Origin of the sequence: Pseudomonas sp. GM30, assembly GCF_000282275.2 — a bacterium.
In the GTDB taxonomy this organism is placed as follows: domain Bacteria; phylum Pseudomonadota; class Gammaproteobacteria; order Pseudomonadales; family Pseudomonadaceae; genus Aquipseudomonas.
On record NZ_AKJP02000013.1, the window covers coordinates 1 to 57,232 of the forward strand.

The window sequence follows — 57,232 nt, forward strand, 5'->3', positions numbered from 1 at the left end:
TGCGGCACGCTGCGATCTTTTGATTTTGATTTCAACAAACCGAATCAAAAGATCGCAGCGTATCGCAGCCCCGACAGGAATCCGGTTCAGATTCAATTCCCCGGCCGATGCGTTAAACTCCCGCCCATTGCTGTCTGGAGCTTCTTATGCGCGAAGAGTTGAACCAAGGCCTGATCGACTTCCTCAAGGCCTCCCCTACCCCGTTCCACGCCACCGCCAGCCTCGTTCAGCGTCTGGAGGCCGCCGGTTACGTGCGCCTCGACGAGCGCGAGCCATGGACCACCGAGGCCAACGGCCGCTACTACGTCACCCGTAACGACTCCTCGATCGTCGCGATCAAAATGGGCCGCAACTCGCCGCTGCACGACGGCATCCGTCTGGTCGGTGCCCATACCGACAGCCCGTGCCTGCGGGTCAAGCCGCAACCGGAACTGCAACGTCAGGGCTTCTGGCAACTGGGCGTTGAAGTCTACGGCGGCGCACTGCTGGCGCCGTGGTTCGACCGCGACCTGTCGCTGGCCGGCCGTGTCACTTTCCGCCGTGATGGCAAGGTCGAAAGCCAGCTGATCGACTTCAAGGCACCGATCGCAATCATTCCCAACCTGGCGATTCACCTCAACCGTGAAGCCAATCAGGGCTGGGCGATCAACGCGCAGACCGAGCTGCCGCCGATCCTTGCGCAATTCGCCGGTGACGAGCGCGTCGACTTCCGCGCGGTACTGACTGATCAGCTGGCTCGCGAACATGGTCTGAACGCCGACGTGGTGCTGGATTACGAGCTGAGTTTCTACGACACCCAGAGCGCGGCGATCATCGGCCTGCATGGCGACTTCATTGCCGGCGCGCGCCTCGACAACCTGTTGTCCTGCTACGCCGGCCTGCAAGCTCTGCTCACTGCCGACAGCGAAGAAACCTGCGTGCTGGTGTGCAACGATCACGAAGAAGTTGGCTCCTGCTCGGCCTGCGGTGCCGATGGCCCGATGCTCGAACAGACCCTGCGCCGCCTGCTGCCGGAAGGTGACGAGTTCGTCCGCACCATCCAGAAATCGCTGCTGGTCTCGGCCGACAACGCCCACGGCGTGCACCCCAACTACGCCGAGAAGCACGACGCCAACCACGGCCCGAAACTCAACGCCGGCCCGGTGATCAAGGTCAACAGCAACCAGCGCTACGCCACCAACAGCGAAACCGCCGGGTTCTTCCGCCACCTGTGCATGGCCGAAGAAGTGCCGGTGCAGAGCTTCGTGGTACGCAGCGACATGGGTTGCGGCTCGACCATCGGCCCGATCACCGCCAGCCACCTGGGCGTGCGCACCGTCGACATCGGCCTGCCGACCTTCGCCATGCACTCGATCCGCGAACTGTGCGGCAGCCACGACCTGGCGCACCTGGTCAAAGTGCTGAGCGCGTTCTACGCCAGTCGCGAGTTGCCATAAGCTCATCGCAACCCCTGTAGGAGCTGCCGCAGGCTGCGATCTTTTGATCTTGCTTTTGAATTGCATACCCAAGATCAAAAGATCGCAGCCTTCGGCAGCTCCTACAGGTCGAAAGCGACCTAGACTTAAATCATTCCCTTCGACAAGGCAGTCACCATGATTTCGATGTCCTCCTTCCACGCCATGCTCATTCCCATTCTGTCCGGGATGATTCTGCTGGCGATCGGTTTCAACTTCCGCGACAAGAACGCCGGTGTGTTTGCCATGTGGGTCGGCATGCTGATGATTCTGGCGACCGTGGTCTACAAGATCCTCGCCAAACTCAACGAATAAATCCGCGCCCGGCTCGCATTGATTCTGGCTGCCTCGTACACTCGCTCAATTCGCCCCTTTGCGAGGTTGACCGCCTAGTGTTCGCTCGTCTGTTTGCTCTGCCCTGCCTGTTCCTTGTCTGCCTGATGACGCTGCTGCCCGTAGCGCCCGCCCACGCGGTCGGGTTGCCGGGCCTGCTTAACACCACCAAGACGCAGCCGGAGGCGCAAGAGCCGCTGGGCCAGTCGCTGGATGAAGTCATCAAGTCGCTGGAAAACGACAAGCAACGCGCACAATTGCTCAGCGATCTGAAAAAACTGCGCGACGCCACCAAGAAAGCCCAGGCTTCACCGGAAGAAGGCGTGCTGGGCCTGATCGGCGGCACGCTGGCCAGTTTCGAGAAACAGTTCTCCGGTGACGACAGCCCGCTGACCCGCTGGTCCGACGAGTTCGATCTGGCCAAGGACGAACTCGATAACCTGATGTTGCCCGCCAGCGAATGGCTGCCGATCATCTTCGGCTTCGCGGTGATCCTGATGGTCTGGAGCCTGCTCGCCGCCGCGCTGATCTGGCTCGGCCACCGGGTGCGCATGCGCTTCGGCCTGACCGAAGAACTGCCGCAGCATCCCAAGGCCCTCGACATGCTGCGCTTCGCCCTGCGCAAGCTCGGGCCGTGGCTGATTGCATTGGTCATCACCGTGTACATGAGCTACGCGCTGCCGTCGTCACTGGGTAAAAGCCTGGCGATGGTGCTGGCTTATGCGTTGGTGGTCGGCACCTGTTTCTCGGCGATCTGCGTGATCGCTTTCTCGCTGCTCGACGGCCCGCACCGGCACCGGGCGCTGTACATCCTGCGGCATCAGGCGTTCCGTCCGTTGTGGCTGATCGGCAGCTTCGCCGCATTCGGTGAAGCGCTGAGTGACCCGCGCCTGGTCGAAGGCCTGGGCGTGCACCTGGCGCACACCACCGCGACCATCACCAACGTGCTCGCGGCGCTGTTCACCGGGTTGTTCATCCTGCGTTTCCGCCGGCCGATCGCACACCTGATCCGCAACCAGCCATTGTCCCGCCGCCTGACCCGCCGCGCCCTCAGCGACACCATCGATATCCTCGGCACCTTCTGGTACGTGCCGGCGCTGGTGCTGGTCGGGATCTCGCTGTTCGCGACGTTCGTCTCCGCCGGTGACACCAGCACGGCCCTGCGCCAGTCACTGATCTGCACGGTGCTGCTGGTGATGTGCATGGTGATCAACGGCCTCGTGCGCCGTCACTCGCTCAAACCGCAGCGCGGGCCGAAGCGCCATGCGTTGTACTCCGAGCGCCTGAAAAGCTTCTTCTACACCCTCGCCCACCTGCTGGTGTGGCTGATCTTCATCGAGCTCGGCCTGCGCGTATGGGGCAAGTCGCTGATCGGCTTTGCCGAGGGCGAAGGGCATGACGTCAGCGTCAAACTGTTCAGCCTGATCGGCACGCTGATTTTCTCCTGGCTGATCTGGATCCTCGCCGACACCGCCGTGCACCACGCCCTCACCCGCTCGCGCAAAGGCCTGGCGAATGCACGCGCGCAGACGATGATGCCGCTGATCCGCAACGTGCTGTTCGTGGCGATTTTCATCATCGCGCTGATCGTCGCCCTGGCGAACATGGGCATGAACGTCACGCCGTTGCTGGCCGGTGCCGGTGTCATCGGTCTGGCTATCGGTTTCGGTGCGCAGTCACTGGTGGCGGATTTGATCACCGGCCTGTTCATCATCATCGAAGACTCGCTGGCGATCGACGACTACGTGGATGTCGGCGGTCACCTGGGCACCGTCGAAGGCCTGACGATCCGCACCGTGCGCCTGCGCGACATCGACGGCATCGTCCACACCATCCCGTTCAGCGAAATCAAAAGCATCAAGAACTACTCGCGGGAATTCGGCTACGCGATCTTCCGGGTGGCGGTGCCGTACAACATGGAAATCGACGACGCGATCAAACTGATGCGCGAAGTCGGCCAGAAAATGCGCACCGACCCGTTGCAGCGGCGCAACATCTGGTCGCCACTGGAGATCCAGGGCGTGGAAAGTTTCGAGTCCGGCAGCGCGATTCTGCGCGCGCGGTTCAAGACTGCGCCGATCAAACAATGGGAAGTTTCCCGAGCGTTCAACCTGTCGCTCAAGCGCCATCTGGACGAGGCCGGACTCGATCTGGCGACGCCACGCATGAGCGTGCAGGTCATCACTGCCGGCGGTGGCCAGCCGAAGGAATAGCACTTCGCGCAGACACTCGGGTCACAAGCAGGGAAGCCAGAAAAACAATAACCATGGAGACACCCGATGCAGCTGACACGCATTGCCCAGACCGTTCTGCTCACGCTGCTGGCCGGCACCGCCAGCGCCGCCACCCTGGACAGCACCCGCGAACAGATCGCCACGCAAGCCAAGGCACTTGAACCGCAACTGCTGGAAACCCGCCGCGACATCCACGCGCATCCGGAACTGGGCAACACCGAGACACGCACCGCGGAACTGGTCGCCAGACAACTGAAGGCCATGGGCCTGGAAGTCAAAACCAACGTCGCCCGCACCGGCGTGGTCGCCATACTCAAAGGTGCCCTGCCCGGCCCGACCGTGGCCTTGCGCGCCGACATGGACGCGCTGCCGGTCAAGGAAGTCGCCGACCTGCCCTTCGCCTCGAAAGCCAAAGGCACTTATCTGGACAAAGAAGTCGACGTGATGCACGCCTGCGGCCACGACGCCCACACCGCGATCCTGCTGAGCACGGCGAAAATTCTTACGGGCATGCGCGACACCCTGCCGGGCACCGTGGTGTTCTACTTCCAGCCCGCCGAAGAAGGCCCGAGCGACTTCATCCCCGACGGCAAAAACACCTGGGGCGCGAAAATGATGGTCGAAGAAGGCGTGATGAAATCACCCAAACCCGACGCCGTGTTCGGCCTGCACGTCTGGGCCGGCGTCCCCGCCGGCCAGATCGCCTACCGCCCGGGCGCCACCCTGGCGAGTTCGGACGACCTGCGCATCAAGATCCTCGGCAAACAGACCCACGCCGGCCGCCCCTGGGACGGCATCGACCCGATCACCGTCGGCGCACAAACCATCGTTGGCCTGCAAACCGTGGTCAGCCGCCGCACCGATATTTCGTCCTATCCGTCGGTGGTCAGCATCGGCACCATCAACGGCGGCACCCGCTACAACATCATTCCCGAATCCGTGGACATGAGCGGCACCATCCGCTCCTACGACTACGGCATCCGCCAGAAACTCCACGCCGACGTGCGCCAGACCATCGAAAAAATCGCCGAAAGCGGCGGCGCGAAAGCCGACGTGACCATCATCGAAAAATACGACCCCACGATCAACAACCCGGCACTGACGGAAAAAATGCTGCCGACGCTGAAGTGGGCGGCCAAGGATGACGTGGTGAACGCACCGCTGGTGGGCGGCGCGGAAGACTTCTCGTTCTTTGCCAAGGAAGTGCCCGGGCTGTTTGTGTTTCTGGGGGTGACGCCACGGGATCAGGACATGAGCAAGGCGGCGCCGAATCACAATCCGGGGTTCTTTGTGGATGAGTCGGCACTGGTGGTTGGAGTGAGGACGATGGCGTCGCTGGCGACGGATTATTTGTATGCCAATGCCGGGGCGGGCAAGTAGAGATGAAGTGACAGTGGGGGCGCCTTCGCGAGCAGGCTCGCTCCCACAGTTGGATTGGATGTATTCAGTTGGAGATTGGTCGGCTGTCAGGCCGCCTTCGCGAGCAAGCTCGCTCCCACAGTGGGATTGGGTGCAGGCAGTTGGAGATTGGTTGGCTGTCAGGCCGCCTTCGCGAGCAAGCTCGCTCCCACAGTGGATTGGGTGCGGGCTGTTGGAGATTGGTCGGCTGGGAGGTCGCTATCGCGAGCAGGCTCACTCCTACAGAAAAGCAAAAGCCGACCGCAGGCTCTTCACCACTCAAATGGCCGAGTGTCAGCTCGCCGAAAGCTCTTGATCTTGACTCACCGGCCCGTCGGCAGGCTGAGCGGAGGGATTGATCCGGGGGTGGGAGCGAAGCGACCGTTCGACGAAGTCGAACACATCGAGAGGAGGTGCAGCGAAGCAAACCGGAGGCGATGCGCCCGGATCGATACCGGAGCGAAGGAACCCCGAGCTTTAGCGAGCGGGCCGAACGTCAGGGCACAGACCTTTGGTTCCTTTGGGGCGTTTGCCAAAGGGACTCGCTGTAAGAGCGAAACCGTCAGCGGCAGCACCCGAAGAAACGGATATTCACACAGAACCCAACAGCCTGGTCGGCCCAGAGGCCGCCAAGGCCAAACGCTCAAACAACATCTACACCAACGTGAATCGCATCATGCCGCCAAAACTCCAGATCACAATCAATCAACCGCTCATGCTGATCATAATTGACCCGAGCAATCCGTAACCCCGGACTCCCGACAGACACCCGCAAAGCCGCCGCCGCATCCACCGACAATGACGTCGGCACAATCTCGAACCGCACCCGCCCATAGCGCAAATCGTAATGCCGCGCATAAAGCTCGGTCATCGACTGATTCAAATCAAATCCCAGAATCCCCGGAAAATACTGCGGATTCAGATAGTGCTCCACATACAAAACCAGCCGCCCGTCAATCCGCCGCGACCGGCAAATCTGAATCACGCTCGACAAAGCAGGCAACTGCAACAACGCACAAACCGCCACCGATGCCGGCTGCAACCGCGCCGAAATCACCTCGGTCGACGGCACCCGCCCCTGCGCACTGACCATCGCGTGAAAGTGACTGCGCTGCATCAGGTTGTACGCCAGACGTGGCGGCGAAACGAACCAGCCACGGCGCTCCTCGCGATAGATCTGCCCCTGCGCCTCCAACTGCAACAAGGCCTCACGCACAGTAATGCGCGTGGTGCCGAACAACTCACTGAGCTTGCGCTCGGCCGGCAACTTGCTCCCGGGCGCGAGCAGGCCGTGATCAAGCTGCTCCTGCAGCACCTGACCAATCGCTGTCACCGCTTTTGTTGCCTCATCGCGCATCAACGTTACCTATCTGGACTAGACCAGCACTGTTTCAGGGCAAAAACCGTACGGCCTGCAAGCCGTTTCCATGTGTTGCAAGCCTAGGCAGTGCAGATGACCGAGAGATGACAAACCCGCCCGACGGTCGTCCTCATGACTTGCAATACATCGGCCAAGTCCCTTGTCCGCCGGGGCTTTGACCTTGGTCTACGCTTACCGGGCAAGCGCCAAACCCGGGCCAATAAAAGGCCTGCCGGGCCACCGCCGACATCAAAGTGTCATCCAGCCCCCTTAAATTGGCTCAGGTATTGCTGACCTAGACCAACACAAACCGCAATCGCAGCGTTGAACACGACCAAGGAGCTTCGGAATGAAACAGCTTTTCCTGGCAACACTGTTAGGCTCGACCATTGCAATGTGCACCTCCGCCATGGCGGCGGGTACCGACCTGAAAACCCTCGAAGCCGCTGCGAAAGCGGAAGGCGCCGTCAACAGCGTCGGCATGCCCGATGACTGGGCCAACTGGAAAGGCACCTGGGAAGACCTGGCGAAAACCTATGGCCTGAAACACATCGACACCGACATGAGTTCGGCCCAGGAAATCGCCAAGTTCGCCGCGGAAAAAGACAATGCCACCGCCGACATCGGCGACGTCGGCGCCGCCTTCGGCCCGATCGCGGTCAAGCAAGGCGTGGTGCAACCGTACAAGCCAAGCACTTGGGATCAGGTCCCGGACTGGGCCAAGGACAAGGACGGCAACTGGGCACTGGCCTACACCGGCACCATCGCCTTCATCGTCAACAAGAAGCTGCTGCACGGCTCCGAAGTCCCAACCAAATGGGCCGATCTCAAGGGCGGCAAATACAAGGTTTCCATTGGTGACGTGAGCACCGCCGCGCAAGCCGCCAACGGCGTACTGGCCGCAGCCCTGGCCAATGGTGGCGACGAGAAGAACATCCAGCCGGCCCTGCTGCTGTTTGCAGACATCGCCAAGCAAGGTCGCCTGTCGATGGCCAACCCGACCATCGCCACCATGGAAAAAGGCGAGATCGAAGTCGGCGTGGTCTGGGACTTCAACGGCCTGAGCTACAAGGCCAAGATGGCCAACCCGGATGACTACGTGGTGCTGATCCCGTCCGATGGCTCGGTGATTTCCGGCTACACCACCATCATCAACAAGTACGCGAAAAACCCGAACGCCGCCAAGCTGACCCGCGAATACATCTTCAGCGACGCCGGCCAGACCAACCTCGCTCGCGGCAATGCTCGTCCGATCCGCGCCGATCACCTGCAACTGCCGGAAGACGTGAAAGCCAAGCTGCTGCCCAACGAGCAGTACAAGAAAGTCACGCCGATCAAGGACGCCGACGCCTGGGAAAAAACCTCCAAGGCCCTGCCGCAGAAGTGGAACGAAGAAGTCATCGTAGAGATGAAGTAAGCCTGTAATTCCCACTTTCGGGATTGCCGGAGATCCCTGTGGGAGCGAGCTTGCTCGCGAATGCGGTCTTTCATTCAGCATTGATGTTGGCTGACACGACGCCTTCGCGAGCAAGCTCGCTCCCACAAGGACTCCCGAATGAATCTGACACTTCCTGTTTTCGCGGAGTTTTTGCCCCTATGAAGCACAACGTCATCCTTGTCGTGCTCGACGGTCTCAACTATGAGGTCGCGCGTCACGCCATGGGGCATCTGCAGGCTTACGTTGGCGCAGGACGCGCCGCGCTCTATCAGTTGGAGTGCGAGTTGCCAGCCCTGTCCCGACCGCTTTACGAATGCATCCTTACCGGCGTGCCGCCGATCGACAGCGGCATCGTCCACAACAACGTTGCGCGCCTGTCCAACCAGCGCAGCATCTATCACTACGCCCGCGACGCCGGCCTGAAAACCGCCGCAGCGGCTTATCACTGGGTCAGCGAGTTGTACAACCGCTCACCGTTCGTAGCGGCCCGCGACCGTCATACCGACGATCCATCGCTACCGATCCAGCACGGGCATTTCTACTGGAACGATCACTACCCGGATTCGCACCTGTTCGCCGACGCGGAACACCTGCGCCTGCGCCATGCGCCGAACTTCCTGCTGATCCACCCGATGAACATCGACGACGCCGGCCACAAGCACGGCCTCGATTCCGCGCAATACCGCAACAGCGCGCGCTCAGCGGACATCATCCTCGCCGATTACCTGCAAGGCTGGCTCGACGCCGGTTATCAAGTGCTGGTGACTGCCGATCACGGCATGAACAACGACCGCTCGCACAACGGCTTGCTGCCGGAAGAACGCCAGGTGCCGCTGTTTATCCTCGGCAACGCCTTCAGCCTCAACGCTGACGCCGCGCCGAAGCAGACCGAGATCTGTGGCACCGTCTGCGAACTGCTCGGCGTGCCCCACGACAAACCTGTGTGCCGGGAGCTGCTCAAGTGAACGCCATGACTCGCGGCAAATGGCTGGCGGCCCTGTGTCTGGTGCCGTTCGCGCTGTTCTTTATCGTGTTCGAAATCGCCCCGCTGGTCTGGGTGATGATCAACAGCCTGCAATCGGAAGAGTTCGGCTGGGGCTTTGCCAACTTCAGCAAGATCTTCAGTTCGAAGTTCTATCTGCAGGCGATCCAGTACAGCCTGGAGATCAGTTTCTGGTCCAGTGTGTTCGGCATCATCATCGCCGTGCTCGGGGCGTATTCATTGCGCCGGGTCGACTCGAAACTGCGCAACTTCGTGAATGCCTTCGCCAACATGACCAGCAACTTCGCCGGTGTGCCGCTGGCCTTCGCATTCATCATCCTGCTCGGGTTCAACGGCAGCATCACCATCATGCTCAAGCAGGCGGGGATCATTCAGGACTTCAACCTGTATTCGAAAACCGGTCTGATCATCCTCTACACCTATTTCCAGATTCCCCTCGGCGTGCTGCTGCTCTACCCGGCCTTCGACGCCTTGCGTGAAGACTGGCGCGAATCCGCCGCGCTGCTCGGCGCCAACGGCTGGCAGTTCTGGCGCCACATCGGTCTGCCGGTGCTGACCCCGGCCCTGCTCGGCACTTTCGTGATCCTGCTGGCCAACGCCCTCGGCGCCTACGCCACGGTGTATGCGCTGACCACCGGTAACTTCAACGTGCTGCCAATCCGCATTGCGGCGATGGTTTCCGGGGATATTTCCCTGGATCCGAATCTGGCCAGCGCCCTGGCTGTGGTGCTGGTGGCGTTGATGACCATCGTCACCGTTGTGCATCAACTGTTGTTGAAGAGGAGCTACCATGTCTCGCGCTGAATCCGGCCCGGCCGGCGTCTACCACCGCGTCGTGGTTTATCTGCTGTTCGCGATCCTGCTGCTGCCGCTGGTGGGTACACTGATCTACTCGATTGCCAGCAGTTGGTCGGCGACCATTTTGCCCAGCGGTTTCACCTTCAAGTGGTATCTCCAGTTGTGGAGCGACCCACGCTTTCTGCATGCCTTCGGCCAGTCGCTGCTGGTGTGCGTCGGCGCGCTGGTGCTGTCGGTGGTGCTGATCCTGCCGCTGCTGTTCGTGGTGCATTACCACTTCCCGAAACTCGATGCGCTGATGAACATCCTGATCCTGCTGCCCTTCGCGGTGCCGCCAGTGGTGTCGTCGGTCGGGCTGTTGCAACTCTATGGTTCCGGGCCGCTGGCGATGGTCGGTACGCCGTGGATCCTGATCGGTTGCTACTTCACCGTGGCGCTGCCGTTCATGTACCGGGCGATCACCAATAACCTGCAGGCGATCAACCTGCGCGACCTGATGGACGCCGCGCAACTGCTCGGCGCCAGCACCTTTCAGGCGGCGTTTCTGGTGGTGCTGCCAAACCTGCGCAAAGGCCTGATGGTCGCGTTGCTGCTGTCGTTCTCGTTCCTGTTCGGTGAGTTCGTGTTCGCCAACATCCTCGTCGGCACGCGCTACGAAACCCTGCAGGTGTACCTGAACAACATGCGCAACAGCAGCGGCCACTTCACCAGCGCGCTGGTGATCTCGTACTTCTTTTTCGTGCTGGTCCTGACCTGGATCGCCAACATCTTGAACAAGGACAAAAGCGAATGAGCTATGTCAGCGTCCAGAACCTGAAGAAAAACTACGCGGGCACCACGGTGTTCAGCGACATCAACTGCGAGATCAACAAGGGCGAGTTCGTCACCCTGCTCGGCCCGTCCGGTTGCGGCAAGTCCACGCTGCTGCGCTGCATTGCCGGGCTGACGCCGGTGGATGGCGGCAAGATCCTGCTCGATGGCGTCGACATCGTGCCGCTGAGTCCGCAGAAACGCGGGATCGGCATGGTGTTCCAGAGCTACGCGCTGTTCCCCAACATGACCGTCGAACAGAACGTCGCCTTCGGCCTGCGCATGCAAAAGGTCAATGCCGACGACAGCCACAAGCGCGTCGCCGAAGTACTGAAACTGGTCGAGCTCAACGATTTCGCCAGCCGTTATCCGCACCAGCTTTCCGGCGGTCAGTGCCAGCGCGTGGCCCTCGCCCGCTCGCTGGTGACTCGCCCACGCTTACTGCTGCTGGATGAACCGCTGTCGGCGCTGGATGCGCGGATTCGCAAACACCTGCGCGAGCAGATCCGGCAGATCCAGCGCGAACTCGGCCTGACCACGATTTTCGTCACCCACGATCAGGAAGAAGCGCTGACCATGTCCGACCGGATTTTCCTGATGAACCAAGGGAAAATCGTGCAAAGCGGCGACGCCGAAACCCTTTACACCGCGCCGGTCGATCTGTTCGCCGCCGGTTTCATCGGCAACTACAACCTGCTCGACGCCGACAGCGCCTCGAAGCTGTTGCGACGGCCGATCAACCACCGCATCGCGATTCGCCCGGAAGCCATCGAGCTGAGCCTCAACGGCGAACTCGAAGCACAGATCCGCAGCCACAGCCTGCTCGGTAACGTGATCCGCTATCGAGTCGAGGCGCGTGGCGTGGAACTGGTGGTGGACGTGCTCAACCGCTCGGCGGCGGATCTGCATCCCGACGGTCAGCGTCTGGCGCTTTCCATCGATCCGACGGCCCTGTGTGAGGTAGCCTGATGACTTTGCTGACGTTGAAGAGAGAACTGCACTGATGGCCCTGGCAATTTTTGATCTGGACGAAACCCTGATCCACGGCGACTGCGCCACCCTCTGGAGCGAGCAGATGGGGCGCCTGGGCTGGGTCGATCCCGAGTCGTTCATGCGCAAGAACAACGAGCTGATGGACGCCTACAGCCATGGCAAATTGCGCATGGAAGAATTCATGGCGTTCAGCCTCGAACCGATGATCGGGCGCACCCCGGAAGAGGTCGAACACCTGGTCGGCCCGTGGGTGGAAGACTTCATCGAACCGATCATCTTCAGCGACGCGACCAAAACCATCGCCGCCCACCGCAAGGCCGGCGACCGGATTCTGGTGATCTCGGCTTCCGGCACGCACCTGGTCAAACCGATCGCCGAGCGCCTGGGCATCGACGAAATTCTCGGCATCGAACTGGACGTTGCGCACGGCGTTTACACTGGCCAGACCGTCGGCACGCTGACCTACCGCGAAGGCAAGATCACCCGCCTGCTGGAATGGCTGGACGCCGAGGAAGAGAATCTGGAAGGCGCGAGTTTCTACTCCGACTCACGCAACGATTTGCCATTACTGCTGAAGGTGGACTTCCCGCATGTGGTGAATCCGGATCCGGTCCTGCTGGAGCACGCCGAAAAAGCAGGCTGGCCGATCCATCTCTGGAAGTAAACATAGATCCAAATGTGGACGCTTAACTGTGGCGAGGGAGCTTGTCGGATCGCCGCACCGTCCCGCTCGGCTGCGAAGCAGTCGCGGAACCATTCAACCGGTTTGATCTGACTCACCGCATTGAATGATTTTGGGACCGCTTCGCGACCCAGCGGGAGCAAGCTCCCTCGCCACAGGTTTTGCGGTGTCAGGTGAGGCTGTCGTCAATCACCAGCACCACCTTCCCCGCCACCGTATTGCTCGCCAGCTCGGCAAACGCCGCTTCGGCATCCTTCACCGCAAAGGTTTTCGCCAGTTGCGGGCTCAACCGTCCTTCGGCAAACAGCGGCCACACATGCTGTCCCAGGTCACTGAGCAGGTCGGCCTTGAACTGATCGTCGCGACTGCGCAACGTCGAGCCGAGCAACTGCACGCGCTTGCCCAGCACCTGCGCCAGGTCCAGTTTCGCTTCGCGCCCGCCCATCAGGCCGATCAGTACCCAGCGTCCGTCCAGCGCCGTCAGCTTCAGGTTCAGCGCGGCGTAGTTGCCGCCGACCGGATCAAGGATCACGTCAAACGGCCCGAAGTCGCGCAGGCTCTCCAGATCATCGCTGCGTATCACGCCGCCCTGGGCGCCCAGTGCCTCACAGTAGGCCAAGCGCTCGGCCGAACCAACGCTGACCCAAGAGGGATTGCCGAACGCCTTGCACAGCTGAATGGCGGCTGAACCAATTCCACTGGCCCCGGCGTGCAGGAGAACCTTTTCGCCGGGTTTCAGCGCCGCCAGTTGAAACACGTTCAGCCAGACCGTTGCATAAACCTCGGGTAATGCAGCGGCCTCGATCAACGAAACGCCCTCGGGCACCGGCAGCACGTGCCGTCCGTCGACGACCACTTCTTCAGCCATCCCGCCCCCGGCCAGCAAGGCGCAGACGCGGTCGCCGACCTGCCAGGACGAACCGGCGCCGACCTCGCTGATCACCCCGGAGCACTCAAGACCGAGCACCTGACTGGCACCGGGCGGTGGTGGATAAAGCCCGGCTTTCTGTAATAAATCGGCGCGATTGAGGCCCGCAGCCGCCACGCGAATGCGCACTTGTCCTGCATCACATGCCGGACTCGGCTCTTCAAGCCATGCCACTTGACCTTCAACGCCTTGCAATGCCTTCACAGTGCCTCCATAGTGAGTCTGGACTGAGCCCGAAGCTGTAGCGCCGGGCTTTTTGCATTATGCGACCGGCTCTCGTAGAACCGGCGACTTCAAAGACGGCCTAATATGCGTTATCAATTGTCCCCGCGTCGAATCAGCATGAAGCATTTGCTCCCCAGCACCGCCCTCGCTCTTTTCATCGGTATCGGCTTGTTGCCGGTGTCGGGCACTACATTCGCAGCCAACAGCTGGGACAAGTTGCAGCCGGATCGCGACGAAGTGATCGCCAGCCTCAACGTCGTCGAGTTGCTCAAGCGTCACCACTACAGCAAGCCGCCGCTCGACGATGCGCGCTCGGTGATCATCTACGACAGCTACATCAAGCTGCTGGACCCGTCGCGCAGCTACTTCATGGCCAGCGACATCGCCGAATTCGACAAGTGGAAGACCCAGTTCGACGACTTCCTCAAGAGCGGCGACCTCAACGCCGGGTTCACCATCTACAAGCGCTATCTGGACCGCGTCAAGGCGCGCCTGGACTTCGCCATTGCGGAGCTGAACAAGGGCGTCGACAAGATGGACTTCACCACCAAGGAAACCTTGCTGATCGATCGCAAGGACGCCCCTTGGCTCAAATCCACCGCTGAACTCGACGACCTGTGGCGCAAACGCGTCAAGGACGAAGTGCTGCGGCAGAAGATCGCCGGCAAGGATTCCAAGCAGATCCAGGAAACCCTGACCAAGCGCTACAAGAACCAGTTGGCGCGTCTGGACCAGACTCGTGCGGAAGACATCTTCCAGGCGTACATCAACACCTTCGCCATGTCCTACGACCCGCACACCAACTATCTGTCGCCGGATAACGCGGAAAACTTCGACATCAACATGAGCCTGTCCCTCGAGGGCATCGGCGCCGTGTTGCAGAGCGACAACGATCAAGTGAAAGTCGTGCGCCTGGTGCCGGCAGGCCCGGCCGACAAGACCAAGCAGGTTGCACCGGCCGACAAGATCATCGGCGTTGCCCAGGGCAACAAAGAGATGGTTGACGTGGTGGGCTGGCGCCTGGACGAAGTGGTCAAGCTGATCCGCGGCCCGAAAGGCACCGTGGTGCGCCTGGAAGTGATTCCGGCCAGCAATGCGCCAAACGACCAGACCAGCAAGATCGTGCCGATCACCCGTGAAGCGGTGAAGCTTGAAGACCAGGCGGTGAAAAAGTCCGTGCTGAACCTGAAACAGGACGGCAAGGACTACAAGCTCGGCATCATCGAGATCCCGGCGTTCTACCTCGACTTCAAGGCGTTCCGTGCCGGTGATCCGGACTACAAGAGCACTACCCGTGACGTCAAGAAACTGCTGACCGAACTGCAGAAAGAGAAAGTCGACGGCGTGGTCATCGACCTGCGCAACAACGGCGGCGGTTCTCTGCAGGAAGCTACCGAGCTGACCAGCCTGTTCATCGACAAAGGCCCGACCGTACTCGTGCGTAACGCCGATGGCCGCGTCGATGTGCTGGAAGATGAAAACCCGGGCGCGTTCTACAAAGGCCCGATGGCACTGTTGGTCAACCGCCTGTCCGCCTCGGCTTCGGAGATTTTCGCCGGCGCCATGCAGGACTACCATCGCGCATTGATCATCGGTGGCCAGACCTTCGGCAAAGGCACCGTGCAGACCATTCAGCCGTTGAACCATGGCGAACTGAAACTGACCCTGGCCAAGTTCTACCGGGTTTCCGGGCAGAGCACCCAGCATCAGGGCGTACTGCCGGACATCGACTACCCGTCGATCATCGACACCAAGGAAATCGGCGAAAGCGCCCTGCCGGAAGCCATGCCGTGGGACACCATCAAGGCAGCGATCAAGCCGGCCTCCGATCCGTTCAAGCCGTACCTGGCGCAGCTCAAGTCCGAGCATGACGCTCGTACCGCCAAGGACGCCGAGTTCGTGTTCATCCGCGACAAGCTGGCCCTGGCGCAGAAGCTGATGGAAGAGAAAACCGTCAGCCTCAACGAAGCCGAACGCCGTGCCCAGCATGCGGACATCGATGCCAAGCAACTGGCGATGGAAAACATCCGCCGCAAAGCCAAAGGCGAAGAACCGCTCAAAGAGCTGAAGAAAGAAGATGAAGACGCGCTGGCTGCAGCTGAGCCGGACAAGGTCAAACCGGAAGACGACGCCTACCTGAGCGAAACCGGGCGCGTGCTGCTGGATTACCTGAAGCTGAGCAATCAGGTGGCCAAGAAGTAAGATGATGGCAATTTAGTGCTGACGCTCCCCGGATCGTCATCAAACAGTCATCATTCTGTCGTGCAATAAAGGACTGGGAGCGGCTCTCTTCATCGAGAACGCTCCCAGTCCTTTTTTTATCGCCAGAGATTGCCATGACCACGACCGAACAGCTGAGTGCCTTGAGCTCGATCCTGACTCAAAGCGGTTTGCACAGCTTGTTCCAGCCAATCATCTGTCTCTCCGAGCGTCGCATTCTCGGCTACGAAGCCCTCACCCGCGGCCCGTCCAACAGCCCTCTGCATTCGCCTATCGCGCTGTTCGCGGTGGCGCGTCAGGCCGGCCGCTTGAGTGAACTGGAGATTGCCTGCCGCCAGTCTGCCTGCCGTCGTTTCAACGAGCAGCAACTGCCGGGCAAGCTGTTCCTCAACGTCTCTCCGGAATCCCTGCTTGAAGCCGCGCACCAACCGGGGCGGACCCTGCAACTGCTGCAGGACTTCGGTATTCCACCCAGCCAAGTAGTGATCGAACTCACCGAACAGACGCCAATCGACGATTTCCAGTTGCTGCAAACCGCCCTGCATCACTATCGGGCGATGGGCTTTTCCATCGCACTGGATGATCTGGGTGCCGGCTATTCAAGCCTGCGCCTGTGGTCGGAGCTGCGTCCGGATTACGTGAAGATCGACCGCCACTTCATCGACGGCATTCATCAGGACGCATTGAAGCGCGAGTTCGTCGGCTCGATCCTGCAAATCGCCAAGGCTTCGCGGGCACAGGTGATAGCCGAGGGCATAGAGTTGCCGGAAGAGTTGGCGGTGTTGACTGAAATGGGCGTCGATCTGGTGCAGGGTTACCTGCTCGGCCGCCCTCAGGAACATCCACCCCGCGATGCCCGGGCATTGATGCCGAAACACGACAGCAGCGCCGTGGCGCTGAACGATGAAGGCAGCGACCTCAGCGCCCTGCTCAACGAGCAACCGGCGGTGCATCGCGACACACCGACCGCCACGGTGCTTGAGGCTTTCCGCCGCCAGGCCAATCTGAACTCACTGGCGGTGCTCGACGAACAGGGCCAGCCGTGCGGCATCGTCCACCGGCATTCGTTGTCCGACGCACTGCTCAAACCGTTCGCCACCGACCTGTTCGCACGCAAGCCGATCAGCCGCCTGATGAACGACGACTTCCTCGCTGTGGAAATGAGCCAGTCGCTGCAACAGGTCAGCCGCCTGATCACCAGCCGCGCCCGGCAGCGCATCGAAGAAGATTTCATCATCACCCTCAACGGCGGTTATCTGGGCCTTGGCCGGGTGATCGACGTGCTCAAACTGATCACCGAACTGAAAATCCAGCAGGCGCGCTACGCCAACCCGCTGACCTTGCTGCCCGGCAACGTGCCGATCCAGCAATGCCTGACCCGCCTGCTGCAACAGGGCCGCGAATCGATCATCTGCTACGTCGACATCGACAGCTTCAAACCCTTCAACGACATCTACGGCTACGGCCGTGGCGACGAAGTCCTGCTGTGCCTGGCGCAATGCCTGAACGAACGCGTCGACCCGTCCCGCGACTTCGTCGGCCACATCGGCGGCGACGACTTCCTGCTGGTGCTCGGCCCGGAAGACTGGCGCAAACGCCTCAACCAACTGCTCGACGACTTCCAGAGCCAATGCCGGCGCTTCTATCGCCCGGAACATCTTGAGGCCGGCTGCTTCATCGCGCCGAATCGCCAGGGTATTCGGCAGGAATTTCCGTTGCTGTCACTGTCCATCGGCGTCGTCCACCTGCACCCCGCAGCCTGCGCCGAACTGGATGCGAGTCAGCTGGCGGAGATGGCTTCGCAGGCGAAGCATCATGCGAAGAATGTTCCGGGGTATAGCGTGCATGTGATTGATAGTCTCGCTGCTGCCGACCTTCAACTGCCGCAACTGATTGGCCAGCGCTGACTCCCCAAACAACATCATCCCCTGTGGGAGCGGGCTTGCTCGCGAAGGGGTCAGTAGCATCACTCAAGATTCCGCTTCTAATGCCGGCTACCACGTGGAGCAGTCTTCCTGACTGGCGAGATACAACTCATCAATCCAAACTTCGGAGAGAATAGAGTACACATGCTCAAAAAAACTCCTGGGATCTTTTATTTCATTCCAGCCAAGTGGAAGCAATGAATGAGAAAAAGGATCATGTTTAAAAACCTCAGAGAGCTTACTCGCTTCGCCATCCAGAGCCTCACCCAATACAAAAAACAAGACAAACTTGTGCCGATGAGTCAAACCCGAAAATCTTCTCACAATAAATTCATAAATTAATTCCGCTCTATCTGAAGGACACTCAGGATCGTACTCTGCCAACTCTGCGCCCAGTGTCTCTTCGCGATCGTATATATCAAACCCACCAAGAAAGTGCTTCAACTTAGGGCTGTATGGAACATCAAGATAGGGATGCATCAACATCAAACGTGCTCCACCGGATATAGAGCGAAAGGTTGCAATGTTTCAAAGTCAAATTTCATTTCAAACCCATTCATTTTTTGAATGTAGCGGGGTTCTGATGGATCTGATGGGTTAGGTTCGTACCCTTCCCCCACATCTTCGGCAGCCATTCTCACAACCAAATTACCCATGCTGTCTTCTCCCGTGAATCGCGACATCTTCCGTGCCTCTCTTGTCATCGCTTCATTTAAAGCATTCAACTGCGCTCGATGGGTTAAAAACCGCGAACTATAAACACCTCTGAACATCTTCCACCTGTTCCCTAACTCAACTCATTATCGAAAAACAGCAAAAAACAAATCTTTCAAATTAAGAATCAAAACTCTATAAAATTTTCTACCTTTGACATCAACCATTAGAAAACCGATCTCGAAAAAATCAAGCCCCACAAAGATTAGAGGCGATGAATCGCTTTAAGAACTAATCCAATTCATATAAAAAAATCGTTGCTCATCTGGATCGCTTGTTAAATCCTGATCTTCATAATCAAATATATATACAAGATCATCTAAAGAGGCTTCTTTACCAACCACTAGTTCGTATGCTTTCAGTCCAAGAGACATTTGAGAAGACATGCTTGACGGATGAACATTTATTTTCGCCCCCTTGCAAAAAAACGTTAACTCTGGATTATCTTTCCTCAACAAAGCAAAACATTTATAAAAATCACACCCAAAGTAGATCCGCTTACACCCACTTTCACAAATGAATGCTATTGATATTTCCTCACGATTACAAACCAGGTCAATCTCTTGCCTTTCATTACCATCTGAAATTTTAATTGTAGCTACAAATACTGATTTCATTTGTCTATTTCCCTATGCGGATTTGGAATGGAATAGCCAAACTCCTTACCATCATCAATAATTAATGTAGCACCGAGAACATCCTCCCTCCTTATCCTACCTGGGATTGCAATTTCCTGTTCTTTACTAAAATTATAGGCTGCTCCTAGCTCTTTTTTAAGATCGCGACCTGGAATCATTTTAAGTGTGTAAAGAAACCCTGGCCTTGTGAAGTAGCTTGTAGCGAATGCTTTTCCCATATCTCTCGAAAGAGATGTGCTAATAAAGTTACTAGGAGGAAAGTCGCTATCGATTGAGTGAAGAAATAGATCATTGCTATCTCCTTTACTTTTAAAACCGTGCTCAAAAACTTCCGAAGGATCCTTCGTATCTCCACGGTACAAATACGTATTTTTAGTTTTCGCTGCGGGAGGAGAGGAAATAGCTTCCCCTCCAAGTATCTTTTTAGTCGGATCGTTTGATTCAAAAGACGGTTTGTTGCACCCCGCTCCTCCCGGGCAATCATTCAACCCCAACGGATCCACCCAACCCGTCGGATTCGGCACGTACCGGTACTGATTCAACCCACCTGCGAGTTTCACCGGATCCGGCGTCAAATACCTCCCCAATCGCGGGTCGTAATACCGATGCCGGTTGTAATGCAGCCCGCTTTCCGCATCGAAATACTGCCCCTGAAACCGCAGCGGCTGGTCCAGGTAGTCCTCGCCCGCGAGGGTGATCGCCGACACCTTGCCGTAGGCGTCGTATTGCGCTGACCAGACGATTTCGCCGCTGTAGTCGGTCAGTTCCTGCGGGGTGCCGAGGTGGTCGAGTTGGTAGTAGAACGGGCAGGCCTTTTTCGGGCCTTTGCCGTCGAGCAGGGCCAACGGGCGGAAGGTGCCGGGTTCGTAGACGTAGCTGCGGTGGTGGGTTTTGCTGCTTTCGGCGACGAGGTGGTCGCCTTGCCAGAAGAATTCGGTGGTCTGGCCGTCGACGGTTTTGCGGATTCGTCGGCCGAAGGCGTCGTATTGGTAGGTCGCGGTTTGGCCGTCGGCGCGGGTCAGGCCGATCAGGCGGTGCTGGCAGTCGTAGCGGTATTCGGTGATCAGAAGTTGATCGCGGCCACGGCGCTCGCGGATCAGGTTGCCGAAGGCGTCGTAGTCGTAGTGCCGGTCGCCTTGCATCAGCAGGCGGTTGCCCTTGATCCGCGTGGGGCCGGGGCGGTCCTGCATCAGCAGGTTGCCGGCCGGGTCGTGGGCGAAGGATTCCGGCAGTTCGTCGCGCGAGTGGCGGACGCGGATCAAGCGGTCGAGGGCGTCGTAGCCGTAGGTACGCTGGCCGTGGCGGCTGTCGGCAATGTGCTCAAGATTGCCGTTGGCGCTGTAGGCATAATCGCGCCGATACAGCGAAGCGTGCTGATGACCTACAGCGTGGGCCAGTAACCGCCCCTGCTCGTCGTAGGCATAATCGCTGCGCAGCAGGCCTTGTTGCCGTTGTTGCTCGCGACCGGATTGGTAGACGTGGCTGCTCAGCCGCGTGCCATTAAGATCGATGGCGGTCAGCGCACCGCCCTTGGCGTAGTGGTAATCGAGCTTGCTGTTGTCCGGCAGACGCTGGCGCTTGAGCTGGCCGCAGGCGTCATAGGCATAACGCAAGGTGCCCCAGCCCTGGTGCTCGGTAACCAGCCGGTCCTGCCGGTCGTATTCAAAGGCCAGCGGATGCTTTTGACCGTCATCGACCCCGGTCAGCCGGCCCAGGCGGTCGTAGCGGTAAGCCACCTCCACCCCGTCGGGCAGGGTCTTGAGCAGCAGACGCCCGGCCGCATCACGCGCGTAAGTGGTGACCAGCGTCGAGCCATCATCGCCGAACTCGGTCTTTTCCAGCAGGTGCCCGTTGCGGTCGTAGGCGTAAGCGGTGCGCCGGCCGTCGAAGCCGGTTTCCTGTCGGATCAATCCGGTGGGCGTGTAGTCCAGGCGGTATTTTTCCCCGGACTCGTTCTCGATTTCCGTCAGCAGCAGTTGCGCATGGTCGTAGCGGTACTGCACCCGCGTGCCGTCGGGATTGATCTTGCGCGAGACGAGGTGCAGGTCGTCGTCATACTCGTAGCGGGTGATGTGCCCGAGTTCGTCGCGCTCGGCAGTGACCTGGCCGTAGGCGCCGTAGCTGTAGGCACGGGTAGCGCCCGTAGGAAAGGTCGTCTGAATTAGTCGGCCAACGGCGTCCCACTGCTGACGGGTGATCGCGCCGTGTTCGTCGCAAGTGGTGGTCCGTCGCCCCAGCGCGTCGTAGGAAAAGCGCCGCACACCACCGTCGGGCAGGGTTTCCTCTATCAGTTGCCCGAGGTCGTTCCACGACAACTTGTGCCGGCTGGTGTCCGGATAGCGGATCGACAGCAACTGCCCGCGCGTGTCGTAGTAGTAATGGGTGACCTGACCGTCAGAATCGACCGCCTCGGTGACATCGCCCTCGGCGTTGCGCCGAAACGTCCACACCGCCTCGCCGCGGGAACGGCTGTGCAGGAAACCGTTGCGGTACTCGTAGGACGTTGGCTCGTCGTCCGGCGGAAGCAGCGCGATCAGCCGTCCGACGTCGTCGTAGCGGTATTCGGTGACCGCGCCCAGCGGATCCTGCTCGGCGATCAGCCGGCCCGCTTCGTCGTAGGCCTTGAGGTGCTCACCACCATCGGCCTCCACCTTGCGCACCAGCCGTGCGCTGTCATCGTGGACGTAGGTTTCTTCGGTGCCATCGACGTAATGCACCGTGACACGACCGTCGTCGTCCCAGACATACCGCGTGTTCATCTGCGCGAACGAGGCCCAATGGCGCACGCAACGCGCCGACTTGCCCGAGCGTTCCCATTCCCAGAAAAAGCTCGCGCCGCCGGTCAGCTGCCGCTGCAGGATGACGTGCTGGTCGTCGTAGTCGTAACGTTCGCTGTCACCGACGGCATTGGTCGCGGCCAACAACCGCTGACGGGCGTCGTAGCAATAACTGACCAGCGTCTGCTCGGTGCGCCAGCCATCAGCCTCGAACACCTGGTAATCAACCGCGACCAGATGCGCCCGGTCATAGCGCAACAGCAGCGAGCGCCCGGCGCCATTGTCCAGGCGCTGCACACGCTCGGAAAAATCGCGATGCACCGTCAGACGATTGCCATACCCATCACTGATCGCCACCAACCGCCCAGCGCGAAAGTGATAAAACCGCGCCGCATCCCCGGCCAGCGCGAGGATCAGTTCCTCCGGTTCATCCCCGAGAAAAATCGCCGCCCGCGACAGGCTGTTGTGAATCGTCGGCCGCTCCACACTGGGCAACGGAAACCGCGTACGGCGGTTCTCGTGATCGACCCAGATCACCGCATCGCCATCGAACTCCAGCCGATGCGCCAGTGAATGGCTCCAGCCAAACCCCAGCCCGACATCGATCTCCACCGCACTGGTGCGGTACAGCCGGGTGAACTCGAACGGCAACAAGCCATCGAGCGTGGCGTCGGTCAGGGTCAGCAGTTCTTCGCCAGTGACCATCGACACCGGACAGCCGTTGGTGCAGGTCAGCGGTGCGCAATCGGCGCTGTCGCCGTTGGGGTTTTTCGCTTGATCGGGAGCGTTATCGTGATGATCGTTTTTCTGCAGGGCGGCATTGCGTTTCGCATCCCAGCGCAATTGCATGCGGCCCTTTTTCACCCCGGCGGCAATGCCTCGCGCGGCGACAGTTTTGTACTGGTCGACGTAATGGATGAAGGTGTTGACGATGCCGAACATCGCCTTGACCAGGCGCTTCACAACCGAAAGAAGCTGGGCGGCGCGATCCGCCAGGCGTAGCGTCAGATAAGCGATCCCGGCGCCGGCCCCGACGAATGTCAACACAACGCCGATCAGCACATCGATCAGCACCTGCACGATCATCATCGACGCCGTTTCTGCGGTTTTGCCGGCGATCTGGCTGGGTGGCAGCATCTCCAGCCAGAGACTCGCACTGCGCAGCAGCAAACACAGCGCCGCTTCATCGCTGACCAGCAGCTGCAATTTCTGCATCACATCCGGAGCGGTTTTCGCCAGCTCGATCAGATCCTCCGCTCCACGCCCCAATCGCTCAGCAAACTTGCCGGGGTCCTGCAGAATCTCCGACAGCATGCCGATGCTGTCCCACACCCCCTCGATCGCCGCCCAACTCCCGGCGAGCATGCCGTTGCCCGCCGCCGTCGCCACCGACTGCGACCACTGCGGCTTGAACTCCTGCCACTCGCTGCGCAGCCAGCCATCCAGCTCGCCAGTCAAGCCGTCGTAGGACTGGAACAGCGCCTCGATCTGCTCCGGGGTAACGTCGCTGTGCACCTGCACGCGATAGAACTTGCCTGGCGTACCGGTGAATGTTCCCCGGCCTTGCGCATCAAGTGCGACGGGGGAGATTTGGCCATCACCCACCGCCACCACATCCACCACGATGTCGCCCAGCGGAATGTCGTACACCGACTCGAATTTGCTCTCGATCGCCAGCACCCCGCTTTTCGGGCACTGCACGACGCTGGAGGAAAACTCACTGTCACCCGTGCTGACCGCGGTGACGCGATCACCGAAGCGGATAACCCGCTCCATGCCCATCAGCGACGGCAGATCCGTCGCGTGACTGACCTGGTCGGCGGCTCTGCTGAACCAATGTTCAAGCTGCTGGCGATAGAGGTTGAGGGTGTCGGGGAAGCTGTCGAGTTCTTGCTCGATGCGGCTGACGGCTTCCATCAGCGCACGCGACGATGCGGGGTGGAATGAAAAACCGGGTCAAACATGAGCGTTCCCTCGCGCAAAAATTAGGCGCGGGGACTTTGCGGGGGATCAATCAGGAAAGAAGTCAGGCGAGTAGGCGTTTACTGTAGGACTAATCTGCAAAAGACCAATTACTACAAAACGTATGGCGATAAACGCAAACGTGGCGTGAGGTTTCCCTCACGCCACGTTTATCGAGCGATACAAAATGATTTACCGGGTTTAATCCCGAGCGCTCAACTCTTTGAGTTTGAGCTCGGCCAACGGGTGACCGGCCTTGGCCGCCAGCGTCCACCAGCGTGCCGCTTCGGCCGGATCCGGCGCTTTGCTCGGCGTACCGGCCAAGCTGATCACGCCGACCTGATAAGCCGCTTTGCCATCACCGGCGAGCGCCGCCAGACGCAACAGCCGCACACCCTCTTCGCGGGCACCCAGGCCAACCCCGCGAAACGTCAGAATGTGCCCATAAAGGCTTTGCGCGCCGACATCGCCGAGATTGGCCATGCGCGCAAACTGCCCTTCGAGCCAGCGCCAGCCTCTGGGCTGGCGGACAAACCACGACCAGTGAAACAGCCTACGGGCCAACCAGTAATTTGCCGACACCTTGAGTCGCAAGAACACTCAGGCCTCCGCCGATTCCGGGTACTCGTATTCGAACACCCTGACCACTTCCGACGCATGCCAGGAGGCAGCCGCGACACCATCGGATGGCCCGGAAAAGCGCCCCAGACGTTCGACACACTCAAAAAAACCGGTACGTGGCAAACGGCTGGCACCCTGGCTGATCACCAGCGAACTGCGCAATGGCTGTTCAGCCTTGGCGTCGAGTGCGGCCAGATGCTCAAGTGCCGCGGTCAGCGTCTGCATCGCCGGCGTCGGCAGTTGCAAACGTTCGAGCAAGGCTCGATAGGTCAACAGATGGCGCTGCCTGCGCGCCTGATCCAGCTCCCCCAGCAATCCGTCCCAATGTTGACGACTGATGCGTACGCTCACGATTCATCCCTCCAACCGGGCACCGTCAGTTCCCAGGCCAGGCTGCGGCGAATCGCGGCGTCAGGCTGACGCTCGCCACTTTCGATCATGGCCAGATAAGACGGGCTGATGCCTACCGTGCGGGCCAGCGCCTCAATGGCGATACCCTTCCCTTCGCGCAAACTGCGTAGTTGATCCAGACCTGGAAGAATCGGGTCCGGCGTTGCGACAGCGGGCGTTGGCGCCTGCTGCTGCGGTGTTTCATTGATGCCTGCTGCTTTCAGTAGAGCCTGATACTGGACCCATGGCAGAACCGCATACTCGGGTTCGCCATCGCGTGCAATTATCTGAATATCCATGACTACCCCGTAGGACAACAACACTTAGCGAGTCGGCACTTTTCCCTAGAAGTGTAATCCTAACAGCGGCCAAGGTCGCGGGGGGTATCTATCTGTCTGCAGGCGGAGTGAATCAGGGCTTTTTCGGGCCCTGAAGCTGAAGTTGCTCGGGGGTGTCGGGCAGGCGCTCCACCACCGCGAGTTTTTCCGGCTGCTGCCGGTTGCGCCAGAGCCGAAAAGCATTGAGCTCATCATCGAGGGTTTTCATCAGCCAGGCCAGAACGGCGATGTCATCGAGCATACCGAACACAGGGATGAAATCCGGAATCGCATCCACCGGGCTGAGGAAGTACATCAGACCCGCCACCACCGAGACGATGGCTTTCGGGCTGATCGTCCGGTATTCGCCACGCCAGTAAGCCAGACACAACGCCTGGAGCAAACGCAGATCATCCTTGAGTTTGCCAAGGCGATTGCCTTGCGCCGCTCCTTTGCTCGCCACGGCGAACAACAGGGTCGGCAGACGCCCACGCGCCAGCAATCGACCGGCGAGGGGCAGAAATCGGGCGAAATTCCACGGCGCTTTCATCTATTTCTCCCGTTGAAATGTTATCCACACAAATTGTGGATAACCTTGTGAACAGAGCTGCATTTCAGCGCTGAAAGCCCCGTTTTATAAGGGCCGCGCTCAGATCGGGCGTTTTTTACTCACATAAAAAACCCCAATATTTCATTGACTTGGCGGCTCAGGGCGTCTAGCGCTGGCAGCCTCAATCTCTAGGACTGCTGTTAGCGCCATCCGTTCGCTCTGTTTACCGCCAGCATCGTCCAGATGCAACAACGCCCCGCATAAGCGAGGCGTTGTCTTCGAAGCTACAGCCGATTACTTGGCGGCGGCGTCTTCTTTGGCTGGATCCTTGATGGCCAGCAGTTCCAGGTCGAAAACCAGAACCGAGTTGGCCGGGATTGCCGGGCTTGGTGATTGCGCGCCGTAAGCCAGATCGCTAGGGATGTACAGTTTGTACTTCTCGCCAACGTGCATCAGTTGCAGACCTTCAACCCAACCCGGGATCACGCCGCTGACCGGCAGATCGATCGGGCTGCCACGTTCAACAGAGCTGTCGAACACGGTGCCGTTGGTCAGCTTGCCGGTGTAGTGAACGGTCACGACGTCGGTAGGCTTGGGCTGTGGGCCGTCGGCTTTCTTGACCACTTCGTACTGCAGACCGGAAGCAGTGGTGGTGACACCAGGCTTCTTGCCGTTTTCTTCGAGGAATTTCTTGCCAGCGGCTGCCGACTCTTCGCTCATCTTGGCCATACGCTCTTCAGCACGCTTTTGCAGTGCGGCGAAGGCTTCGACCAGTTCTTCATCTTTCAGCTTCTGTTCTTTCTTGCCGACGGCATCTTCGATGCCCTGGGCTACCGCTTTGGAGTCCAGATCATCCATGCCTTCCTGAGCAAGGCTCTTGCCCATGTTCAGGCCGATACCGTAGGAAGCTTTTTGCGCCGGGGTTTTCAGCTCTACGCTGGTCTGCGAATCACAACCCGCGAGGACCAGGCTAACCAGGGCTACCGCCGCCGCCAACCGATGCTGTTTCATGCTATTTCCTTGTTCATGCGCCGAAAGGGCAATCGAGTAAAGCCGCGAGCTTATCAGGCCGCCACGACCAATGGCTACCGGCATGAGAGCAGGAAATGTCTGATAAGTTCAGGGATTAAAACGCATTCGGGCCAAGGGACGATGAAGCTTCTGTCATCTGGAGCTGACAAGGACTGGTGGGACTTCCTACGACAGTTGGCGTAATGGCCACTTGCCGCACCTGCAACAGCTGAGGCATAACAGCGCAACAACTCGACAAGGATGTTTATCTTGCGCCTCTTATTCCGTGTGCTGACTCTGATCGTGGTACTGCTGGGCTTGGTCCTGGCCGTGATTCTGTACTACGTCGCCAACCCGAAACTGCCCTTCTATACCCCGGCCCGACAGGTGCATTACCTGCAGCAGTGGAGTGAGGAGGAACGCCAGACTTACTACTTCACGCCGCAGGGCACACAGGTCAAAGGCCTGCGTTATGAATGGTTCGAGGCGCTGGAACTGCCCTTCTCGCAGCAGCGTTTCGCGTCCCCGGAATACCTCGCACGCTTCGGTTTTCTGGTGGATCCACAGCAGAAAGCCACGCCGAACAACTCCGGCAACCTGCCGGTCGGCTTTGCCCGCCATGCGAATCCCGGTGGCACCGAGCAATTTCTCGATATCACCTGCGCCGCCTGCCACACCGGCGAATTGCGCTTCAAGGGCCAGGCCGTGCGGATTGACGGCGGTTCGGCGCAACATGTTCTGCCTTCCAGCGTTCCTACGTTGCGCGGTGGCAGTTTCGGACAGGCCTTGGTCGCCAGTCTGACCTCGACCTACTACAACCCGTGGAAGTTCGAACGTTTCGCTCGCACTGTGCTGGGCAACGACTACGACCTGCGCCACGAGCAACTGCGCAAGGACTTCAAGGAGTCGCTGAACACCTTCCTCAAAGTCGCCTGGAACGACACTCATCGCGGCCTCTACCCGACCGAGGAAGGCCCGGGACGCACCGATGCCTTCGGCCGCATCGCCAACGCCACCTTCGGCGACGCGATCTCCCCTGCCAACTACCGCGTGGCCGACGCTCCCGTGGACTACCCGCAGCTGTGGGACATGTGGACCTTCGACTGGGTGCAATGGAACGGCTCGGCGCAGCAACCGATGGCGCGCAACATCGGTGAAGCGCTGGGCGTCGGCGCCACGTTGAATTTCTTCGACAGCAACGGCCAGCCACTGCAGGGCGATGCACGTTACGCGTCGAGTGTGCGCGTGCGTGATCTGCACAAGATCGAAGAAACCCTGCAACGCCTGCAACCACCCGCCTGGCCGGAGGATGTGCTGGGTGCTATCGACAAACCGCTGGCCGCCAAGGGGCGAGCGCTGTTTGCCGAAAACTGCGCCGGTTGCCACGTGCCACGCCAGACTCAGGAGGGCGAGCGCTGGGTGCAGCACTTGCACATGCTGCCGGTGGAGGTGATCGGTACCGATCCGAATGCCGCAACCAACATTGCCAACCACCGTTTCGACCTGACGCCGCTGCAATGGGATCTGAAGGAGCTGGAGCAGATGGATGTGAAGTTGCATCCGACGCCCACCGAACCACTGGATCTGAGTCAGCTATCGGTGGCCAAGGGCCTGGCCTATGTCACCGCGTTCGTCGAAAACCGTGCCTATCGCGAGGCTGGCGTCACCCCGCAGGAGAAACCGCAACTCGATGGTTTCGGCCTGCCGATCGGCGTACGCGAAAAACTTGCCTACAAGGCCAGGCCATTGGCCGGTGTCTGGGCCACCGCGCCGTTTCTCCACAACGGTTCGGTGCCGAGCCTTTATCAGTTGCTGTCGCCGCAGGATGAACGCGCCACCACCTTCTATAAAGGCACGTTCGAGTACGATCCGCGCCACTTGGGTTACCGCACCGAAGCCTTCACCAACGGCTTTTTGTTCGACACGCGGATCACCGGCAACCACAACAGCGGCCATGAATTCCGCGCTGGCGAACGGGGTAATGGCGTGATCGGTCGACTGCTGCAACCAGAAGAACGCTGGGCCTTGCTGGAGTACCTGAAAGTGCTGGGCGGACCGCTGGAGGCGCAATTGCCATGATGATCAACTCGTATAAAAAACCATCCCTTCTCGCCCGCATCTGGCTGTGGCTGGGACGACTGCTGGGCAAAACCCTGCTGGCTTTATTGGTGATCGGTCTGCTGGGCTGGGCCGTTGCCTGCGCATGGTTCGCCTGGCAACACCGCGGCCCGGTGTCGGCGCAGGAACAGATTCCCGTCGGTGAAGCGGCGATGACCCAGGACGTGATCCAGACCGCCGTACGCATTGTCGATCAACACCGCGAAGGCACGCGTTACCTGCGCGACGCGCATGCCAAGGCCCATGGTTGCGTGAAAGCCGAAGTGACGGTGCTGCCGGAACTGACACCAGCGCTGCGCCAAGGGGTTTTCAGCGAACCGGGCAAAACCTGGCAGGCGATGGTTCGCCTGTCCAATGGCAACGCCTATCCGCAGTTCGACAGCATCCGCGACGCCCGGGGCATGGCCATCAAACTGCTCGATGTGCCCGGCAAACCATTGCTCGGCGACCGTCAGCAGCGGCACGAGCAAGACTTCGTGATGTTCAGCCACCCGAACTTCTTTGTCAGCGATGTCGCCGAGTATCGTCAGAATGTGGCCGCTCAGGCTGACGGCAAAAAGATCATGGCGTTTTTCCCCGGCTGGGATCCACGCAGCTGGCAGATCCGCCACCTGTTCATCGCGCTGGCCACTCTGGCGCCGCCACCGGATAGCCCGACGGCGACAACGTACTTTTCGGTATCCCCCTACAAATTCGGTGAGGCCAATGCGAAGTTTCGGGTCGCGCCGGATCCGGATAATTGCCCGGCGTATGCCCTCCCCCCGCAAAACCACGACCTGCCGAATTTCCTGCGCAGTGCGTTGAATCAGCAACTGTCGACGGATCGGGTGCCGGCGTGTTTTGTGCTGCAGATTCAGCGTCAGGATGCGAACAAGCACATGCCCATTGAGGACACCAGTATTGAATGGCGCGAGCAAGATTCACCGTTTGAAAGCGTGGCGCGGATCACCTTGCCTGCGCAGGACTTCGACACGCCTGCGCTGAATCTGGCGTGTGACAACCTGTCGTTCAACCCGTGGTTTGGCATCGAAGCGCACCGACCGATTGGCGGGATCAACCGCTTGCGTAAAGCGGTGTATGAGGCGGTGAGCGATTATCGCCATAGCCGCAATGCCGAACAGTGAGGAGACGAGGAGATGATTTGTGGTGAGGGGATTTATGCCCGATGGGATGCGAAGCAGCCCCAGCTTGAAGACTTTGGGCCTGCTGCGCAGGGGGGATAAATCCCCTCACCACAGAGGCATTGCAGAAATTATCAAATCGCAGACAGCAAAAAGCCCGCACTAGGCGGGCTTTCTGTGGTGACCTGGCGTTCAGTGGGTCCAGGTGACCGAATATGGCGCAGCGGACGGGACTCGAACCCGCGACCCCCGGCGTGACAGGCCGGTATTCTAACCGACTGAACTACCGCTGCGCGAAACGCTTGAAACGAATGGTGGGTGATGACGGGATCGAACCGCCGACATTCTGCTTGTAAGGCAGACGCTCTCCCAGCTGAGCTAATCACCCTTCGCTTCGTTACGGGGCGCATTATGCCACAAGTTTTCGTAATGTGTTGATTTAATTGAAGTTTTTTTCAAAAAAATCCGAAAACCGGTGAAACGACACAAACCCGATGGAACAAGGTACAAACTTGAGACAGAAAAAAACCCGCTTAGGCGGGTTTTTCCGTGGTGACCTGGCGTTCAGTGGTCCAGGTGACCGAATATGGCGCAGCGGACGGGACTCGAACCCGCGACCCCCGGCGTGACAGGCCGGTATTCTAACCGACTGAACTACCGCTGCGCTAAACACTTGAAACGAATGGTGGGTGATGACGGGATCGAACCGCCGACATTCTGCTTGTAAGGCAGACGCTCTCCCAGCTGAGCTAATCACCCTTCGCTTCGGTGTGGCGCGCATTCTACGGAGCGACCCAACCTCTGGCAAGCACTTTTTTAATTAATTTTCTCAGGCCTTCCAAAGGCTTAGAGAAGGGTTGGCCTATGACCCGGCGAAGACAATAATGCCCCCCTTTGTATAAAGGAGAGACTCACCCCATGTGGTTCAAAAACCTGCTTATCTATCGCCTGACCCAAGACCTGCCTGTCGATGCCGAGGCGCTGGAAACTGCACTGGCCACCAAACTGGCGCGTCCATGTGCAAGCCAGGAGTTGACCACCTACGGTTTCGTCGCGCCGTTCGGCAAGGGCGAAGATGCGCCACTGGTACACGTCAGCGGCGATTTCCTGCTGATCGCTGCGCGTAAAGAAGAACGCATTCTGCCGGGCAGCGTCGTGCGCGACGCGGTCAAGGAGAAGGTCGAAGAGATCGAAGCCGAGCAGATGCGCAAGGTCTATAAGAAGGAACGCGATCAGATCAAGGATGAAATCATCCAGGCGTTCCTGCCGCGCGCCTTTATCCGTCGCTCGTCGACCTTCGCCGCCATCGCGCCGAAACAGGGCTTGATTCTGGTGAACTCGGCCAGCCCGAAACGCGCCGAAGACCTGCTCTCCACAATGCGTGAAGTGCTCGGCACCCTGCCCGTGCGTCCGCTGACCGTGAAAACCGCGCCGACCGCGGTGATGACCGAGTGGGTCACCACCCAGCAAGCCGCCCCGGACTTCTTCGTTCTGGACGAGTGCGAACTGCGCGACACCCACGAAGACGGTGGCATTGTGCGTTGCAAGCGTCAGGACCTGACCAGCGAAGAAATCCAGCTGCACCTGAGCACCGGCAAAGTGGTCACCCAATTGTCGCTGGCCTGGCAGGACAAGCTGTCGTTCATGCTCGACGACAAGATGACCGTCAAACGCCTGAAGTTCGAAGACCTGCTGCAGGATCAGGCGGAACAGGACGGTGGTGACGAAGCGCTGGGCCAACTGGACGCCAGCTTCACCCTGATGATGCTGACCTTCGGTGACTTCCTGCCGGCGCTGGTTGAAGCGTTGGGCGGTGAAGAGACGCCGCAGGGGATCTAAAACCCTGTGACGTCCAAAATGTAGGAGTGAGCCTGCTCGCGATGAGGACCTGACATTCAACGCAAATGTTGACTGAACAACCGCTATCGCGAGCAGGCTCACTCCTACAGTTGTTTTGTGGTGCTCATTTAATAATAAGGAACACGCCATGCGCGCACTGGCTGCACTGAGCCGCTTTGTCGGCAACACCTTCGCTTACTGGGTGCTGATCTTCGCGGTGATCGCGTTCCTGCAACCGGCGTGGTTTCTCGGTCTCAAAGGCGCGATCGTGCCGCTGCTGGGGCTGGTGATGTTCGGCATGGGCCTGACCCTCAAACTCGATGACTTCGCCGCCGTTGCCCGCCATCCGTGGCGCGTGGCTTTGGGCGTGGTTGCGCATTTCGTGATCATGCCCGGTGTGGCGTGGTTGCTCTGCCAGATCTTCCACCTGCCGCCGGAAATCGCGGTCGGGGTGATTCTGGTCGGCTGCTGCCCGAGCGGCACCTCTTCCAACGTGATGACCTGGCTGGCCCGCGGCGATCTGGCGCTGTCGGTGGCGATTGCCGCCGTCACCACCCTCCTCGCCCCGCTGCTGACCCCGGCGCTGATCTGGCTGCTGGCTTCGGCGTGGTTGCCGGTTTCGTTCATGGAATTGTTCTGGTCGATTCTGCAAGTGGTGCTGCTGCCGATCGTGCTCGGCGTGGTCGCGCAACGCCTGCTCGGCGACAAGGTGCGCCACGCGGTGGACGTGTTGCCACTGGTGTCGGTGGTCAGCATCGTGATCATCGTCACCGCCGTAGTAGCTGCCAGTCAGGCGAAGATTGCCGAATCCGGGCTGCTGATCATGGCCGTGGTGATGCTGCACAACAGCTTCGGCTACCTGCTGGGTTACTTCACCGGACGTCTGTTCAAGCTGCCACTGGCGCAACGCAAGTCGCTGGCGCTGGAGGTCGGCATGCAGAACTCGGGGTTGGGCGCGGCCTTGGCCAGCGCGCACTTTTCGCCGCTGGCGGCGGTGCCGAGCGCGTTGTTCAGCGTCTGGCACAACATTTCCGGGGCACTGCTCTCGACGTATTTCCGCCGGATGAGCGAGAAAGAAGACCGCGCAACGGCAGCTCAACAGGCTGCCGATTGAGCGCGAACTTGATCCCCGGAGTGATGCTCGTCAATATATTGCGCAACGCGGGGACGACCCTGCGGCTCGATCGAGTTATCAATCTGGGGACGGCCCCGTCAATCGATGGAGGTCTCTCATGTCCTGGATCATTCTGTTTTTCGCCGGCCTGTTCGAAGTCGGCTGGGCCGTCGGCCTGAAATACACCGACGGCTTCACCCGCCCGCTCCCCACCGTCCTGACCGTTGCGGCCATGGCCATCAGCCTTGGCCTGCTGGGACTTGCGATGAAGGAATTGCCTCTGGGTACGGCTTATGCGATCTGGACCGGGGTCGGCGCCGTGGGCACGGTGATTGCCGGGATCATACTGTTTGGCGAGTCGATGGCGTTGATTCGCCTGGCCAGTGTGGCGTTGATCGTTACCGGGTTGATTGGCCTCAAGGTCAGCGCTTAGACCACTGGCCCCATCGCTGGCAAGCCAGCTCCCACAGGGATCTCCGGTGAACACAAATCTTGTGTAAATCCAGAAAACCTGTGGGAGCTGGCTTGCCAGCGATGAGGCCAGCACTATCACCGATTATCTGACAGTCCCGCGCAACGCCCCCACCATCCCCTGCAATTTGGCCGGCTCCGCCGCTTCCACCGCCACTGCCGAACCCGCCACCAACGTCACCCGCGACCACAATCGCTTGAACAACCCCTTGTCCGGATCGCGGCTGAAGAAACTCCCCCACAACCCCTGCAACGCCAGCGGAATCACCGGCACCGGGGTTTCTTCGAGAATCCGCGTCAGGCCGCCCTTGAACTCGTTGATCTCGCCATCGGTGGTCAATTTGCCCTCGGGGAAAATGCACACCAGCTCACCGTCCTTCAGATACTGGGCAATCCGGGTGAAGGCCTTTTCGTAGATCTGGATGTCTTCGTTACGTCCGGCAATCGGAATCGTCCCCGCCGTGCGAAAGATAAAGTTCAGCACTGGCAGGTTGTAGATTTTGTAGTACATGACAAAGCGAATCGGCCGACGCACCGCGCCGCCAATCAGCAGTGCATCGACGAACGACACATGGTTGCACACCAACAGCGCCGCGCCCTCGTCCGGGATCGCCTCAAGGTTGCGGTGCTCGACGCGGTACATGGAATGGCTGAGCAGCCAGATCATGAAACGCATGCTGAACTCGGGGACGATCTTGAAGATGTAGGCGTTGACGCCGATGTTCAGCAGCGACACCACCAGGAACAGCTGCGGAATCGACAGTTTGACCACACTCAGCAACACGATCGAAACGATCGCCGAGACCACCATGAACAGAGCGTTGAGAATGTTGTTGGCGGCAATCACTCGCGCCCGCTCGTTCTCGGCGGTTCGCGACTGGATCAAGGCGTACAGCGGCACAATATAGAAACCGCCAAAAATGCCGAGGCCGAGAATGTCCACCAGCACCGCCCAGGTGTGCACAAAGCCCAGCACTTCAATCCAGCTGTGGCCGCTGACACTTTCCGGGATACCGCCGGAATGCCACCACAGCAGCAGGCCAAATACGGTCAGACCGAACGAGCCGAACGGCACCAGACCGATCTCGACCTTGCGCCCGGAGAGTTTCTCGCAAAGCATCGAACCCAGCGCAATGCCCACCGAGAACACGGTAAGAATCAGCGTCACCACAGTTTCATCGCCGTGCATCCATTCCTTGGCGTAGGCCGGGATCTGCGTCAGGTAAATCGCCCCGACAAACCAGAACCACGAGTTGCCGACAATCGAGCGCGACACCGCGGGCGTCTGGCCCAGACCGAGTTTCAGCGTGGCCCAGGACTGGCTGAAGATGTTCCAGTTCAGGCGCATTTCCGGCGAGGCCGCCGCCGCGCGCGGAATGCTGCGACTGGCGAGATATCCCAGCACCGCAATCCCGACAATCGCGGTCGAAACCAGCGGCGCGTAGTGCGTCGAGGACATGATGATCCCGGCGCCGATGGTCCCGGCGAGAATCGCCAGGAACGTGCCCATTTCCACCAGCCCGTTGCCGCCGACCAGTTCATCCTCACGCAGCGCTTGCGGCAGGATCGAATACTTCACCGGCCCGAACAACGCCGAATGGGTGCCCATGGCGAACAGCGCCACCAGCATCAGCGACAGGTGATCGAAAAGAAAACCGATCGATCCTACGGCCATGATCGCGATTTCCGCGAGTTTGATCAGACGAATCAGCGCGTCCTTGGCGAATTTTTCCCCGAACTGCCCGGCCAGCGCCGAAAACAGAAAGAACGGCAGGATAAACAACAGCGCACACAGGTTGACCCAGATCGAACGGTCACCTTCGATGGTCAGCCGATACAGAATGGCGAGGATCAGCGATTGCTTGAACACGTTGTCGTTGAACGCGCCCAGCGACTGTGTGATGAAAAACGGCAGAAAGCGCCGAGTGCGAAGCAGGTTGAACTGTGAGGGGTGACTCATCTTCCGTGTTTCCCTGAGGTCGGTAGAGAATGGCCTGGATCTGCTTATTGGAATCTCGATCGGCGATCCAGGCCACACCTTACCTAAACTTTTCAGGTTATTTCTTCAAACCTGCAATACATGGCGAGACAAACAACTCACCGCGCCACGCGCCTTGCACGGTGCGTTTACCGACGATCAGCCACATCACCGCCAGCAGGCTCACCAGCACACAGCCGACCACGCTGAAAAAACCGAGGTGCAGCGTGCTGGCAAGCTTGAGGGTTGCCAGCGAATAAACGCCCAGCGGGAAGGTGAAGCCCCACCAGCCAAGGTTGAACGGGATGCCGTCACGCAGGTAACGCGCGGTGATCAGCAGCGCCATCAACATCCACCACAAGCCGAAGCCCCACAGGGTGATGCCGGCGACCAGCCCCAGGCCCGCAGCGATTTCACCGATGCCGGGCAGGCCGTTGGCGGCGAAGATCGCCGGTGCATCAGCGCCCAGCAGCAACATGCCCAATGCGCCGGTGCCGATCGGGCCGAGGGCCAGCCAGCTCGAAGCGGCCATGTTTTCGTGGGGCAGTTTATGCAGCGCCATGCGCAGCAAAAGGATGGTCAGAATGCTGAACGCCACCGGCAGGGAAAATGCCCAGAGCACGTAGCTGGTGGTCAGCACCACCAGTTGCGCGTGGGCATCGGCCAGATGCGGCGCGAGCAAGCCGCCGCTGGCCGCTGCCACTTCTGCGGCCACCACTGGCAACAGCCAGACCGCCGTCATCTGATCGATGCTGTGTTCCTGGCGGGTAAACATCATGTAGGGGATCAACACACCACAGGCCAGCGACATGGCCACGTCGAGCCACCACAGCACCTCGGCAAGATGAATCACCCCCTCGCCCCAGCGTGGCAGGCCGAACAGCAGAAAGCCGTTGATGATGGTCGCCAAACCCATGGGAATGGTGCCGAAGAACATCGATACCGTGGAGTGACCGAAGATCCGCCGCGCTTCATCGAAGAATAAAATCCAGCGCACGGCATAGGCGAAGGTAAACAAGGTGAACAACAGAATGTTGAACAGCCACAAACCCTCGGCCACCGCGTGCAGCCCGGGAATCGCCACCGGCAGCTGAGCCAGCGCCAAAGCGAGTACGCCGGTGCCCATGGTCGCGGCGAACCAGTTCGGGGTGAATTGACGGATCACTTCACGCGGATGCTGAAGCTGACTGAACGGCTTGATGCCGGGTTTGGCTATGTTGGGGCAAGTCATCATGAACTCCTGTCCTCAGGTGAGGTTGAGTCCATGGTAGAACCGAATCGAATATCTATATAACGGGTAATTTCTCTATCTGTTATCTACTTTACAGATAAGCGTCTAGACACTGCCTTCGCTTTCAATCACCAGAATCCGCGCCGCACCCTGCGGATGCGCCACGTGCTCGGTGCCGACCGAGGCGTAGAAGATGTCACCGACCGCAAGCAGCACCTGCTTTACTTCACCTTGGTCGCGATAGTGCATCTGCACTTGACCATCGAGCACCACAAACACTTCCTCGCCGTCGTTGATGTGCCATTTATATGGCTGATCAGTCCAGTGCAGGCGCGTGGTGATGCCGTTCATGTTGGCGATGTCCAGCGCCCCCCAGGCACGCTCGGCGGTGAACGACTTGCTGCGGATAATCTTCATCTGTCGATCCGTGAAAAGAAGGGCCGGCCAAAGGTAACTGAAAGCCCGACGTTTATGGAGCGCTGCAAGCCTTGACCGTTTGCGGGCGCAGGCTGAGCAACAGCGCGGCGACGGCCAGGAAGATCAATCCGGCACCGTAGCCGTCAGTGGTCACCAGCAAACCGTAAGTGCGGGTAATGCCCAGCCAGCAACGCCGGCAAGCAGAACGCCAAATAACTGAGCGCGTAATACGCCGACATCAAACCGGCCCGTTCATGCGGCAGGGCCAACGGCACCAGGCTGCGCACCGCGCCGAGGAAACCCGAGCCAAAGCCGCAACCGGCGACCAGCGTACCGAGGAAAAACAGCGCCAGACTGGCACTGTGCACGCCAAGCAAAATCAGCAGCACGCCGACAGGCAGCAGACTGGCGCCGATTTGCAGGGCTTTGCCGGCGGGACGGTTGCGCAAAGTGAAGATCATCAGCGCCCCGGTCACGGTCAACGCCGAAACGGTGGCGCCGCCGATCAAGTTCGAAGTCGAACCGGTAGCAGTGCGCACCAGCGACGGCGCCAGCGAGGCAAAAAAGCCGCCGAGGGCCCAGGTTGCGGTGTTCAGCGGCAGCACACGCCACAAGGTCGAACGCGCCTGAACCGGCACATGCAAGGTCGGCCGCAGCGAAGCCCAGGCCCCGGCTTGTGGAGTGACGCTTTCCGGCAGACGCCAGACATACACCGCCTGCAACACAAACAGCGCCAGCAGCAGCCAGTACGTCAACTGCAACGGTGCCGGAGCGAATTCGGCCAGCAATCCACAGCCCATGCTGCCCAGCGCCATGCCGAGCAACGGAGCGACGCTGTTGATCAACGGCCCTTGCTGGCGATCGGTGTCGAGCAGTGTCGCGCTCAGAACAGCGGTGGCCATGCCGGTGGCAAAACCTTGCAGCACGCGGGCGCTGATCAGCCAGGCAACACTGTCGGCGCAGATAAACAGCAGCATTGCCAGCGCATTGAGCAGCACGGCAGTGAAAATCACCGGTTTGCGTCCCAGGTGATCGGACAGCGATCCGACCGTCAACAGCGCCGCCAGCAGACTCAGGGCATACACGCCGAAAATCAGGGTCAGCACCGCTGCCGAGAAGTGCAGTTGATCCTGATACAGCTGATACAACGGCGTCGGCGCCGTGGAAGCGGCGAGAAAACTGAGTAAGGTGATCGCCAGAAAAATCAGGCTGCCACGGTTGGAAGCAAGGCTGGTCATGGGCACACTCCGCAAAAGCTAATTTTTTGCTTTTGCGGAGTGTGCTCTCGGCTTTGGCTTAAAGCAAATTCTTTGTGTTAAGGTCTGACGCATGGCTATTAAAGAAGGTTTACGCCCCGGTGGCCGCAGTGCCCGGGTGCAAGAGTCGATTCATTCGGCAGTCCGCGCACTTCTGCAAGAACAGGAGCGCAGCACGGTGACCGTCCCGCAAATTGCGGCGCGCGCGGGGGTCACGCCGTCGACCATCTATCGACGCTGGGGTGATCTGGCGGCGCTGCTCGCCGACGTTGCCCTCGCCCGCATGCGCCCCGACAGCGAACCGGCGGTGACCGGTGACCTGCGCGGTGATATCCGCGCCTGGGCCGAACAGTATCTGGACGAAATGAGTTCGGAGCCTGGGCGCCACATGATGCGCGACGTGCAGGCCAGTGCCACGCCGGGTTATTGCGTGACGATCCTTGGCGCGCAGTTGCAGACCATCCTTGACCGCTACCCGGATGAGGCAGCGCCGAGCGTTGATCATTTGATCAATCTGGTGGTGGCGCCGGTGGTGTTCCGGATTCTGTTTTCGGCGGCGGCGCTGGAGGTGGATGAGCTGCATCATCTGATCGATATTGCGCTGCGTCAGGACTGACGCCTTCGCGAGCAAGCTCGCTCCCGCAGGGGATTGCATTCCAAATGTGGGAGCGAGCTTGCTCGCGAAGAGGCCTGACCAGTCACCTCAGAACCACCCGGTTTCAAACCTGCGACACCCCGCCACGCCACGACCTTGGTCGACACTGACTAACCGCCATACTCATGCGAGACTGTCCGCCCGGGCAGGACTGCCGGGGAGTCTTTTGTCGGGAGTGTTGCATGTCGTTGTCCACCGGGCTGATCGCCGCCGTCGCCCTGGCCTATATGGCCATCATGTTCGCCATCGCCTTCTACGGCGACCGACGCAGCACGCCGTTGCCGCCGCGGATGCGCGCGTGGGTGTACAGCCTGTCGCTGGCGGTTTATTGCACCAGTTGGACATTCTTCGGTGCGGTCGGTCAGGCGGCGGAACAGCTGTGGTCATTCCTGCCGATCTATCTCGGGCCGATCCTGTTGTTGCTGGGCGCGCCGTGGGTCCTGCAGAAAATGGTGATGATCAGCAAGCAGGAGAACATCACCTCGATTGCCGACTTCATCGCCGCGCGCTACGGCAAATCGCAATCGCTGGCGGTGGTGGTGGCGCTGATCTGTCTGGTCGGCGTCCTGCCCTATATCGCTCTGCAACTCAAAGGCATCGTGCTTGGCGTGAACCTGCTGATCGGCGCCGGTGCCGACGCCATGGGCACCCGCGCCCAGGACACCGCACTGATCGTGTCGCTGGTGCTGGCGCTGTTCACCATCGTCTTCGGTACGCGCAACCTCGATGCCACCGAGCACCACCGCGGCATGGTGCTGGCGATTGCGTTTGAATCGCTGGTCAAGCTGTTCGCCTTTCTCGCCGTTGGCGCGTTCGTGACCTACGGGCTGTACGACGGTTTTGACGACCTGTTCAATCAGGCGATGCTCGCACCACGGCTTGAGCAATACTGGAAAGAAACCATCAACTGGCCGTCGATGGTGGTGCAGACCGGGGTGGCGATGATGGCGATCATCTGCCTGCCGCGGCAGTTTCACGTCACCGTGGTGGAGAACATCGACCCGCAGGACCTGCGCCTGGCCAAGTGGGTGTTCCCGGCGTATCTGGCGCTGGCCGCGCTGTTCGTGGTGCCGATCGCCCTCGCCGGGCAGATGATGTTGCCGAGCCACGTACTGCCCGACTCGTTCGTGATCAGCCTGCCGCTGGCCCAGGCCCATCCGGCCTTGGCGCTGCTGGCATTCATCGGCGGTGCGTCGGCGGCCACCGGCATGGTGATCGTAGCCAGTGTGGCGCTGTCGACCATGGTTTCCAACGACATGCTCTTGCCGTGGCTATTGCGCCGCAACAACGCCGAGCGCCCGTTCGAAGTGTTCCGCCAGTGGATGCTCTCGGTGCGCCGGGTGAGCATCGTGCTGATTCTGTTGCTGGCCTACGTCAGTTACCGCTTGCTCGGCTCCACCGCAAGCCTCGCAACCATCGGCCAGATCGCCTTCGCCGCCGTCACCCAACTGGCCCCGGCGATGCTCGGCGCGCTGTACTGGAAACAGGCCAACCGCCGTGGGGTGTTCGCCGGTCTGGCCGCCGGTACGTTCCTCTGGTTCTACACGCTGATCCTGCCGATTGCCGCCCACAGCCTCGGCTGGTCGCTGAGCACGTTTCCCGGTCTGGCATGGCTGCACAGCAATCCGCTGAACCTGCCGATCACGCCGCTGACCCAAGGCGTGGTGCTGTCGCTGGCGGGCAACTTCACGTTGTTCGCCTGGGTCTCGGTGCTGTCGCGCACGCGGGTCTCGGAACACTGGCAGGCCGGACGTTTCATCGGTCAGGAAATCAGTGCCCGGCCGAGTGCGCGTTCGATGCTGGCGGTGCAGATCGATGACTTGCTGCAACTGGCGGCACGCTTTGTCGGTGAAGAACGTGCGCGGCAGAGCTTCATTCGGTTCGCCTACCGCCAGGGCAAAAGCTTCAATCCTAACCAGAATGCCGATGGCGAATGGATCGCCCACACCGAACGCTTGCTGGCCGGTGTGCTCGGCGCTTCGTCGACGCGCGCGGTAGTGAAAGCTGCGATTGAAGGTCGGGAAATGCAGCTGGAGGACGTGGTCCGTATCGCTGACGAAGCCTCGGAAGTCCTGCAGTTCAACCGCGCCCTGCTGCAAGGCGCGATCGAAAACATCACCCAGGGCATCAGCGTGGTCGACCAGTCGCTGAAACTGGTGGCCTGGAACCGCCGCTATCTGGAGCTGTTCAACTACCCGGACGGTTTGATCAGCGTCGGCCGACCGATTGCCGACATCATTCGCTACAACGCCGAACGTGGCCTGTGCGGCCCCGGTGAGGCAGAAGTCCACGTCGCCCGGCGTCTGCACTGGATGCGTCAGGGCCGCGCACATACGTCCGAACGCCTGTTCCCCAATGGCCGGGTGATCGAGCTGATCGGCAACCCGATGCCCGGCGGCGGTTTCGTCATGAGTTTCACCGACATCACCGCGTTCCGCGAAGCCGAGCAGGCGCTGACCGAGGCCAATGAGGGGCTGGAGCAACGGGTCAGCGAGCGTACGCAGGAGTTGTCACAGCTCAACGTCGCGCTGACCGAAGCCAAGGGCCATGCCGAGGCCGCCAACCAGTCGAAAACCCGCTTCCTCGCCGCCGTCAGCCATGACCTGATGCAGCCGTTGAACGCCGCTCGGCTGTTCTCTGCCGCCCTCTCACATCAGGACGACGGCTTGAGCAGCGAGGCGCAGAAACTGGTGCAACACCTCGACAGCTCGCTGCGTTCGGCAGAAGACCTGATCAGCGATTTGCTGGACATTTCCCGCCTGGAAAACGGCAAGATCAACCCTGAGCGCAAACCGTTTGCCCTTAACGAACTGTTCGATACCCTCGGCGCCGAATTCAAGGCGCTGGCCCAGGAACAGGGTCTGACCTTCCGCGTGCGCGGCAGCCGTTTGCGCATCGACAGCGACATCAAGCTGCTGCGACGGATTCTGCAGAATTTCCTGACCAATGCCTTTCGCTACGCCAAGGGCCCGGTGCTGCTGGGCGTACGTCGGCGCGATGGCGAGCTGAGCCTGGAAGTGTGGGATCGCGGGCCGGGGATTCCGGAAGACAAACAACAAGTGATTTTCGAGGAATTCAAACGCCTCGACAGCCATCAGACCCGCGCCGAAAAAGGCCTCGGGCTGGGCCTGGCGATTGCCGACGGTTTATGTCGCGTGCTCGGCCATACCCTGCGCGTACGTTCGTGGCCGGGGCGCGGCAGCGTGTTCAGTGTCAGTGTGCCGCTGGCCCGGGCGCAGTCGGTGCCGACGAATGCTGCGGTGGAGTTGAACGGCAAGCTGCTCAGCGGTGCGCAGGTGCTGTGCATCGACAACGAAGACAGCATTTTGATTGGCATGAACAGCCTGCTGACCCGCTGGGGCTGTCAGGTGTGGACCGCGCGCAATCGTGAGGAATGTGCGGCGTTGCTGAACGAGGGCGTGCGGCCGCAACTGGCATTGGTCGACTATCACCTCGACCATGGCGACACGGGAACCGAGCTGATGGCGTGGTTGCGCACCACACTGGGTGAGCCAGTGCCGGGGGTGGTGATCAGCGCCGATGGCCGGCCGGAGACGGTGGCGCAGGTGCATGCGGCGGGGCTGGATTATCTGGCCAAACCGGTGAAACCGGCGGCGTTGCGGGCGTTGTTGAGTCGGTATGTGCCGCTGTAACAATCCCCCTCTGTGGCGAGGGAGCTTGCTCCCGCTCGACTGCGCAGCAGTCGCGAAACGGTGAATCAGGCCATTCGGGGATTCAGACTCAAGGGGTGCTTCGCCCCCCAGCGGGAGCAAGCTTCCTCGCCACAGAATCGAGTTTATTCCGGCAGTTCGACGAGGCCATCGACATCGGTCATCGCCCGCTCCAGCAGATCCGCCGGCAGACTCTTGCTGGCCCGCGCGCCGAGCAGTTTGAGCTGCTCGCTGCGGCTGACCAGGTTGCCGCGTCCTTCCGTGAGTTTGTTGCGCGCCGAGCTGTAGGCCTTGTCCAGTTGTTGCAGGCGATTGCCGACTTCGTCCAGATCCTGAATGAACAGCACGAACTTGTCGTACAGCCACCCGGCCCGCTCGGCGATTTCCCGGGCGTTCTGGCTCTGCCGCTCCTGCTTCCACAGGCTGTCGATCACCCGTAACGTTGCCAGCAACGTAGTCGGACTGACGATCACGATGTTGCGGTCGAATGCTTCCTGAAACAGCGAAGGCTCAGCCTGCAATGCGGCGGAAAACGCCGCTTCGATCGGCACGAACAGCAAGACGAAATCGAGGCTATGAAGGCCCTCCAGACGCTTGTAATCCTTGCCGGCGAGGCCTTTGACGTGGCTGCGCAGCGACAGCACGTGCTGCTTGATCGCGATCTGGCCGAGGGTGTCGTCTTCGGCGGCAACGTACTGCTGATATGCCGTGAGGCTGACCTTGGAGTCGACCACCACCTGCTTGTCGCCCGGCAGATAAATGATCACGTCCGGCTGGAAGCGCTCGCCGTCCGGCCCCTTGAGGTTGACCTGAGTCTGGTACTCGCGGCCCTTCTCCAGACCGGCGTGTTCCAACACCCGCTCAAGAATCAGCTCACCCCAGTTGCCCTGGGTCTTCTGGCCTTTGAGGGCGCGGGTCAGGTTGGTCGCCTCATCACTCAGGCGCAGGTTAAGCGCTTGCAGGCGCTCCAGCTCCTTGGCCAGCGAGAAGCGCTCGCGGGCTTCGGCCTGATAGCTTTCTTCCACACGTTTTTCGAAGGACTGGATGCGTTCCTTCAGCGGATCGAGCAACTGACCGAGGCGCTGTTGACTGGTCTCGGCAAAGCGCTGTTCACGCTCATCGAAGATCTTCCCCGCCAGCTCGGCGAACTGCGCGCGCAGCTCGTCGCGCGAGCCTTGCAGGTCGTTGAGACGTTGTTGATGGCTTTCCTGTTGCTCGCGCAGTTCGGCATTGAGTGACGCAGCCTGGGCGTCGAGGCGACGCAATTCGGCTTCCTTGTTGGCGCGCTCGATGTTCCACGCGTGGGAAGCGTCGCGGGCGTCATCGCGCTCGATCTGCAGCAGCTCGACTTCGCGGCGCAGGGCGGCAAGCTCAGCCTGTTTGGCGGCATTGGCCTGGCCGAGGTCGACGATTTCATCGCGGCCGGCCTCCAGCTGAGCGTTGAGCCCGTCCTGCGCCAGTTGCGCCATGGCCAGGCGCTCTTCGAGCAAGGCGACCTCGGCTTGCCGATCACTGGCCCGCCGTTGCAGTTGCCAGGCCAGCGCCAGCAGCGGCAATCCCGCGCCCGCCAGACCCAGCAACACGCTGGTCAAGTCCATAGCCATAGCCACTCCTGCCGATTCGATAAAGCCTGAAGGTTAACCAAGGCGTGGGGCGTTGGACAGCTCAGTCTTCGAGCAGACCGAGTTCCCGTTGTGCACGCCGGTCGCCGGCGCGGGCGGCCTGGCGCAGCAGATCCTGCCCGATGCGCCGATCACGGGCATTGCCGCACTCGCGGCACATCAATTGGCCGAGACGACTTTGCGCGGCGACCACGCCTTCGCGCGCCGGTTGCTTGAGCAGACGCCCCGCCAGATGCTTGGCATTACGGCTATCGCCCAGGCGCGGGCTGTCGAGCAGCCATTCGGCCACACGCACGGAAAATCGCTTGGGAGGGGTAACACGAGGGTGTTCGGAGGTAACAGAGTCTGATACTGAGCGAAACTTCATAAAACACTGTGGGACAGATCGGAAGGCGCGCCACTCTACTCTCTTTTTCGTACAGGTAAAGTCGAAAAAAACCCGGCACGCCCGTCCTAGAGCAAGCGCTAGGGACAATCCACAGAAGCTGTGGATAACTCAGTGGACAACCGCTCCCGAACCTCCGCAAAGCCTTGTGGAATGGGGCTCGCAGTCAAACTGACGATTTTTTCACCAACAAAAAAAGACGATATTTTTCATTGACTTAAACTTTTGATACAGGCAGCCATCGGGGTCAGGATTGATATGACAGCAAGGTTACCGTCTGCGCAACTAATGTGCACAAGTACCTGTTACCCGGTTATATCGATGCGCTTTTTTGGCCCGTTTTGCGCTTCGGACTGGGGATAAGCGGGTTGGCGCTGGGCATGGCTGCACGCTTTTGTGGCGATCGGCGGTTGATCAGGGTGATCCCTTCGCGAGCAGGACACCACCTCAATGCCTGGCGACTCACGAAATCTTTTTTACGACGGCGTTTGCATTGCCCAGGACGTTCCGTTACTATCCGCGGCGTTAGTACCAAGCTGAAAGTCAATTCCGGTCGAACACATCCCCACGGTCAACCTTCTTCCCAGAAGCCCTTCACCGAAAAAAGCGGGAACGACCCCTCGATGGTTTCCAGGTAAATCTTGCGCCGACACTGCCTTTGAATGAATGCAAAGGGTGTTGCGAAGAGCACTTACTCTGACCGAACCAACCTGCAAATTGATCAGGATCTTCACCCCGGGCCCAGAACCTTTGCCCTCGATGTGTTGCCTGTCCTCCTAAGTACCTACCTGCCAGCCCAAGCGCGCCAACTTATCAGCGCTTCAAACTGGCTGCTTTGTTCCAGTCGGGTTCTTTGTTCGACCAATGGTGGTCGACATTACTGGAACGTTTTAACGTTGCACGGTTCTTATCCGTGTCATTTGTAGGAACACCTAATAACTATGTCTACTCAAATCCAGACTCAGGATGCCATTCGCACCCTAACCAACGCTTTTGCCCCAATGAACTGCCTGATCATGGCCGCTCGCAAAGGCTGCTTCAGCTTCACCGTGGTCAATGAACACGGGATCGCCCGCCACAGCGAGCGTCTGTACCCTGATCAGTACTCCAGCGCCGAACCGCTGCAGGCCATTATTGATCGTACGCGTCAGGCCTTGATTGCTTGAGAGCCGAAAAGGCTGCAAAAGCAAAAGCCCCGCACACAATGCGGGGTTTTTTATTGCCCGATATTTCGCTTTTAGCCCTTCACGCCTAAGCACCTTCGGATATAACGCTTATCGCTCGCTGGCGGAAATATTTTAAAAACAGGCCTTTACGTCGCGAATATGACACTACACTTCAACTCAAGCGGTTTGATCCGCTTCCGGCGAGCCTGAGTCGAATCACCGCTGCCAAAGCCCTTCAGGTTTCGCCGCCCCATTACAAGAATCGAGGGCATTATGGGTATCGCTGCCAGCGAACTGTGTCGCTACGTGATCCGTCCCACACTGATTTATCTGGGACGTCACTGCGCAACCGCCGAATCCCTGCTGCTGGGGATAGCGGCCAGTCAGTCCGCCCTCGGTTCCGCCTTGCATGACCGCCGTGGCCACGGCCTCTACCGGATTGCCGAGCACCGCCACCAGGCCCTTTGGGATCACTATCTGGCACTCGATCCGGAGCGTGCCAGCCTGGTTCGCGGCCTCGCCAGCCAACATGCTTTTTTGAGCGGCCCGCACCTGGAATTGACCGTCAACCTGCGTTACGCCACCGCCATCGCCTGGCTGCTGGTAGAAGAACAACACACCCCCCTCCCCGCCCCGGACGATCTGCTGGGCATGGCGCGAATCTGGCGTCAGACCTTCCAGCCGCAAGGTCGTCTGCGCGACTTCACCTACGCCTGGCAAACTTGTGTTTCACCGGTGAATCAGGTCGCGTGTTGACTGGCGAGTTTTAGAAGATCGCTCAACAGGTCGCGAATCTGGTCGGATTGTCCTACAAAACCGCTCTAACTCAAGCCATAGGGACTATAGCGCTGGGACGAAAATGTTGGTAATTTTCGCCCCGGTGATCACCAGGAGTTCTAATAATGAAAAAAGTCATGCTCAAAACCACCCTTAGCCTCGCCGTTACCATGGCATCCACCCAGATCTTCGCAGCTGGCTTTGCCATCAACGAACACAGCATCAGCGGGATGGGCACTGGTTACGCTGGGCGATCCTCTTCTGCCGACGACGCAAGCACTGTTTATGGCAACCCTGCCGGCATGTCGCGCATCACGCGCGAACAAGTCACCGGCGGTGTTGCATTTCTCGATGCCAAGACCGATATCAGCGACGCCAGCTCCAGCCCTAACGGCGGCAGCAACAAAGGCGACATGGTACCCTTCACCTCCGTACCTATGGGCTTCTACGTCAAACCGATCGATGAGCATTGGGCATTCGGCCTCGGCGTATACGTGCCGTTCGGCCTGATTACCGACTACGAAAAAGGCTTTGCCGGCCGTTACTTCGGCAGCAAATCCGAAGTACAAGTCATCACCTTCCAGCCGACTGTCAGCTACAAGTTCAACGACGTGGTGTCGATCGGCTTCGGTCCGACCATCAACCGCATCGACGGCACGCTGGAATCCAACCTGTCGATCACTCAGGCTGCGCCGGATGGCAAGGTCAAGATTAAGGGTGACGACACCGCACTGGGTTACAACATCGGCGTGCTGGTACAGGCCACTGACACCACTCGTCTGGGTCTGACCTATCACTCGAAAGTCGATTACAAGCTCGAAGGCAACACCAAGGTCAACTACGGCGTATTGGGCGCCGTCGGCCTGGGCGCCCAGCAGAAGTACGACGCTTCGCTGAAGATCACCACCCCTGAATCCGTGGACTTCTCGGTCACTCAGGCGATCAACGACCGCTGGAACGTTTACGCCGGTAGCACCTGGACCCGCTGGAGCCAGCTGGAAAAGATCACCGTCAAGAACTCCGGCGTGCAGCCGCTGCTGGCCGGTCAGTTCGGCGAGATCACCGAAGACCAGAACTGGCACGACTCCTGGGCTTACGCCGTGGGTACTTCGTACCAGTTGAACAAGGAATGGGTACTGCGTACCGGTCTGACCTTCGACCAGTCGCCGACCAACAACGTCGACCGTTCGCCACGCATCCCGACTGGCGACCGCACGATCTTCAGCATCGGTGCCGGCTGGAGCCCGACCGACGACCTGACCATCGACGTCGCTTACTCGTACCTGAAGGAAGAGTCGGTCAAGGTCCACAACCAGAACGATCGTGGCCAGACCTACGACGCCAAGTATGAAAACTCGGCGAACGGCTTCGGTGTCGGCGCGACCTATCGCTTCTGATGCTGCATGGCGAGGCTGAACCCTCGCCCACAAGAAAGCCCCGCTCTCTCTACAAGAAAGCGGGGCTTTTTTGTTCTCGCATGATCGCCACTGTAGGAGTTGCGTCAGGGTTTGAGGGGTTTTGAAGCGATGGCCTTCTCGACTGCCGCAATAAACTCCGGATCATCCGGCTTGGTCAGGCTGGAGAAGTTGGCGATTACCTTGCCCTGCCGGTCGATCACGTACTTGTAGAAATTCCACTTCGGCGCACTGCTCTGTTCGGCCAGCACCTTGAACAGATGAGTAGCGTCGTCGCCACGAACTTTCTGCGGCTCGGTCATGGTGAAGGTCACGCCGTAATTGGCGTAGCAGACCTTGGCAGTTTCGGCGCTGTCCTTGGACTCCTGCTTGAAGTCATTGGACGGCACGCCGAGCATTTCCAGGCCTTGCGCCTTGTAATGCTGATTGAGCGCTTCGAGGCCCTCGAACTGTGGGGCGAAGCCACAGAAACTGGCGGTATTGACCACCACCAGCGGTTTGCCGGCGTAGCGCTGGCACAGATCGACGGATTCCTTGGCGCGCAACTTCGGCAGCGAGCCTTGCAGCGCCTCCGGACAGTCAGCCGCCTGGGCCAGTCCGGTCAACGCCATCAGCAACGCGGGTACAGCACACCAGCGCATGAACATGTCGGGGCATCCTTGAGCAGTCATCAGACCCCGACGTTACTCGCCCTCCAAGCCTACAGGCAAGCGCCCAGGCCCAACTGCATCAACGCCAGGCCGCCCTGATGCCAGCCCCACCACACCAGCGCCAGCAACAGCGCGCCGAGTGCGGTGATGGCGATTCGCGGCCAGGAGCGCTTCATGCGGCGCCGACAGCCGGCTGCAGACGCGCCACCGGACGCTCGCGCACCGGCCAGTTCAGCGCGGCCGCCAGCAGGCTCAAAAGAATCGCCACTTGCCAGATCAAGTCATAACTCCCGGTTCGGTCATACACCACCCCGCCCAGCCAGCCGCCAAGGAACGAACCGAGCTGATGAAAAAGGAACACGATCCCGCCGAGCATGGACAGGTTGCGCACGCCAAACAAGGTCGCCACCGTGCCGTTGGTCAACGGCACCGTCGACAGCCAGAGGAAGCCCATGGCCATGCCGAACAAGTACGCCGAGGTCGTCGTCACCGGCAGCCACAGGAACAGCACGATCACCACCGCACGCAGCAGGTACAACGCGGTCAGCAGACGCGGCTTGGACATGCGCCCGCCGAGCCAGCCGGCGGTGTAAGTGCCGAAGATATTGAACAGCCCGATCAGCGCCAGCACCGTGGTCCCGACGGTTGCCGGCAGATGCTGATCGACCAGATAAGCCGGCAGATGCACACCGATGAACACCACCTGAAAGCCGCAGACAAAGAAGCCGAACGCCAGCAGCCAGAACCCCGAGTGCGAACAGGCTTCGCGCAGGGCTTCGGACAGGGTCTGCTCGTGGCCCAGCACCGGCAGCGGCTTGTCCTTGAGCATGCTCACCAGCGGCACGATCAGCGCCACCAGCAATCCGAGTACCAACAGCGCCGCCGACCAGCCGAGCCAGCCGATCAAACCCAGCGTGCCCGGCAACATCGCAAACTGGCCAAATGAGCCGGCGGCACTGGCGATGCCCATGCCCATGCTGCGTTTTTCCGGCGGTACGGCACGGCCAACCACACCGAGAATCACCGAGAACGAAGTGCCGGAGAGACCGATGCCGATCAACAGACCGGCACTCAGCGACAGGGTCAGCGCCGAATCGGACAGCCCCATGCACACCAGGCCCGCGGCATACAGCACGCCGCCGACCAGCACCACTTTCGCCGCCCCGAAACGGTCAGCCAGCGCGCCAGTGAACGGCTGCGCCAGGCCCCAGATCAGGTTCTGCAAGGCGATGGCGAAGGCGAACACTTCACGCCCCCAGCCGAACTGGGCGCTCATCGGCGACAGGAACAGTCCGAAGCCGTGCCGCACGCCCAACGACAACGCCAGAATCAGCGCACTCCCCAGCAACACCCAACCGCACGTACGCCACATCGAACTCATTGTTATTCTCCAGTCGCGGGTATATACCCGCTTAGATTCGGAAAAAACCGGCCCTCAGGCCAGTTCATCCAATAGCCGCAGCAAGGTTTCACGCTTCTCGGCACCCAGTCGGTCGATCAACCGCTGTTGCGCCGCTTCCCAGGCCGGCAGGGCCGCTGCCAGGCGTTGTGCGCCGGTTTCGGTGAGCCGGACGATGCGGTTGCGCATGTCTTCGCCTTCGGCCAGCGCCACGAGACCTTCGCCTTCCAGCACCCGCAGATTGCGTCCGAGGGTGCTGCGATCCAGCCCCATGGCCTCGGCCAGTTCGGAAATGCTCGGCTGATCCAGACGCTGCAGGTTGCACAGCAGAGAATACTGGGCAACGTTGATCCCGAAGCCGTCGAGAGCGCCGTCGTAATGCCTGCTGACGCCACGCGCGGCGCGACGCAGGTTGGTGCACAAACACTGAGAAGGAAGCATGATGCGTGTATATACCCGCGACTGTGTTAAATCAAGTTACATGTAGTTATTCAAGAACATTTCCGGCGCCTGACGGGCCACCTTCGCGAGCAAGCTCGCTCCCACATTTGGAATACATTCCCCTGTGGGAGCGAGCTTGCTCGCGAAGGGGCCAGCACGGTTACATATATGGCTCAGACCAACACCACCCCAACCAGCACTGCCATCTCCAGCAATTCCAGCAACGCCCCCGCCGTATCACCCGTGGTCCCGCCCAACCGCCGCATCATCACGTGCCGTAGCCAGACAAACCCGACGAACGCGACAACCAGCGCAAAAATCGCTTTCATCCCGGCGATCAGCAAGCAGGTCAGCGCACTCGCCCCAAGCACCCACCAGCCGGCTCTGCGCGGCAGATGATCAGCCAACGCCTGCCCCAGCCCACCCGCCCGCACATACGGCGTGGTCAGAAACAGCCCCAGCAGCGCCGCCCGCCCCAACAACGGCACGATGATCAACATCACTGCATGCCCCTGCTCGATCAGCGCCAGCAACGCGCAGAACTTCAGCAGCAGCACCAACACCAGCGTCACCACCGCAATCGGCCCGCTGCGCGGATCCTTCATGATGGTCAGCGTGCGCTCGCGATCACCGAAACCACCGAGCCAGGCGTCGGCGCTGTCGGCCAGACCATCGAGGTGCAGCGCGCCGCTGAGCAGCACCCACACCGTCAGCAACAGCGCCGCCTGCAGCAACAATGGCGCGCCCGCCAACGCCAGATTGAATGCCCAGAGGATCACCCCGAACAGCAACCCCACCAGCGGATAAAACAGCAGCGAACGGCCGAGCTGAACAGGTTCGGGCATCCCCGGCAGGCGAATCGGCAAGCTGCTGAGAAATTGCAGGGCGATCCACAATGGCAGCATCTCAGTGATCTTCCTTGAGCGAACCATCGGCTTCAACGGTCAGGGAAAACAATGAAGCATGCGCGACTTCGACATTGAGCAACTGCTCACGCGGCAGGCCACGCGCCTGCGCCAGCAAGAGGCGCATCACGCCGCCGTGACTGATCAGTAGAACGCGCTCACCGGCATGGGCCTGATGCAACCGCGTAACCGCGCCCAGCACACGTTCAGCAAAATCGCTGACCGGCTCACCCTGCGGCGGCGTGAAGGCAAATGGATCGGCCCAGAACAGCCCCAGCGCCTCGGCATCGGTCTCCATCAGTGCCGCCGCGCTTTGCCCTTCCCAGGCGCCGAAATGCAGTTCTTGCAGATCCTTGTCCAAATGAACCGGCAGATTCAGTTGCTCACCCAGTTCGGCGGCAAACCGCGCACAACGCTGCAGCGGCGAACTGATCAAGCGATCCCACGGCCCGCCGGCAACCACGGCGGCACGCATCTGCGCCCAACCTCTTTCGGTGAGCGCATCATCGAGACTGCCGCGCAAACCGCCGCCCAGCTCAGTCTCGCCATGGCGCAGCAGGTCCAGACGCAGCGTCATGCCGGACGATCCGCCACCGCGGCTTCGGCGAACGTCGCCATCTGCCCGTGCAGGTCACAGGCCAGACGCAACAACGGCACGGCCAACGCCGCCCCGCTGCCCTCGCCCAAGCGTAAACCGAGCTCCAACAACGGTTCGGCGTTGAGGGTTTCCAGCACATGGCGATGGCCCGGCTCGGCACCACGATGACCGAACAGCAGCCACTCGCGACAGGCCGGATTCAGCCGTACCGCCACCAACGCGGCGACCGTGCAGATAAAGCCGTCGACCAGCACCGCGACGCCTTCCTGGGCACAGGCCAGGTACGCGCCGACCAGCGCAGCGATTTCAAAACCACCGAGGTTGAACAGGGTTTGCAGCGCATCGCCGCGCTGTGCCGCGTGCAGCGCCAGTGCGCGCTCGATCACTTGTGCTTTATGGCTGACGCCTTCGGCGTTCAACCCGGTGCCGGGACCGGTCAGATGCGCCACCGGGCAGTCGAGCAAGGCACACGCCAGCGCACTGGCGGCAGTGGTGTTGCCGATGCCCATTTCGCCGCCGATGAACAACTGCGCGCCAGCCGCTTTGGCGCGCAGCACGCTGTCGCGACCGGCCTGCAACGCGAGTTCGCCCTGTGCCTGGGTCATCGCCGCGCCCTTGGCGAAATTCGCCGTGCCCGGGCCGATGTTCAGATGACGCACGCCCGGCAGGTTCAACGATGGCGTCACCGTGCCCAGATCGACCACTTCCAGCTGTGCATTGAGCTGGCGCGCCAGCACGCTGATTGCCGCACCGCCGCTGACGAAGTTGAGCAGCATCTGCCCGGTGACTTCCTGCGGGAACGCCGAAACGCCTTCCGCGACCACGCCATGATCACCGGCAAAAATCGCGATCCAGACCTGCTCAAGCATCGGCTTGATCTGCCCCTGCAATCCGGCCAGTTGCACCGCCACGCTTTCGAGGTGGCCGAGGGAGCCGGCCGGTTTGGTGAGTTGCTGTTGGCGCGCCGCCGCTTGTTCAACGATCCCGGCATTTACGGATTGGCACGGGTTCAACCACCAGGCTTGAGTCATAACGCAGGTCCTTTCAGGGTCAGGGGCAGGCCGGCGACAGTCAGGACGACTCGCTGACAACGCTCGGCCAGAGCTTGATGCAGCCAACCGGCTTCATCGACGTAGCGGCGAGTCAATTCGCCCAGCGGCACGACACCCATTCCGGTCTCGTTGCTGACAAAAATGATTTCTCCCGGCAGGGACGCCAGGCAGTCCAGCAGGGCTTCACGCTCGGCGGCGAGACGCGCGGCGTCATCGAGCATCAGCAGATTGGTCAGCCACAGGGTCAGGCAATCCACCAGCAGGCAACGCTCGGCACTGGCGTTCTCGCGCAGGACACGGGCCAGCTCCAGCGGCTCTTCGATCAGCGCCCATTCGGCCGGACGCCGGGCACGGTGATGGGCGACGCGCGCGTTCATTTCGCCGTCCAGCGGTTGGCTGGTGGCGATGTAAGTGACCGCCAATTGGCTGTAGCTGGCGAGTTTTTCTGCCAGACGACTTTTGCCGGAGCGGGCGCCGCCGAGGATCAGTTGGAGCATTTTTTTATCCAGAAAAAGTTTAGTGAGATCACCGGCCCCTTCGCGGGCAAGCCCGCTCCCACAGGGTTCAGCTGTGTTCACAAAATATGTATCCGACATCGAACCCTGTGGGAGCTGGCTTGCCAGCGATGGGGCCTGGACAGGCCGCTCAAATCCCGCAGAGCTGACGCAGCAGCCCGGTATCCAGATGCTGCTCCACCAGATCCGCCAACCGTTCGATATCGCGCTCGCGCAAGCCGTGGTAATCCACCTCCTGCACGTCGCTCAACCCGGCCCAACGCAGCAACGCGGCACTGGCCTGCGGCGATTCGAACACGCCATGCAGATAGGTGCCGAACACCTGCCCGTCCAGACTCTGCGCGCCGTCGCAACGACCGTCATCCAGATGCACCGCCGCATTCTCCAGCGCCGCCCCCGCCGTCACGCCCGCATGGATTTCATAACCACTGACCTCAGCGTTTTCCAGCGCCAGATGCCCGCGGACATTGCGCAATTGCTTCTCGGCTTCCAGCGTGGTTTCGAACGCCAGCAAACCGAGGCCGGCACTCGAACCCGGCGCGCCTTCCAGACCCAGCGGATCATGCACCTGCTCGCCGAGCATTTGCAGCCCGCCGCAGATCCCCAGCAATTTGCCGCCATAGCGCAGGTGCCGATTGATCGCCGTGTCCCAGCCATTGGCACGCAGATACGCGAGGTCGCTGCGCACGCTTTTCGAGCCGGGCAGGATGATCAGGTCGGCGGCAGGAATCGCCTGCCCCGGGCCGATGAATTGCAGATCGACCTGCGGATGCAAGCGCAGCGGATCGAAGTCCGTGTGGTTGCTGATGCGCGGCAGCACCGGCACCACCACTTTCAGCACCTGCTCGGCCTTGTCGGTCTGGCGCTGGTCGATGCCGTCCTCGGCTTCCAGGTGCAGATCCATCACGTACGGCAGCACACCGACCACCGGTTTGCCGGTGCGCTGCTCCAGCCAGTCGAGGCCCGGTTGCAGCAAGGCGATGTCACCGCGAAAGCGGTTGATGATGAAGCCCTTGACCCGCGCCTGTTCGCTCGGCGACAGCAACTCAAGGGTGCCGACCAGATGCGCAAACACCCCGCCGCGATTAATGTCGGCAATCAGCAGCACCGGGCAATCCACCGCCTCGGCAAAGCCCATGTTGGCGATGTCCCCGGCACGCAGGTTGATCTCGGCCGGCGAGCCAGCGCCTTCGACCATCACCAGCGGATACGCCGCGCTCAGCCGCTCATGCGAGGCCAGCACCGCTTGCATGGCAATGGCTTTGTAGTCGTGATACGCCACGGCATTCATGCTGGTGACCGCGCGGCCATGGATGATCACCTGCGCGCCGGTGTCGCTGTTGGGCTTGAGCAACACCGGGTTCATGTCGGTGTGCGGTTCGAGATGCGCGGCTTGTGCCTGCACCGCTTGTGCCCGGCCGATCTCGCCGCCGTCGGCGGTCACCGCGCTGTTGAGCGCCATGTTCTGCGGTTTGAACGGCACCACCGCGACGCCCTGACGGGTGGCCCAGCGGCACAGCGCCGTCACCAGCGTGCTTTTACCGGCGTCGGACGTGGTGCCCTGAACCATCAAGGTTGTCATTGGGTTTCCTTGGCGAAAGCTTGCAGCGCTTGTTCGAGACGCGCTTCTTCAGCGGCGTTGGCAGGCAGGCCGAAACGCAGGCTGCTGTTGTGGGTGAAGATGCGCAGGAGGATCCCGCGTCGGGCCATGAATTCGTGCAGCGCCGCCGCGTGTTCGGTGATCAGCCACTGAAACAGCGCGCAACCACCGTGGGGTTTGAAGCCGTAGTGCTCCAGCAACAGCGCCAGGCGTTCGCTGGCCTCGTCGCTGCGAATACGTTGCCGGGTATGCGCTTCGGTGTCTTGCAGGCAGGCCTGACCGAGCACCCGCGTCGGCCCGCTGACCGCCCATGGCCCGACCTGCTCCGCGAGCAATCTGAGCAACTTGCGCTCGGCCAGCACAAAGCCCAGCCGCACGCCGGCCAGACCGAAAAACTTGCCGAACGAACGCAGCACAATCAATCCGATCTGGTGGGCATGCGGCGCCAGACTCAGCTGCGGCGTGTTGTCCATGAACGCTTCATCGACCACCAGCCAGCCGCCGCGCTGGGCCAGCCGCGCGTGCCAGTCGAGCAGTCGCGCCGGGGTCAGGCTCAGGCCAGTGGGGTTGTTCGGGTTGACCACCACCAGCACGTCGAGGCTGTCGAGAAAGAATTCGACTTCCTGCTCCAGCACTTCGCGCACGATGTAACCGCTGCGCCGCCAGGCTTCGGCGTGCTCGGCATAACACGGCGACAACACCCCGACCTTGCCGGCGCGACGCAAACGCGGCAGCAACTGGATCGCCATCTGCGAACCGGCCACCGGCAGCACCTGCGAAGCGCCGTAGTAATCACACGCGGCCTGTTCCAGCCCGTCGTCGGTTTCCGGCAAACGTGCCCAGGCGCGCAACGGAATTTCCGGCACCGTAAACGGCCACGGCGCGAGGCCGCTGGACAGGTCGAGCCAGTCGGCCTCAGCGATGCCGTAATCGAGTGCAGCCTTGCGCAGCCGGCCACCGTGCTCAAGCATAGAATTCAGCCCCCACGCAGAGAATCAGCAGCCATAACCATACCCCGCGCTGGACCAATTGCCAGCCGCAATCAATCGAATCGGCATCCGCCGGCGGACCTTCGCCCAGTCGCGGACGCTCATGCAGTTCGCCGTGATAGATCGCCGGGCCGCCCAGTTCGACATTCAACGCACCGGCACCCGCCGCCATCACCGGACCGGCGTTGGGGCTGTCCCATTGCGGGCCCTGGCTGCGCCAGCATTTCCAGGCCAGCCGGGTGTTGCCCAGCAGCGCATAGGTCAGCGCCACCAAACGCGCCGGAATGTAGTTGAGCACGTCGTCGATCTTTGCCGCGCACCAGCCGAAGCGCTCGAAGCGTTCGTTGCGATAGCCCCACATCGCGTCGAGGGTATTGCTCAGGCGATAGAGCACCACGCCCGGCGCACCGGCCACGACAAACCAGAACAGCGCGGCGAACACCGCGTCACTGCCGTTCTCCAGCACCGATTCGGTGGCGGCACGGGCGACGGCGGTGCTGTCCAGTTCGCTGGTCTGGCGGCTGACCAGATAGCCAACACGCTTGCGCGCTTCTTCCAGATCATCGGCGCGCAAGGCGGCGGCTACCGGCGCGACATGCTCACCGAGGCTGCGCATGCCGAGGGCGCAATACAACGCAAGGATCTCGACGATCCAGCCCACGTACGGCGCCCAGGAAAACGCGGTGGCGAGCAAGGTCAGCGGCAGCACCGCGATCACCCACGCGGTGACCCCGTGACTGCGCCAGCCGCGCCCGCCCGCATTGAAACGGCGCTCGATGCGCCCGGCAAAATTGCCGAACGCCACCAGCGGATGCCAGCGTTTCGGTTCACCCAGCAGCGCATCCAGCGCGACCGCGGCGACACTCAACAACGCCACACTCATTGATTCACTCCCCAATAGTTTTCGTACAGCAACTCATTGAGCGGCTGCGCCTGCGCCCACCCTTCGAGTACCAGCATCGGCGCCGGATAGAATGCCTTGACCGGCCCCAGGCACAACACCGCCAACGGCTTGGCCCCGGCCGGCAGTTGCAGCAGATCGGCCAGCGCCTGTGGTTCGAACAAC

50 protein-coding genes, 4 tRNA genes and 1 pseudogene (1 of these 55 cut by a window edge) are annotated in these 57,232 nt (G+C 60.5%); 22 read left to right on the top strand and 33 right to left on the bottom strand.

The genetic code is table 11. The annotated features are described in order from the left end of the window. The first annotated feature begins 146 nt into the window (after positions 1-146). From PMI25_RS10645 to PMI25_RS10655, 4 genes are all read left to right on the top strand, one after another. The gene (locus PMI25_RS10645; protein WP_007965355.1) at positions 147-1,436 is read left to right on the top strand and encodes a M18 family aminopeptidase; all 1,290 of its coding nucleotides are present in this window, start codon (positions 147-149) and stop codon (positions 1,434-1,436) included. Between the two features lie 156 nt (positions 1,437-1,592). Next, positions 1,593-1,769: a hypothetical protein gene (locus PMI25_RS29470; RefSeq protein WP_007965354.1), complete on the top strand. Its 177-nt coding sequence runs from the start codon at positions 1,593-1,595 to the stop codon at positions 1,767-1,769. A gap of 77 nt (positions 1,770-1,846) precedes the next feature. Further along, complete coding sequence (locus tag PMI25_RS10650; protein WP_007965352.1) at positions 1,847-4,000, top strand: mechanosensitive ion channel family protein; 2,154 nt, start codon at positions 1,847-1,849, stop codon at positions 3,998-4,000. 66 nt (positions 4,001-4,066) lie between these two features. Next, positions 4,067-5,401 (top strand): amidohydrolase, encoded by a 1,335-nt coding sequence (locus PMI25_RS10655; RefSeq protein WP_007965350.1) that lies wholly within the window; start codon positions 4,067-4,069, stop codon positions 5,399-5,401. A 661-nt stretch (positions 5,402-6,062) separates the two neighbouring features. Here the strand turns inward: PMI25_RS10655 and PMI25_RS10660 are convergent. Then, positions 6,063-6,776: a UTRA domain-containing protein gene (locus tag PMI25_RS10660; protein ID WP_007965348.1), complete on the bottom strand. Its 714-nt coding sequence runs from the start codon at positions 6,774-6,776 to the stop codon at positions 6,063-6,065. Between the two features lie 352 nt (positions 6,777-7,128). On the opposite strand from PMI25_RS10660, the gene PMI25_RS10665 reads away from it, so the two are divergent. The 6 genes from PMI25_RS10665 (at position 7,129) to PMI25_RS10690 (ending at position 12,485) form a co-directional block, all read left to right on the top strand. Beyond that, the gene (locus tag PMI25_RS10665) at positions 7,129-8,196 is read left to right on the top strand and encodes an ABC transporter substrate-binding protein (RefSeq protein WP_003223128.1); all 1,068 of its coding nucleotides are present in this window, start codon (positions 7,129-7,131) and stop codon (positions 8,194-8,196) included. Positions 8,197-8,375: 179 nt separating this feature from the next. Then, the gene (locus tag PMI25_RS10670) at positions 8,376-9,182 is read left to right on the top strand and encodes an alkaline phosphatase family protein (RefSeq protein WP_007965347.1); all 807 of its coding nucleotides are present in this window, start codon (positions 8,376-8,378) and stop codon (positions 9,180-9,182) included. Positions 9,183-9,187: 5 nt separating this feature from the next. Next, positions 9,188-10,024: an ABC transporter permease gene (locus PMI25_RS10675; RefSeq protein ID WP_163005303.1), complete on the top strand. Its 837-nt coding sequence runs from the start codon at positions 9,188-9,190 to the stop codon at positions 10,022-10,024. Next, on the top strand, positions 10,011-10,811 hold the full coding sequence (locus PMI25_RS10680; RefSeq protein ID WP_007965346.1) for an ABC transporter permease: 801 nt from the start codon (positions 10,011-10,013) through the stop codon (positions 10,809-10,811). Before PMI25_RS10675 ends, PMI25_RS10680 begins: the two co-directional genes overlap by 14 nt. Further along, complete coding sequence (locus tag PMI25_RS10685) at positions 10,808-11,797, top strand: ABC transporter ATP-binding protein (RefSeq protein ID WP_007965345.1); 990 nt, start codon at positions 10,808-10,810, stop codon at positions 11,795-11,797. Before PMI25_RS10680 ends, PMI25_RS10685 begins: the two co-directional genes overlap by 4 nt. A gap of 34 nt (positions 11,798-11,831) precedes the next feature. After that, positions 11,832-12,485, top strand: coding sequence for an HAD family hydrolase (locus tag PMI25_RS10690; RefSeq protein ID WP_007965343.1), 654 nt, complete (start codon positions 11,832-11,834; stop codon positions 12,483-12,485). Between the two features lie 187 nt (positions 12,486-12,672). Here PMI25_RS10690 and PMI25_RS10695 read toward each other — a convergent pair whose 3' ends face one another. Beyond that, entirely contained in the window at positions 12,673-13,635 is a 963-nt protein-coding gene (locus tag PMI25_RS10695) for a zinc-binding dehydrogenase (RefSeq protein WP_007965342.1), read from the bottom strand. Positions 13,636-13,773: 138 nt separating this feature from the next. Here PMI25_RS10695 and PMI25_RS10700 point away from each other — a divergent pair, with 138 nt between their 5' ends. Both PMI25_RS10700 and PMI25_RS10705 read left to right on the top strand, forming a co-directional pair. After that, a complete protein-coding gene (locus tag PMI25_RS10700; RefSeq protein ID WP_007965338.1) occupies positions 13,774-15,858 on the top strand; it encodes a carboxy terminal-processing peptidase in 2,085 nt (694 codons plus the stop codon). Positions 15,859-15,992: 134 nt separating this feature from the next. After that, a complete protein-coding gene (locus tag PMI25_RS10705; RefSeq protein ID WP_007965336.1) occupies positions 15,993-17,783 on the top strand; it encodes a bifunctional diguanylate cyclase/phosphodiesterase in 1,791 nt (596 codons plus the stop codon). Positions 17,784-17,870: 87 nt separating this feature from the next. On the opposite strand, the gene PMI25_RS10710 is transcribed toward PMI25_RS10705, so the two are convergent. The 9 genes from PMI25_RS10710 to PMI25_RS10745 all read right to left on the bottom strand — a co-directional run bounded on the left by PMI25_RS10710 (position 17,871) and on the right by PMI25_RS10745 (position 26,781). Beyond that, positions 17,871-18,287 carry a hypothetical protein gene (locus tag PMI25_RS10710; protein WP_007965334.1) on the bottom strand — a complete coding sequence of 139 codons (417 nt, stop codon included), beginning with the start codon at positions 18,285-18,287 and terminating at the stop codon, positions 17,871-17,873. Then, positions 18,287-18,457, bottom strand: a complete 171-nt coding sequence (locus PMI25_RS10715) for a hypothetical protein (protein WP_238547078.1) — start codon at positions 18,455-18,457, stop codon at positions 18,287-18,289. The genes PMI25_RS10710 and PMI25_RS10715 overlap by 1 nt, the downstream gene beginning before the upstream one ends. Positions 18,458-18,739: 282 nt before the next feature. Next, positions 18,740-19,132 (bottom strand): hypothetical protein, encoded by a 393-nt coding sequence (locus tag PMI25_RS28075; RefSeq protein ID WP_081755202.1) that lies wholly within the window; start codon positions 19,130-19,132, stop codon positions 18,740-18,742. Next, on the bottom strand, positions 19,129-23,847 hold the full coding sequence (locus tag PMI25_RS10720) for an RHS repeat-associated core domain-containing protein (protein ID WP_024164448.1): 4,719 nt from the start codon (positions 23,845-23,847) through the stop codon (positions 19,129-19,131). Before PMI25_RS10720 ends, PMI25_RS28075 begins: the two co-directional genes overlap by 4 nt. Before the next feature lie 246 nt (positions 23,848-24,093). Next, positions 24,094-24,492 (bottom strand): SEL1-like repeat protein, encoded by a 399-nt coding sequence (locus tag PMI25_RS10725; RefSeq protein ID WP_007966728.1) that lies wholly within the window; start codon positions 24,490-24,492, stop codon positions 24,094-24,096. Further along, positions 24,493-24,864, bottom strand: a complete 372-nt coding sequence (locus PMI25_RS10730; protein WP_003223109.1) for a hypothetical protein — start codon at positions 24,862-24,864, stop codon at positions 24,493-24,495. Further along, positions 24,861-25,202 (bottom strand): helix-turn-helix domain-containing protein, encoded by a 342-nt coding sequence (locus PMI25_RS10735; RefSeq protein WP_007966727.1) that lies wholly within the window; start codon positions 25,200-25,202, stop codon positions 24,861-24,863. Before PMI25_RS10735 ends, PMI25_RS10730 begins: the two co-directional genes overlap by 4 nt. 112 nt (positions 25,203-25,314) lie before the next feature. Then, positions 25,315-25,770 carry a YkvA family protein gene (locus PMI25_RS10740; protein ID WP_007966726.1) on the bottom strand — a complete coding sequence of 152 codons (456 nt, stop codon included), beginning with the start codon at positions 25,768-25,770 and terminating at the stop codon, positions 25,315-25,317. 294 nt (positions 25,771-26,064) lie between these two features. Next, complete coding sequence (locus PMI25_RS10745; protein WP_007966725.1) at positions 26,065-26,781, bottom strand: FKBP-type peptidyl-prolyl cis-trans isomerase; 717 nt, start codon at positions 26,779-26,781, stop codon at positions 26,065-26,067. A 270-nt stretch (positions 26,782-27,051) separates the two neighbouring features. Here PMI25_RS10745 and PMI25_RS10750 point away from each other — a divergent pair, with 270 nt between their 5' ends. Continuing rightward, positions 27,052-28,860, top strand: coding sequence for a di-heme-cytochrome C peroxidase (locus PMI25_RS10750; RefSeq protein WP_007966724.1), 1,809 nt, complete (start codon positions 27,052-27,054; stop codon positions 28,858-28,860). Beyond that, positions 28,857-30,023, top strand: coding sequence for a catalase family protein (locus tag PMI25_RS10755; RefSeq protein WP_007966721.1), 1,167 nt, complete (start codon positions 28,857-28,859; stop codon positions 30,021-30,023). The genes PMI25_RS10750 and PMI25_RS10755 overlap by 4 nt, the downstream gene beginning before the upstream one ends. Before the next feature lie 213 nt (positions 30,024-30,236). Here PMI25_RS10755 and PMI25_RS10760 read toward each other — a convergent pair. From PMI25_RS10760 to PMI25_RS10775, 4 genes are all read right to left on the bottom strand, one after another. Beyond that, positions 30,237-30,313, bottom strand: a tRNA-Asp gene (locus PMI25_RS10760). 19 nt (positions 30,314-30,332) lie between these two features. After that, positions 30,333-30,408 (bottom strand) — tRNA-Val (locus PMI25_RS10765). Positions 30,409-30,607: 199 nt separating this feature from the next. Continuing rightward, positions 30,608-30,684 (bottom strand) — tRNA-Asp (locus tag PMI25_RS10770). Positions 30,685-30,703: 19 nt separating this feature from the next. Continuing rightward, positions 30,704-30,779: transfer RNA gene (locus PMI25_RS10775), tRNA-Val, on the bottom strand. Positions 30,780-30,938: 159 nt separating this feature from the next. On the opposite strand from PMI25_RS10775, the gene rdgC reads away from it, so the two are divergent. From rdgC to sugE, 3 genes are all read left to right on the top strand, one after another. Then, complete coding sequence (rdgC, locus tag PMI25_RS10780; RefSeq protein WP_003223096.1) at positions 30,939-31,859, top strand: recombination-associated protein RdgC; 921 nt, start codon at positions 30,939-30,941, stop codon at positions 31,857-31,859. Between the two features lie 148 nt (positions 31,860-32,007). After that, complete coding sequence (locus PMI25_RS10785; RefSeq protein WP_007962929.1) at positions 32,008-32,973, top strand: bile acid:sodium symporter family protein; 966 nt, start codon at positions 32,008-32,010, stop codon at positions 32,971-32,973. A gap of 118 nt (positions 32,974-33,091) precedes the next feature. Further along, on the top strand, positions 33,092-33,406 hold the full coding sequence (gene sugE, locus PMI25_RS10790) for a quaternary ammonium compound efflux SMR transporter SugE (protein WP_007962927.1): 315 nt from the start codon (positions 33,092-33,094) through the stop codon (positions 33,404-33,406). 123 nt (positions 33,407-33,529) lie between these two features. Here sugE and PMI25_RS10795 read toward each other — a convergent pair whose 3' ends face one another. The 4 genes and pseudogenes from PMI25_RS10795 to PMI25_RS10810 form a co-directional block, all read right to left on the bottom strand. Beyond that, on the bottom strand, positions 33,530-35,404 hold the full coding sequence (locus PMI25_RS10795) for an MFS transporter (protein WP_007962926.1): 1,875 nt from the start codon (positions 35,402-35,404) through the stop codon (positions 33,530-33,532). Positions 35,405-35,501: 97 nt separating this feature from the next. After that, positions 35,502-36,653, bottom strand: a complete 1,152-nt coding sequence (locus PMI25_RS10800; RefSeq protein ID WP_007962924.1) for a TDT family transporter — start codon at positions 36,651-36,653, stop codon at positions 35,502-35,504. A 105-nt stretch (positions 36,654-36,758) separates the two neighbouring features. Further along, entirely contained in the window at positions 36,759-37,070 is a 312-nt protein-coding gene (locus tag PMI25_RS10805; protein WP_007962922.1) for a cupin domain-containing protein, read from the bottom strand. A gap of 52 nt (positions 37,071-37,122) precedes the next feature. Continuing rightward, positions 37,123-38,308, bottom strand: a pseudogene (locus PMI25_RS10810) (MFS transporter). 91 nt (positions 38,309-38,399) lie between these two features. Here PMI25_RS10810 and PMI25_RS10815 point away from each other — a divergent pair. After that, the gene (locus PMI25_RS10815; RefSeq protein WP_007962919.1) at positions 38,400-38,942 is read left to right on the top strand and encodes a TetR/AcrR family transcriptional regulator; all 543 of its coding nucleotides are present in this window, start codon (positions 38,400-38,402) and stop codon (positions 38,940-38,942) included. Between the two features lie 221 nt (positions 38,943-39,163). Further along, positions 39,164-42,634 carry a hybrid sensor histidine kinase/response regulator gene (locus PMI25_RS10820; protein WP_007962918.1) on the top strand — a complete coding sequence of 1,157 codons (3,471 nt, stop codon included), beginning with the start codon at positions 39,164-39,166 and terminating at the stop codon, positions 42,632-42,634. A gap of 143 nt (positions 42,635-42,777) precedes the next feature. Here the strand turns inward: PMI25_RS10820 and rmuC are convergent, their stop codons facing one another. Together rmuC and PMI25_RS10830 are read right to left on the bottom strand one after the other, a co-directional pair. Beyond that, positions 42,778-44,142 carry a DNA recombination protein RmuC gene (rmuC, locus tag PMI25_RS10825; RefSeq protein ID WP_177325716.1) on the bottom strand — a complete coding sequence of 455 codons (1,365 nt, stop codon included), beginning with the start codon at positions 44,140-44,142 and terminating at the stop codon, positions 42,778-42,780. A 175-nt stretch (positions 44,143-44,317) separates the two neighbouring features. Beyond that, on the bottom strand, positions 44,318-44,641 hold the full coding sequence (locus PMI25_RS10830) for a sel1 repeat family protein (RefSeq protein WP_081730279.1): 324 nt from the start codon (positions 44,639-44,641) through the stop codon (positions 44,318-44,320). 959 nt (positions 44,642-45,600) lie between these two features. Here PMI25_RS10830 and PMI25_RS10835 point away from each other — a divergent pair. The 3 genes from PMI25_RS10835 (at position 45,601) to PMI25_RS10845 (ending at position 47,999) form a co-directional block, all read left to right on the top strand. After that, entirely contained in the window at positions 45,601-45,825 is a 225-nt protein-coding gene (locus PMI25_RS10835) for a hypothetical protein (protein ID WP_007962908.1), read from the top strand. Positions 45,826-46,098: 273 nt separating this feature from the next. Further along, positions 46,099-46,581: a hypothetical protein gene (locus PMI25_RS10840; RefSeq protein ID WP_007962906.1), complete on the top strand. Its 483-nt coding sequence runs from the start codon at positions 46,099-46,101 to the stop codon at positions 46,579-46,581. Positions 46,582-46,727: 146 nt separating this feature from the next. Beyond that, entirely contained in the window at positions 46,728-47,999 is a 1,272-nt protein-coding gene (locus PMI25_RS10845) for an OmpP1/FadL family transporter (RefSeq protein ID WP_007962905.1), read from the top strand. Positions 48,000-48,103: 104 nt separating this feature from the next. On the opposite strand, the gene PMI25_RS10850 is transcribed toward PMI25_RS10845, so the two are convergent. The 12 genes from PMI25_RS10850 to bluB all read right to left on the bottom strand — a co-directional run. Beyond that, positions 48,104-48,664: a glutathione peroxidase gene (locus PMI25_RS10850; RefSeq protein WP_007962902.1), complete on the bottom strand. Its 561-nt coding sequence runs from the start codon at positions 48,662-48,664 to the stop codon at positions 48,104-48,106. 53 nt (positions 48,665-48,717) lie between these two features. Next, positions 48,718-48,843, bottom strand: coding sequence for a hypothetical protein (locus tag PMI25_RS29770; protein ID WP_007962901.1), 126 nt, complete (start codon positions 48,841-48,843; stop codon positions 48,718-48,720). After that, positions 48,840-50,048, bottom strand: coding sequence for an MFS transporter (locus tag PMI25_RS10855; protein ID WP_007962900.1), 1,209 nt, complete (start codon positions 50,046-50,048; stop codon positions 48,840-48,842). Before PMI25_RS10855 ends, PMI25_RS29770 begins: the two co-directional genes overlap by 4 nt. A gap of 54 nt (positions 50,049-50,102) precedes the next feature. After that, positions 50,103-50,507 carry a MarR family winged helix-turn-helix transcriptional regulator gene (locus PMI25_RS10860; protein ID WP_007950413.1) on the bottom strand — a complete coding sequence of 135 codons (405 nt, stop codon included), beginning with the start codon at positions 50,505-50,507 and terminating at the stop codon, positions 50,103-50,105. Positions 50,508-50,680: 173 nt separating this feature from the next. Then, the gene (locus PMI25_RS10865) at positions 50,681-51,412 is read right to left on the bottom strand and encodes an adenosylcobinamide-GDP ribazoletransferase (protein WP_007962899.1); all 732 of its coding nucleotides are present in this window, start codon (positions 51,410-51,412) and stop codon (positions 50,681-50,683) included. Position 51,413: 1 nt separating this feature from the next. Next, on the bottom strand, positions 51,414-51,989 hold the full coding sequence (cobC, locus tag PMI25_RS10870; protein ID WP_007962898.1) for an alpha-ribazole phosphatase family protein: 576 nt from the start codon (positions 51,987-51,989) through the stop codon (positions 51,414-51,416). After that, a complete protein-coding gene (gene cobT / locus PMI25_RS10875) occupies positions 51,986-53,041 on the bottom strand; it encodes a nicotinate-nucleotide--dimethylbenzimidazole phosphoribosyltransferase (protein ID WP_007962896.1) in 1,056 nt (351 codons plus the stop codon). The genes cobC and cobT overlap by 4 nt, the downstream gene beginning before the upstream one ends. Next, positions 53,038-53,559, bottom strand: a complete 522-nt coding sequence (cobU, locus tag PMI25_RS10880) for a bifunctional adenosylcobinamide kinase/adenosylcobinamide-phosphate guanylyltransferase (RefSeq protein ID WP_007962894.1) — start codon at positions 53,557-53,559, stop codon at positions 53,038-53,040. Before cobU ends, cobT begins: the two co-directional genes overlap by 4 nt. Positions 53,560-53,707: 148 nt before the next feature. Beyond that, the gene (locus tag PMI25_RS10885) at positions 53,708-55,159 is read right to left on the bottom strand and encodes a cobyric acid synthase (protein ID WP_007962893.1); all 1,452 of its coding nucleotides are present in this window, start codon (positions 55,157-55,159) and stop codon (positions 53,708-53,710) included. Beyond that, positions 55,156-56,148: a threonine-phosphate decarboxylase CobD gene (gene cobD, locus PMI25_RS10890; RefSeq protein ID WP_007962892.1), complete on the bottom strand. Its 993-nt coding sequence runs from the start codon at positions 56,146-56,148 to the stop codon at positions 55,156-55,158. The genes PMI25_RS10885 and cobD overlap by 4 nt, the downstream gene beginning before the upstream one ends. Continuing rightward, positions 56,141-57,049 carry an adenosylcobinamide-phosphate synthase CbiB gene (gene cbiB / locus PMI25_RS10895; RefSeq protein ID WP_007962891.1) on the bottom strand — a complete coding sequence of 303 codons (909 nt, stop codon included), beginning with the start codon at positions 57,047-57,049 and terminating at the stop codon, positions 56,141-56,143. The genes cobD and cbiB overlap by 8 nt, the downstream gene beginning before the upstream one ends. Beyond that, positions 57,046-57,232, bottom strand: partial view of a 5,6-dimethylbenzimidazole synthase gene (gene bluB / locus PMI25_RS10900; protein WP_007962890.1) — the end only. 464 nt of this gene lie beyond the right edge of the window; only the last 187 of its 651 coding nucleotides appear in the window; the start codon falls outside the window, past its right edge; its stop codon occupies positions 57,046-57,048. Before bluB ends, cbiB begins: the two co-directional genes overlap by 4 nt.

Excerpts from the sequence above, each read along its gene's own strand:
- PMI25_RS10860 (WP_007950413.1), bottom strand. The coding sequence starts at position 50,507 with ATGCTTCCTTCTCAGTGTTTGTGCACCAACCTGCGTCGCGCCGCGCGT.
- PMI25_RS10820 (WP_007962918.1), top strand. The coding sequence starts at position 39,164 with ATGTCGTTGTCCACCGGGCTGATCGCCGCCGTCGCCCTGGCCTATATG.
- PMI25_RS10795 (WP_007962926.1), bottom strand. The coding sequence starts at position 35,404 with ATGAGTCACCCCTCACAGTTCAACCTGCTTCGCACTCGGCGCTTTCTG.
- PMI25_RS10705 (WP_007965336.1), top strand. The coding sequence starts at position 15,993 with ATGACCACGACCGAACAGCTGAGTGCCTTGAGCTCGATCCTGACTCAA.
- PMI25_RS10670 (WP_007965347.1), top strand. The coding sequence starts at position 8,376 with ATGAAGCACAACGTCATCCTTGTCGTGCTCGACGGTCTCAACTATGAG.
- sugE (WP_007962927.1), top strand. The coding sequence starts at position 33,092 with ATGTCCTGGATCATTCTGTTTTTCGCCGGCCTGTTCGAAGTCGGCTGG.
- PMI25_RS10885 (WP_007962893.1), bottom strand. The coding sequence starts at position 55,159 with ATGACAACCTTGATGGTTCAGGGCACCACGTCCGACGCCGGTAAAAGC.
- cbiB (WP_007962891.1), bottom strand. The coding sequence starts at position 57,049 with ATGAGTGTGGCGTTGTTGAGTGTCGCCGCGGTCGCGCTGGATGCGCTG.
- cobU (WP_007962894.1), bottom strand. The coding sequence starts at position 53,559 with ATGCTCCAACTGATCCTCGGCGGCGCCCGCTCCGGCAAAAGTCGTCTG.
- PMI25_RS10755 (WP_007966721.1), top strand. The coding sequence starts at position 28,857 with ATGATGATCAACTCGTATAAAAAACCATCCCTTCTCGCCCGCATCTGG.
- PMI25_RS10680 (WP_007965346.1), top strand. The coding sequence starts at position 10,011 with ATGTCTCGCGCTGAATCCGGCCCGGCCGGCGTCTACCACCGCGTCGTG.
- PMI25_RS10785 (WP_007962929.1), top strand. The coding sequence starts at position 32,008 with ATGCGCGCACTGGCTGCACTGAGCCGCTTTGTCGGCAACACCTTCGCT.
- rdgC (WP_003223096.1), top strand. The coding sequence starts at position 30,939 with ATGTGGTTCAAAAACCTGCTTATCTATCGCCTGACCCAAGACCTGCCT.
- PMI25_RS10740 (WP_007966726.1), bottom strand. The coding sequence starts at position 25,770 with ATGAAAGCGCCGTGGAATTTCGCCCGATTTCTGCCCCTCGCCGGTCGA.
- PMI25_RS10655 (WP_007965350.1), top strand. The coding sequence starts at position 4,067 with ATGCAGCTGACACGCATTGCCCAGACCGTTCTGCTCACGCTGCTGGCC.
- PMI25_RS10710 (WP_007965334.1), bottom strand. The coding sequence starts at position 18,287 with ATGTTGATGCATCCCTATCTTGATGTTCCATACAGCCCTAAGTTGAAG.
- PMI25_RS10715 (WP_238547078.1), bottom strand. The coding sequence starts at position 18,457 with ATGGGTAATTTGGTTGTGAGAATGGCTGCCGAAGATGTGGGGGAAGGG.
- PMI25_RS10720 (WP_024164448.1), bottom strand. The coding sequence starts at position 23,847 with ATGGAAGCCGTCAGCCGCATCGAGCAAGAACTCGACAGCTTCCCCGAC.
- PMI25_RS10665 (WP_003223128.1), top strand. The coding sequence starts at position 7,129 with ATGAAACAGCTTTTCCTGGCAACACTGTTAGGCTCGACCATTGCAATG.
- PMI25_RS10660 (WP_007965348.1), bottom strand. The coding sequence starts at position 6,776 with ATGCGCGATGAGGCAACAAAAGCGGTGACAGCGATTGGTCAGGTGCTG.
- PMI25_RS10855 (WP_007962900.1), bottom strand. The coding sequence starts at position 50,048 with ATGAGTTCGATGTGGCGTACGTGCGGTTGGGTGTTGCTGGGGAGTGCG.
- PMI25_RS10850 (WP_007962902.1), bottom strand. The coding sequence starts at position 48,664 with ATGTTCATGCGCTGGTGTGCTGTACCCGCGTTGCTGATGGCGTTGACC.
- PMI25_RS10805 (WP_007962922.1), bottom strand. The coding sequence starts at position 37,070 with ATGAAGATTATCCGCAGCAAGTCGTTCACCGCCGAGCGTGCCTGGGGG.
- PMI25_RS10675 (WP_163005303.1), top strand. The coding sequence starts at position 9,188 with ATGACTCGCGGCAAATGGCTGGCGGCCCTGTGTCTGGTGCCGTTCGCG.
- cobC (WP_007962898.1), bottom strand. The coding sequence starts at position 51,989 with ATGACGCTGCGTCTGGACCTGCTGCGCCATGGCGAGACTGAGCTGGGC.
- PMI25_RS10735 (WP_007966727.1), bottom strand. The coding sequence starts at position 25,202 with ATGGATATTCAGATAATTGCACGCGATGGCGAACCCGAGTATGCGGTT.
- cobD (WP_007962892.1), bottom strand. The coding sequence starts at position 56,148 with ATGCTTGAGCACGGTGGCCGGCTGCGCAAGGCTGCACTCGATTACGGC.
- PMI25_RS10685 (WP_007965345.1), top strand. The coding sequence starts at position 10,808 with ATGAGCTATGTCAGCGTCCAGAACCTGAAGAAAAACTACGCGGGCACC.
- PMI25_RS10815 (WP_007962919.1), top strand. The coding sequence starts at position 38,400 with ATGGCTATTAAAGAAGGTTTACGCCCCGGTGGCCGCAGTGCCCGGGTG.
- PMI25_RS10700 (WP_007965338.1), top strand. The coding sequence starts at position 13,774 with ATGAAGCATTTGCTCCCCAGCACCGCCCTCGCTCTTTTCATCGGTATC.
- cobT (WP_007962896.1), bottom strand. The coding sequence starts at position 53,041 with ATGACTCAAGCCTGGTGGTTGAACCCGTGCCAATCCGTAAATGCCGGG.
- PMI25_RS10690 (WP_007965343.1), top strand. The coding sequence starts at position 11,832 with ATGGCCCTGGCAATTTTTGATCTGGACGAAACCCTGATCCACGGCGAC.
- PMI25_RS10745 (WP_007966725.1), bottom strand. The coding sequence starts at position 26,781 with ATGAAACAGCATCGGTTGGCGGCGGCGGTAGCCCTGGTTAGCCTGGTC.
- PMI25_RS10830 (WP_081730279.1), bottom strand. The coding sequence starts at position 44,641 with ATGAAGTTTCGCTCAGTATCAGACTCTGTTACCTCCGAACACCCTCGT.
- PMI25_RS28075 (WP_081755202.1), bottom strand. The coding sequence starts at position 19,132 with ATGAAATCAGTATTTGTAGCTACAATTAAAATTTCAGATGGTAATGAA.
- PMI25_RS10845 (WP_007962905.1), top strand. The coding sequence starts at position 46,728 with ATGAAAAAAGTCATGCTCAAAACCACCCTTAGCCTCGCCGTTACCATG.
- PMI25_RS10865 (WP_007962899.1), bottom strand. The coding sequence starts at position 51,412 with ATGCTGCCATTGTGGATCGCCCTGCAATTTCTCAGCAGCTTGCCGATT.
- PMI25_RS10645 (WP_007965355.1), top strand. The coding sequence starts at position 147 with ATGCGCGAAGAGTTGAACCAAGGCCTGATCGACTTCCTCAAGGCCTCC.
- PMI25_RS29770 (WP_007962901.1), bottom strand. The coding sequence starts at position 48,843 with ATGAAGCGCTCCTGGCCGCGAATCGCCATCACCGCACTCGGCGCGCTG.
- PMI25_RS10835 (WP_007962908.1), top strand. The coding sequence starts at position 45,601 with ATGTCTACTCAAATCCAGACTCAGGATGCCATTCGCACCCTAACCAAC.
- PMI25_RS29470 (WP_007965354.1), top strand. The coding sequence starts at position 1,593 with ATGATTTCGATGTCCTCCTTCCACGCCATGCTCATTCCCATTCTGTCC.
- PMI25_RS10840 (WP_007962906.1), top strand. The coding sequence starts at position 46,099 with ATGGGTATCGCTGCCAGCGAACTGTGTCGCTACGTGATCCGTCCCACA.
- PMI25_RS10800 (WP_007962924.1), bottom strand. The coding sequence starts at position 36,653 with ATGACTTGCCCCAACATAGCCAAACCCGGCATCAAGCCGTTCAGTCAG.